The organism is Megasphaera indica (genome assembly GCF_046614755.1).
Lineage (GTDB): Bacteria > Bacillota > Negativicutes > Veillonellales > Megasphaeraceae > Megasphaera > Megasphaera intestinihominis.
Genome location: NZ_JBKKJR010000003.1, coordinates 114,184 through 171,854, shown reverse-complemented (window position 1 = coordinate 171,854; position 57,671 = coordinate 114,184). Strand labels below are relative to the sequence as shown.

The window sequence follows — 57,671 nt, the reverse complement described above, 5'->3', positions numbered from 1 at the left end:
AATGGGCTTTACTCATCCTCATTTCATTGAAGTCTTTACCCAGTGGAGTCCTTTTGCTGAACGTATTGGCTTCCCGGGTATGACTTACTATATCCAAGCAGCTCCGTTAGTTATTGCTACTTATGTTGTACTCTTTGGTGAATTGATCCAGGCCGATGCCCTGATTGATGAAGCTCGTGAATTCCGTCATGGTGATGAAAATATCCATTTCGATGCCAACAGAAATAACGTTATCGTTGGTGTCCGTAATATGGTTATGTCCTTGTTAGGTCCTGACCTTTCGATGTGCGGTCCTTTATGGGCAGCTATGCAGGTCGTTATTTGTGAACGTTACAAACACGGTCGTGATGCCATGGATAGCTTGATTGGCGGCGTTGCTTCCTTCCGTTTGGGGACCTTTACTGGGTACTGGTTATCGCCTATCGTAAGTTTTGTTAAGCCTGTCCTGCCGATTGCTTTGGCATTGACCATGTTGATTCAAGGTTATGTTGCTGTCCGTGTTGGCGTACTTCGCTCTAAGACTTTCAATGACCTCGGTGTTGCCGGCGTCATTGGCGGTGTCCTCGTATCCCGCGGCGCTGCAATGGCTTTGGGTGTTGGCATTGTCCTTTGCCTGCTCGTATTTGGCAAAAACTTCTTTAAACGTAAAATGTCTCTGTATAATACGAAGTCTGACCCGCTTTTCAATATTGCAGCTTTGAAAGAACTGAATGCTGAAAAGGAAGGCGCAGAAAAATAAGCAAGAAGACTCTTGATGACCGGAGGTTGAACTATGCAGTATTATGGTGATTTATTGCGCAAACTGACAAAATCGAACACGACAGAAATCTGTGAATTCTTCGTGAAAAAGTGCCTGATGAATGCGAAGAGTAAGTCGACAAATGAAGCTATGAAGCGCTTTTTCATGATCTGTGGGGTATCAGCTAATGATGGCATCAAAGAGTTTTTAGAAAAGAATGATTTAACTTTTGATGGCTATTGGTCACATCGTCGATATTTTGCCAAGGTTAAAGACCATATCCCACTGGTCGTAAAATCTTACTTATCATGCATGTTGCTTCTATTAGCTTCTCGGAAAAAATTAATTTCTCAGAAAACGGGCATGAATGAAGAAGAACTTCTGAGTCGTTGGTGTACTATTTTTAAATATGATGACCAAGACAAGATTTATTTTAATGATCTTTTACGGATTGTCCGCAAAGGCGAAGAAGGTGTCATGGAAATTTTTGAAGACCTCAACAGTATTTGTCATGATAATCTGAATGGTGGAAAAGAATCTAATATCCCTTGTACGGATGAAAATCGTGATTTACTCGTTTATCGGGTTGGAGAAGATGTCTACACATTGGTTTGTCGTCTTCAGGAAATGCCTGATTTCTCTTCATAATTGGTATGTGTTGCGTAGAACCTCTCCTGGTAAGGGTAGCCTAGTGCCCCGGCTGGGAGAGGTTTTTTAGAAAGGTGGTATTATGTCATGACGATTGGAATTAAAGCACCGGGATACTATGTGCAAGGCAATGGGGAGTTAGATAAATTAGGGAAATATGTTAAGAAAATAGGCAATAGTTTCTTGGTCTTACTATCGCCTAATAATAAGCGAAGAATTGGTGACCGCCTGGATAAAGCTTTGCATAGTGCGAATAAATCTGTGTTCTATGCCGAATTTCAAGGTGAATGTTCTAAAAAGGCTATTGCCGATGTACAGGATATAGCGTACCAGCATGGCTGTGATGCTATCATTGGCGTTGGCGGAGGTAAGGCATTGGATACGGCTAAAGCCGTGGCCACTAATTTAGGTGATTTACCGACAATTATTATTCCTACCATTGCTTCCAATGATGCACCGTGCAGCAGTGTGGCTGTTATTTACAATGAACAAGGTGTCGTTATCAAGGCTTTAATGATGAAACATAATCCGGATCTCGTTTTAGTCGACACTGGGATTATCGCTCAAGCTCCTAAACAATATTTAGTTTCTGGTATGGGGGATGCCTTATCTACCTATTTTGAAGCACGCGCCTGTCAGCGAAGTGGTGCAAAGACGATGGCTCGGGGGACTTGTTCGGCAACGGCACTGGCTTTGGCTGAATTATGTTATAAAACTTTATTAAATGATTCACTGGAAGCACTTAGTGCTGTTGAAAATCAGGAAGTAAACCCTGCTTTAGAACGAGTCATTGAGGCCTGCGTCTATCTCAGCGGTGTCGGATTTGAGTCGGGAGGCCTTGCGGCAGCACATGCTATCAATGATGGATTTGCTCATGTTCCACAGGCCCATGGAGCTTCTCATGGTGAAAAAGTTGCTTTTGGATTATTAGCACAGCTTATCTTAGAAAAAGCACCGAAAGACGAATGGGATACCGTTTTCCGTTATATAAAATCGGTAGGGCTGCCTTCCTGCCTGGCTGATTTAGGGATTAAGGATGTAAAAGAAGAAGAAATCCGTATGGTTGCGGAAGCAGCTACGGTACCTACTCAATTTACTAAAAACGTACGTGCTGATATCACGGCAGATGAAGTCTATGATGCCATTATGAAAGCAGATACATTAGGACAATCGTGAGGATTTCAACATGTTTACCATAACAGAACAAGCAAAACAATATATTCATGCTCATGGCGGTCATGTCATTATTACCTTGACCTTTGAACCGTCTGGAGGGAGTTGTTGAAAAGGCGATTTGATTTGGGGCAGTTATGTTCCCGAAATCGGTTTAGGTAAACCGGGTCAACAAATGGACTATCCTTTTGAATTAGTTGATGATATTGTCGTTTGGTATCATCCTAAATTACAAGTTCAACAAGGGTATCAATCTATTGTTATCCATATGAAGCGATTTTTATTCCATCAATGGCTGACAATAGAAGGGGCGCAAGGAATGGCTATAACACGTGAAAAAGGGTTTGAATAAAGAGATAAGCTGCCTTATGAAGGAAATCTTTATAGAGGCAGCTTATCTTTTATGGACGATATATTATAATTTTGTTATACTTTTTATAGGTGCTACCAAAACGGTAGGCGGTTATCCCTCTTCGGAGGGCGCTATACCCTCCACCCAGATTAGAAATCCATTTGGAAATCAATCGAAAGGAGGGTGATTGTGATGGTTCTTACAGTAGATTCCTTGATTGCTATATTGGCTCTCAGTGCCGGAATGTTCAGTCTTGGTTATATGATAGGACAAAATTCACATAAAGAAAAATAACCGCCTCGCTCGCAACGCAACGGTTATTTTTTCTTTAAATAATCTTTGAGGGCTAACCGTCTATCGGTAGCACCTTTTTCTATATTCAGTTTAGCATTTATTGGAGAAGTCGTCAATAGCCCCTTGAGTGAAGGTCTTGTAATATTAGGGACATAGAAAAGGAGCTACCCTGATGAGGCAGCTCCTTTTTTGCTATGTGGTTATTTTGCCAGCGTATGGGCGGCTTTGATGCGGTGGGTGATATAGGTGCTCAGCAGGACGCCGAGGATGGCAAAGACGGTCATGACGGTGAAGACGATCTGGTAGCCGTCGATGCCCTGATGGCTATCGAGGATGGAGCCGTAGACGGCGTACATGAAGGCGCCGGGCAGATAGCCGATGAAGGAGGCCATGGACATGGCAGAGCCTGTGATTTCGCGGGGGACGTCGACTTCATCCATGGGGGCGAAGAAGACGGCGCGCATGCTGTAGACGCAGGCGCTGATGGCCAGGGAGATGATGATGCCGGCCCAGATGCCGAAGGTCTGATAGGGCATCCAGGTGAAAGCGATGAGGACGACGGCTGTGATCAGATAGCCGATGCGCAGGTATTTGGTCGGCGAATGGAAGAGTTTGTCCGATAACAGGCCGCCGACGGGGCCGCCGACCATTTTCAGGCCGTACTGGTTGATGATGCCATAGACGCCGATGAGGGCTGCCGGCAGGGCATAGGCTTCTTTCAGGAAGGGGATGAAGTAGGTAATGCCGCAGTAGACGCTGTAAACGAGGAAGATGTTGAACGATACGAGCCAGATGTTCTTGTTCTTAACGGCTTGCAGGGCACCCTGCCAGGCTTTCTGGTTGGCACTGAGTTCTTCGCCGTTGGCGTTGGTAACGGGCTGTGCTTCGTCCGGTTCCAGCAGGAAATACATGATGATGCCGATGACGCCGGGGACGATGGCGTAGAATAAGATGGCTGCCCGCAGGCCGAAGGCCGTACTGCCCAGAGCGGAGAAAATCCCTAAAGCACAGGAGGCGATGATGGTATCGACGAGGCCGCGGCCGGCTTCCATGATGCCGAACATGCGCCCTTGTTCTTCCTTATTACCCAAGAGGCGGACCGTCTTGAGCATGGTCGGCCAGTAGAGCATGTCGGCACAGACTGCGAGGAGACAGTAGATGAGCAGGAAGATGGGATACGACGGGAAGGTCGATAACCATAAACCGCAAAGGCAGATGCCAATCAGGGCCAGGGGAATCATGATTTTTTTAGAAATGCGGTCGGTCAGATAAATGGAAGCCAGGAAGCCAAAGGTGGAAATCAACCCGGCGACACTCATGGCCGTACCAATCTGCGTATGGGACAGGCCCATGAATTCCTGCATAGGGACGTAAAAGGCATCCTTTAAGAAACCGAGTTTGTAAATGGTCCCGGCACCGATCATTAAGATGCCGAAGGAAATCCATTTCTTGTCTAACCCGTTGTGGGTTTGTGCGCTCATTGCTTGATCACTCCTTGTGATGATTTGAGAATTGGTTGAAGTAAAACGGGGCTAACAGATTTGACAGGCTTAGTATACGGGGTAAAATGTGGCATGTCAAGTCAAATTGTGTAATTAGCATGTAAATATTTGGCAAAATATGGCAAACTATTGCAAAGGAGAAAGGGCTGTGGTACAATAGCCGCAGCAAACAGATTTGACACGGATAAAGGAGCGGATGTACATGCTATCCGAACAGCGGTATCACATCATTTTAGACCTATTGGAAAAAAATGCGATTGTAAAGACCCATGCCTTATGCCAGGAAATGGGGACGACGCGGGAAACGATCCGCCGGGATTTGATGGCCTTGGAAGAAAAAGGCCTGCTCAAGCGGATCCGCGGCGGCGCCATGAAAGCCGACGCCTCTGAAAGCGATGCCAATGGCTACACGTCGTTCGACCATCGCCGGACGAGCCACTTGCAGTATAAGGAATGTGTCGTCCAGGAAGCGCTGAAGACGATTCACGACGGTCAGGTCATTGCCCTCGATTCGGGGACGACGGACCTGATGCTGGCGAAAGCCTTAGTCGGGGCCTTCCACTCGCTGACGGTCGTGACTAATTCCCTGGCCATTGCCAACGAACTGGCCGGTGCCAAGGGTATTGAACTCATCGTGACCGGCGGCGTCTACCGGGCTGACGAAGAAGCCTTTGTATCGGGGTTTGCCAATCTCATTTTCCCGAAAATCCACATCGATACTTTTTACCTGACGACGTGCGGTATTTCCGTGGAAGCCGGTATTACGTATCAGCGGATGGATGAGATTTCGGTACAGACCCAGATGATGGAAGCGGCCGACCATACGATTGTCATTGCCGATAGTTCTAAATTAGGTGTCAATTCCCTGGTCCGCATGTGTGGTATTGAAAAGATTTCTGCTCTTATCACCGATTACGGAGTATCGCCGACAGAAGTCGGTAAGTTTGAAAAAGCCGGTGTCCGCGTCATGGTGGCACCGGAAAGGAGCGACGCAATTCATGAACAAGCAGATGGAACATAAGGAAAAAGCCAGCGTATTACTGATTTCTATTGATGCGCTGAAACCGGAATTTGTATTTGAACAGGATAAAGTAGGGGTCCATCTTCCCTTCTTGACCTCCCAGTTCGTAGACAAGGGCTGTGTAGCACCGGATGGAATGAAGAGCGTCTTCCCGCCGTTCACCTATCCCTGTCATCAGAGTATGATTACCGGGACCAACCCCGTAACGCACGGCATTGTCAACAATGCCATCTTTGACCCGATGAACGAACATAACGGGGCCTGGCACTGGTTCGCCAACCGCAAGGTACTGACCTTGTGGGAAGCGGCCCGTCAGGCGAGATATGTGACGGCCAGTGCGGCTTTTCCGACGTCTGTAGGGGCGAAAGGCGATTATATTGCCCCGGAATTCTGGTGGGACGGGTCTGAATGGGACAGCCTCTTCATCGACGCCGTTTCCCATCCCCAGGGCCTGGTATCGGAGATGGAAGCCGATATCGGCCGTTATGCCGGCGGCCTCGATTTATCCGATGCCGGCGATGTCCAGCGCTATCGGGCGGCTGATTGGCTGCTGACGCATAAGCTGGCCTCAGCGCAGAAGCCCTTTTTCCTGACCGCCTATTTTGCCAGCTTCGATGAAAGCGCTCACGAACACGGCGTCTACAGCAAAGAAGCGGCTCAGAGCCTGGAAAAAATCGATGCCATGGCAGGAAAATTAGTAGCCACAGCAGAAGCCGTGAGCGGCGGCAATTTGATCGTCTGCGTCGTTTCAGACCATGGGACTTTGGATAATACGCATAATATCTGCCCCAATGTCATTTTCCACCAGGAAGGGCTGATTCAGACGGACGATAAGGATGCCATTACCGACTGGAAAGTATTCAGCCAGCGTGCCGGCGGCATCGCCGAAGTCCGTCTGGCTGTTGACGACGACAGCCTGCGCCAGCAGGTGGCCCGGTTATTGGAAAACCTGAAGGCCGACCCGGCCATGGGCATCCTGGATGTATTGACTGGGGAACAGGCCCGTCAGCGCGGCGGCTTCCCCGATGCGGATTTCGTCCTCATTTCCCGCAAAGGCTATGAAATCCGGGACGACTGGAGCGGCGCTTATCTGCGGACGACAGTGACCCAGAAAGCCCAGCACGGCTACAATGAAGAATTCCCGGAAATGCGGGCTTCTTTCCTGCTTGCCGGACTGGGCATCGAAAAAGGTACGGTTGCGGATGTACATCTTATTGATGTGGCTCCGACTTTGGCGGCGCTGATGGGCTTCGTCCTCCCCGATGCCGAAGGACGTGATGTATTGGCGAAACAGTGAGGATGAGGTGCCATGGCAGAAATTGAGCTCGTCATCGGAAATATAGCCAATGTTCTTTGGGGAGACTGGCTGTTGTTTGCCCTGCTCGGCTTGGGCATGCTCTATACGGTTATGACTGGCGGCATCCAGATCCGCTGCCTGTTCCTGCTTCGCCGCGGTATTTTCCGCAAGTCTCATCTCAAGAAACAGGGCGAAAAAGGCTGTTCTTCATGGCAGTCGCTGTGCGGATCCCTGGCCAGCTGCGTCGGCAGTGGGAATATCGTCGGCGTCTCGACGGCTATCTTGTCCGGCGGTGATGGCGCCTTGTTCTGGATGTGTTCGCTGCTTTTTTCGGCATGGCCACGAAATTTGGCGAAATCGTCCTCGGTATGTGCTATCACGGCCACGACCGCAAGGGAAATATTACTGGCGGTTCCATGTACTATATCGCCCAGGGCCTTGGCTGGCGCCATGCCGGTGCCGCCGTGGGCATCCTCCTGTTCATTCAGAACTGCGGGGCCACGCTCATTCAGTCGAATACCATCGCCCAGGTCATGAAAGAAGCCTTCTGGCTTCCCGTCGGCGTAACGGCGGTCTTCGTCGCAGCCCTGATGTTTTTCATCATCAGCGGTGGCTTCCAGCGGCTCATTCAGATTTCGCAGCGCGTCGTGCCCCTGATGGCCGGTATCTACCTTATCAGCGGCCTCATCGTGCTCATCGTCCATATCGATGCTGTGCCACAGATGTTCCAGCAGGTTTTTGCCCATGCCTTTACCTGGCAGGCCGGGACTGGCGCCGCCATGGGGTATACCATGAAGGAAGCCATGCGTTATGGCGTGGCCCGCGGCTTATATTCCAATGAAGCTGGCGAAGGGTCAGCGCCGGTCTTCCATTCGTCGGCCCAGGTCGACCACCCCGTACGGCAGGGCTTTTACGGAATCGTGGAAGTCTTTGTCGATACCTTCCTCATTTGCAGTACGACAGGTATCGTCATCCTGCTGACCCAGGCCAATGGCATCAACGACAATGCAGCGACGCTGACGGCGACGGCTTTCGATTCCGTCCTGCCGGGGATGCGTTATGTCATGTATTTCAGCCTCATCCTCTTTGCCGGGACGTCGATCATGAACCAATGGTATTTCGGCCACGTCAGCCTGACCTTCTTACAGAAAGAAGAGTGGGATAGCCTGTACCGCTACTTATTCCCCATCCTTATCGTCATCGGTAGCCTGGGGACGATTCATCTGGTCTGGTCTATCCAGGATATCGCCTTGGGGTTATTGATCATCCCCAATATCGTCGCCTTAGTCGTGCTGTCGCGGAAAGTGCGGGCATTGACGAAAGAATTTTTGAACCCCGATAACGGGTATATTCATAGATAAATAAAAGGAGAATCATTCATCATGCGTAAGGACCTTGAAACTTATATCAATCAGATTCCGGCCGTTGCCAAGGCCGCTCATTTGGAAGAAACGTTCTGGCTCAACCCCAAGAAGACCGACCAGGCTCATTGGAACATTACGGCCGTATCGCCGGCAGACATCCAGGATGCGTCGGACCGCCTGCAGCGTTTCGCCCCGTATTTGGAAACGGTCTTCCCTGAACTGAAACCGACTCACGGCATCATCGAATCGGAATTGCGGCCTACGCCGGGGATGAAACAGTTCCTCAACGACACGTATCATTCCGATATTACGGGCCAGTTGTTCCTGAAGATGGACAGCGACCTGCCCGTTTCGGGTTCTGTCAAAGCCCGCGGCGGCATTTATGAAGTCCTGAAACATGCCGAAGACCTGGCCATCCAGGCCGGGAAATTGAAGACGACCGATAACTACGCTGTCTTGGCAGAACCGGAATTCCGCGATTTCTTCAGCCAGTACACCGTCCAGGTCGGCAGTACCGGCAATCTGGGCATGAGCATCGGCATCATGAGTGCCAAAGTCGGCTTCAAAGTCATCGTCCACATGTCGGCCGATGCCAAACAGTGGAAGAAAGACCTGCTCCGCAGCCGCGGCGTCACGGTCATTGAATATGCCGATAACTACTGCGCTGCCGTCGATCAGGGGCGCAAGAACTCCGATGCCGACCCGATGAGCTACTTCGTTGACGATGAAAATTCCAAGAACCTCTTCCTGGGCTATAGTGTCGCTGGCCAGCGCTTGAAGAAACAGCTGCAGGACATGAACGTAGCCGTCGATGCAGATCATCCCTTGTTCGTCTACATCCCCTGCGGTATCGGCGGGGCTCCCGGTGGCGTCACATATGGCCTGAAGGAAGCCTTTGGCGACCATGTACACTGCTTCTTTACGGAACCGACCCATGCCTGCTGCATGCTCCTGGGCATGGCGACAGGTCTTCACGACGGCGTATCCGTCGAAGATTTCGGCATCGATGCCCGTACCGAAGCCGATGGCCTGGCCGTAGGCCGCCCGTCTGCCTTTGTCGGCCGCGTCGTCGAACCGCTTATTTCGGGCATTGCTACCATTCAGGATAAGACGTTGTATGATTTGATGAGAGGGTTGCTCAGCCATGAAAATATCTTTATCGAACCGAGTTCGTGTGCAGCCTTTGCGGCATTCTTGCAGTCTTCCGTCCTGCAGCAGTATGTCAAACAGCAGGGACTGGAAAGCGTTATGCCTCAGGCTACGCATATTGCATGGGCTACGGGCGGCAGTATGGTCCCGGATGACGTCCGCAAAGCATACCTCACTATGGGGCTCTAAGGTGAAAACAAAAAAGGCACATCGTGTTTTGGTACTAGACATAGATGGTACGACAGTGACGTCGGAAAAGAAAGTCGATTTACAGACAAAACACGCCCTGCTCCAATTACAGGAACAGGGCGTGCAGCTTATCCTGGCGTCGGGCCGGCCGCCGGAAGGGGTCTATCCCATCGCCAAGACACTGGGCTTCGACCGTTTCGGTGGTTATATCATCGCCTTTAACGGCGCTGCCGTCATCGAATATAAGACCCGGAAATGCCTGTACGAACAGTGTTTGTCTGCCGATACGCTTCGGTCGCTGTGGGACGACGCCTGCCGGCACGGCCTGGGCATCATGACTTATGGCAAAGGACGGATCATTACCGGGACCTGCCCCGATACGTACATGCTGGGCGAATCGGAATGGAGCCAGCTGCCCATCGTCTGGCATCGTGATTTCCTGCGCCATGCACCGAAGAAAATCCACCAGTGTCTGCTGACGGGGCCGTCCGATTTACTCCAGTCCCTCAATCCCCTTTTATCCCATCTCTACCTGGGACGGGCTGAAGTCTATCATTCCGAGCCGTTGTGCCTGGAAGTGACGCCGTGCCGCGTCGATAAATCCTTTGGCCTGAAGAAGCTCTTCCATTTCCTGGGCATTTCCCCGGCAGACGTCATCTGCTGCGGCGACAGTTACAACGATATCGGCATGCTGCGTTACGCCGGGACAGGCGTCGCCATGGCCAACGCACCGGAGAACGTCAAGTCCTTTGCTGACTACGTGACGCACCATTCCAATGACGAACAGGGCATCGTAGAAGTAGCCCGGTGTTTCTTCCCCTACGGCGTTCATTGACATCCTCTACGGATAAGGGTATCATGAAGGCATGTGAAGAAGTAATGGCATTATAGGAGGAAGGACATGTTTGGCTTAGGCGCACCGGAATTACTGCTCATTTTAGTCATCGCCCTGGTCGTATTCGGACCGGGGAAACTGCCGACCATTGGCCGGGCTTTGGGGAAGAGCCTCCGTGAATTCAAGGAAGCCGTCAATACGGATGAAACAAAGCAGATAGAGGAAAAGACGGAAAAAACAGATGAGAAAGCGACGAACCGCTAGCTGGTTTATAACGCAGAGTTTGTAGAAGCCGGCTTTAAATTTTTTATCATTTGCTGCAAACTAAAAACTACAAACTTAAAACTCAAAAAGGGGCTGTCGCATGTGCGACAGCCCCTTTTTCCTTTTCTGGCGGGAAAGTGTGGGAATCGAACCCACCTGAGAAGCTGTTAACTCCCCATGCTGGTTTTGAAGACCAGAGGGAACACCAGAACCCATCCTCCCCCAGGACAGGTTTATTATATCACGGGCATCCTGTCTCTTGCAAAACTGTTTCCATCTTTGTTACACTAAAGGCGGTGAGTGCATTACCCATTAGAAAGGAGTTAATGAAATGATTGAATTACAGTTGAAACCGACGATTTACTCTTACGATACGTGCCGGGAATTTGTGGAAGACCTGCAGGTCGGGGCCGATGACCTGATCGTTACCAATCAGTATATCTTTGACCCGAATTTCAAGGATTTAGGCCTTACGTGCCACGTCTTGTTCCAGGAAAAGTATGGCATGGGTGAACCGTCTGATGAAATGGCAGAAGCCATTTATAAAGATATGCCCAAGGATGTGAAACGCATCATCGGTATCGGCGGCGGCACGGTCATGGATTTGTGCAAGTTGTTCATCTTGAAGCAGGTCAGCCCGGTCCTCGATTTGTTCGATGGCAAGATTCCTGTGGAAAAGGAAAAGGAACTCATCCTCATCCCGACGACGTGCGGGACGGGCAGTGAAGTCACCAATGTATCGGTCATGGCTCTGGTCAGCCGCAACACGAAGAAGGGTATTGCCGACAATGCGCTCTATGCCGATAAAGCGGTCCTCATTTCGCAGCTCTTGAAGACCCTGCCTTTCAAGGTCTTTGCAACCAGTTCCATCGATGCTCTCGTCCATGCTGTCGAATCGGCCTTGTCTCCGGATTCCAGCGCCAGCTTCCGCGTTTTCAGCTATAACGCCATTGAACTCATCCTCAAGGGCTATTTGCAGATCCGCGACCACGGTCCGGAAGCGCGCATCCCTCTTATGAAGGATTTCCTCCTGGCCAGCAACTGGGCCGGCATCGCTTTCAGTGTCCCTGGCTGCGCCGCTGTCCATGCCATGAGCTATCCTCTGGGGGCAAAGTATCATGTACCTCATGGTGAATCGAACTACGCCATGTTCACAGGCGTCATGAATTGCTACATGTCCATCAAATCGGACGGTGAAATCGCGAAATTGAACGGCTTCATCGCCGACATCCTGGGCTGCGAACCGGAACACGTCTATGAAGAACTGGAAAAACTGCTCAACGTCATCCTGCCCAAGAAAGCGCTCCATGAATACGGCGTCAAAGAAGAAGAATTGCCGGAATTTGCTAAATCGGTCATCGAAAATCAGCAGCGTCTCATGAAGCATAGCTTTGTGCCCCTCGATTATGATAAGGTGTACGGCATTTACAAGAGACTGTATTAGTGGCTAGTGGTTAGTCGCAGGGGCCGCACGTGGGCGGCCCGTCTCGGGCCATGTGGGAATCCCGGGAGAGCTATTAGCCGCTAACTGCTAAAAAAAGCGCTGTCGCATCGCGACAGCGCCTTTTTTGTAAGGGCTCGTGGCTCACGGCCCGTTGGCTCTCTTATGAGGAGAGCAGGCAGCGCAGCTGACTGAAGGATTCAACCTCTCCGGCCCTGCGGGCCACCTCTCCTATCAGGAGAGGCTTGCCTGCGGCCTGCGGCTACGGTTTTACACATTAGAACCAGACGGCCTGGTCGCCGGCTTTTACGTTGCCGTCGGCTGCCAGGTGGACTTCCTGACCGTCTTCGAGGTCGGTGAAGATGCACAGGCAGGCGTCAGACGGGGCGTTGGCCTTGATGAATTCGTCGTCGAATTCCATCAGTTTATCGCCTTTCTTGACTTCCTGGCCGTTTTCGACGAAGACGTTGAAGCCTTTACCTTCGAGCTTGACCGTATCGATGCCGATGTGCAGGAGATATTCTACGCCGTCTGCCGTGGTCATGCCGATAGCGTGTTTCGTATCGAAGACGAAGGTGACTGTTCCGTCTTCCGGTGCATAGACCGTACCGTCTGTCGGATAGACGAAGAAGCCGTCGCCTGTCATTTTGCCGGCAAAGGCTTCATCTGGGGCTTCCGTAATGGGATGGAGGCTGCCGGTGAAGGGCGAATTGAAGTAATGCTTTTCAGCATCTGTTTCCGGTTCAGTCTGTGTTTCCTGGGCTTTCGGCGCTTCTTCAGCCGGAACCGTTTCCGCTGCCGGTACGGCTTCGATAGGGCCGTCTGCCGGGTTTGTTGCCAGATAGCTTTCCAGGTTGGCCTTGATGACGGCGACTTGCGGGCCGTAGACGACCTGGACGCCCTGGCCTTTCTTGATGACGCCTACAGCGCCAGTGGCTTTCAGGGCTGCATCGTTGACCAAGGCCGAATCGGCTACGGAGCAGCGCAGGCGCGTAGCGCAGCAGTCGACGGAAGTGATGTTCTTGGTACCACCCAGGGCGCGGGTGATGGCCTGGCTGACGACGTCCGTGGCAGCCTCGCCGTCGCCGGCTTTGGCTGCGGCGTCACGGGATTTGACGTCGGCTTTGGTGTAGAGTTTCGTTTCCACATCGTCGTCTTCACGGCCCGGTGTCTTGAGGTCGAACTTCTTGATGAGGAACGTGAAGATGAAGTAGTAGAGGAAGAAGTAGATGATGCCGACCGGGATGATGTACATCCAGTTGGTCTTGGCTTCACCCTGCAGGATACCGAAGATGAACAGGTCCAACAGGCCGCCAGAGAAGGTCAGGCCGACGGCGATGTTCAGCATGTGGGCGATCATGTAAGCGGCACCGGCCAGGACGACCTGGACGTAAAAGAGCATCGGTGCGACGAAGAGGAAGGAGAATTCAATCGGTTCCGTGATGCCCGTGAACATGGACGTCAGGGCTGCCGATAAGAGCAGGCCGCCGGCGACTTTGCGTTTTTCCGGTTTTGCCGTGCGGTACATGGCCAGGGCGGCGCCGGGCAGACCGAAGATCATGAAGATGAATTCGCCCGAGAAATACCGGGTTGCATCAGCACTGAAGTGAGTGACGTTAGGCGAAGCGAGCTGGGCGAAGAAGATGTTCTGGCCGCCCTGGACGAGGTTGCCGTCGATCATCATCGAACCGCCGACGCCGGTCTGCCAGAAGGGCAGGTAGAAGACGTGATGTAGGCCGAAGGGGATGAGGGCCCGCTTGATGATGCCGAAAATCAAGGTGCCGATGTAGCCCGTACCCGTGACCAGGCCGCCGAGGGCGAAGATGCCGCTCTGGACGACAGGCCAGACGAAATACATGGCAATGCCGACGAACATGTAGACGACGGTGGAAATGATAGGGATGAAGCGCGACCCGCCGAAGAAGGACAGGGCATTGGGCAGTACGATTTTATGATAGCGGTTGTGCAGGTAGGCGACGCCGATGCCGACGATGATACCGCCGAAGACGCCTTCCTGGAGGGACATGATGCCGCAGACATTGGCAATCGTACCTTCCAGGACATCGGGAGATACGGTGTTATTGGCCAATACTTTGCCAGTCAGTTTGAGGACGGCGTTGGTCGAGGCGTGCATGACGAAAAAGGCGATCATGGCCGATAAGGCGGCGACTTCCTTTTCCTGCTTGGCCATGCCGATGGCGACGCCGACGGCGAAGATGATGGGCAGGTTACCGAAAATGATGTTGCCGGCATCGCTCATGATGGTGAGCAGTGAATGGAGTATCGTGCCGTTTCCGAGGACGCTTTCCAATCCATAGGTCTGGATGGTCGTAGCATTCGTGAAAGAAGCCCCGATACCGAGGAGTAAGCCGGCAATCGGCAGGATGGCGACAGGCAGCATGAAACTGCGGCCGACAGCCTGCAAGATGGAAAAGACTTGGTCTTTCATAAAATTCCTCCTTTTACTATAGGAATAAATAAGTATGAGACAGTACGTTCCTATTTTAACATACCCTAGGCAAATGAGAAGGATGAGAGTTACGTCTAACCGTACCTATCTCGCATATATACTTGACAAAAAGTAAACGCAAGTTCATCGTCGAAACACTAGCTCTTTTAAGCCGTCAGCCGTCAGCAGCTAGCAGTTAGCAGTTAGCGTTAAAATTTAAAGCCATCCGCTAACCACTAACGGCTAGCCACTAGCTACGTAAAAGGGCTTGTCGTTGTGCGACAAGCCCTTTTACTAAGAGGAGAATGAATGTGAAGTTGTTTTCTGATTTTTTATGCTTTGGCAGCGGCTTCGCCCAATTCTTTGCATTCAGGAGCGTTGTCCGGTGTTTCGTTGACGATGGCCGTACCAATGACGGTGGCACCGGCATCTTCTGTACGCTGTTTCCATGCGTCCATCCATTCGCCGGAGCCCCAGCCGTAAGAGCCAAAGAGGCCGACTTTTTTGCCCTTCAATTTTGGAGCCAAATCGGTGAAGAACGGTTCGACGACAGAGTCTTCCAGTTCTTCTGAACCCATGGCCGGGCAGCCGAGCAGGATGACGTCTTTGCTAGCTACATCATCGACATTTGTATCTTCAAAGCGGACTGATTCTACGTCAGCACCGGCAGCTTTGACGGCTGCTTCGATTTCGTTAGCCATTGCTTCTGTATTACCTGTACCACTCCAATAAACGATTTCTACCATGATTAAATCCTCCTTATGCTACAATGAGCGAGTCTAATGTTGTCCCAACGGCAAAGCGATTCAAATAGTCTTGCCGGCAGCACGTATAGCGATGGAAAGTACGGGCGGCAGCGTGGGCGTCGCCGTATACCTTCCATTCGCCACAAAGCTTGGCATGGTTTCCCTTGTTGGCGATGAACCCGCACACGTCCTCTCGGGGATAGCCGAGGAAAATGCCCGATTCATGAGGGAAACAGCCATCTTCTGCAAAGCGTTCGGCAAGACGGTCCAGCAGGGAAGAGATGTCCTGGCAGTCCTGATAGCCGAATTGCTGCAGAAATGATGAAATGTCCCGCTGCTGTACGTAGGCCCAGACCCTGGCCGGTCGGTATACATACAGCAAAGTGCGTTTGGGACAGGCGTACAAGATACGGAAATACAAGCCTTTTGCATTGTATTTATGATTATACTTTTCAATTATATCATCATAGGTACAGCCGCTGTCCAAGCGGGGTAGACAGAGAAGGGATGCCTGTTTGAGACCCGCTAAAGTCGGTGAACAGTGGGTTATTAAGACGAAATCCAGGTTCATGTCCGGTTGCCGCTCCTTTCGCTTTGATACTGCAAGTATAATTTATTTGAAAGTGATTGTCAATACCAATATAATAATTCGTTTCAAATAAGCGAAAAGGCTTGCCAAGTATAGTATAATAATGGTAGTGTGAAGAATATTCGGAGGGGGGATTAGATGGAAACTGCTTATGATACGAATCATTGTTTCGGCTGTGGCCGCGATAATCCGATCGGCCTGAAGCTGGACATGAAGATGGAAGGCGATCACTGCGTGGCTTATTTTACGCCCAAGGCAGAGCATGAAAGTTATGGCGACCGCATGCACGGAGGCCTGACGAGTACGCTGCTGGATGAAGTCATGGGAGATTATGTGTTCCGCATTGCCGGTAAACCAGCCTATACGGTGCGGCTGGAAATCCGTTTCCGCAGTGCCATACGCATCGGCGAAACGGTCAAGGTCGAAGGCTGGCCGGAAGTCCACCGCGGCCGTCTGTTCATCATGAAAGGAAAGATTACCCACGCTGATGGTACGCCGGCTGCCGAAGCCAAAGCGGAAATGATGCTGGCTAAATAAAGGAGGAGTTACTATGGATAGAAGCGATATGATGCACCGCATGTATGATATTAAAGGGCCTTTAGTGGCAAAGAAGTTTGCAGCCCGCGGCTTTGAAGCCGTATACTGTCCGACGAAGGAAGAAGCCTTGAAGCAGGCCATCTCGTATATCCCGGAAACGGATGTCGTATCCTGGGGCGGCTCGGTATCCATCAATGAAATCGGCCTGCGGCCTTATGTACTGGAACACAATCCGGTCATCGACCGCGATTCGGCCAAGACGCCGGAAGAACGGGTCGAACTGATGCGCAAGGCCCTGCTCTGTGACACCTTCCTCATGGGGGCCAACGCAGCCGTCCAGGACGGCCAGCTCATCAACATCGATGGCAATGGCAACCGCGTCGCCGCCCTTTGCTACGGGCCGAAACAGGTCATCGCCATCGTCGGCATGAACAAAGTCGTCCCGACGGTCGAAGCCGGCATCGAACGGGCGCACACCGTGGCGTCGCCGCAGAATATCGGCCGCTTCCCCGGTGTCGGTACGCCTTGTGCCAAGACGGGCATGTGTGCTCACTGCATCCGGCCGGACAGCGTCTGTGCCCAAGTCGTCCGGACGCGTATCTGCAAGCCCCAGGGCCGCATCAAGGTTATCCTGGTCGGAGAAAATCTGGGCTTTTAGTCCTGAAAAGAGAGGTATTTTATTATGAGAACTGGAACTGGCGTCGTTGAAGAAGTCTGCCCGAACGGCCTGGTAAAAATCCAGACCAACCGCAATAATCTATATTCGCCGTGCAGTGACAGCATGTGCGCGGACAATGTCGTCATCGATGCTGTGAACCCCATCGGGGCCAAAAAGGGACAGTATGTACAGTTCAACATCCCCGACGCCGGCATGGGCGTCAAGGGCATCATCTGCTTCGGCGTCCCCTTGCTGCTCATCATCGTCTGCGGCGTCGCAGGCTACCTGCTGGGAGAATCATGGCGGGTCAAACCGGAAATGACGGCCTTTGCCGGCATGATCGCAGGCGGCATCATCGGCTGCCTGGTCCTGAAAGGCTATGAAAAGAAAATCAACAACAACCAGACCAAAGCCGAAATCACGGGAATCATCAGTTAATAGGCTGCAGGTTCGTAGGGGCTCGCACGTGGCGAGCCCGCCAGATATATGTAAGAATTCCGTGAACAATTGGCATGAGCGGGCGCCCCTACAGAAAAAGGCTTGTCGCACGTGCGACAAGCCTTTTTTTATACAATATCGATTTGGCAGGCTTTCATGGCCTGTAATGCTCTTTCGTGGTTTTCCGGGGTGGAACCGGCACAGCATGTGCTGTCGACGATGATTTCCTTTTCCGGGTAGAAGGCTTTGAGCAGCATGGCATTGGCGATGACGCAGATGTCCGTGCACAAGCCCATCAATACCAGCCGGTCGTAGTCGCGTACTTCATCGACCAGGGCCGGACAGCCAAAGGATGGCTTTTCCAGGATGGTGGCCCACATGGTGTACGGCAGGAGCTGTTTGCAGATACGCCAGCCCCGCGTGTCTTTCAGGCAGTGTGGAACGGGAAGTTTCCGGCCTTCCTGGGTTTCGCTGTAGGCCTCGTCGTGGGTGTCCTGGGTGAAGATCAGGTCCGTTTCCTGGTCGGCATCCTTTTTGCTGGCCACGATCTTGGCCTCGATGCGGGGGACGACGGCTTGAGCCTGAGCGCTTCCCAGGGCGCCGTCGATGAAATCATTCTGCATATCAATGATGATATAAGCCTGGGTCATTACGGTCATCCCTTCTCTTTAGGCACGCAATTCTTTTAAATATCCCGGTATGTCCGGGCAGGTCATGAGGCCCGACATGAGGGCGACGCCTTTGATGGGGACGTCCTGGAGCTGAGAGATGGTCTTCGGCGTAACGCCGCCTAAGGCATAGACCGGAATCTTGACGGCCTTGCAGATGGCTTTGACCGTGTCGACGCCGATAGGCGGATCCGACGGCTTGCAGGCTGTCGGGAAGACGTGGCTGGCCATGAGGTACGTAGCGCCGAGCTGTTCGGCTTTGACGGCTTCTTCGACGGTGTGTACGGAGACGCCGAGGGTCGTCATGTAATAGAGCAGGGACGAATGGGTTTCCAAATAAGGCAGAGAGCACTGGAAACGGGGAATATGAAGACGGATAGCAGCCTTTCCGAAATGCTGGAGGATACACGTCTTCTGATGGATGCTGCACAGGCGCAGGGCCCGTTTCGCATAGTCCGTGTATTCTTCTTCAGAAAGGTTTTTTTCACGAAGGACGATGAAATCTACATCGGATGCGGCGATTTGCTCGAGCTGATCCCAGTAGTTCGTCGAAGCCAATTCGTGATTTGTAATTGCAGCTACTTTTAACACGATTTATCACCTGAATATTAGAGTATTTTATATATATAACTATACATGAATCTCATACTAACGTCAACAATTATACCAATAGAATATAATGAATGCTCTGTATGAGTTTAATGCCCTAAAACGGGAAGATATATGACAAAAACGGTTCGGGGTGGATTGGGTCCCGGACCGTTTTTGTCATATGCATTTTATAGGATTGGTAATGGATTACATTAGGTGGTTTACAAATAAATATACTCACTGGTGACAGGCTGCAGGCCCATGCTCTTGATGTCGGAGTACATCTGGTCAAAGGACCGGCCGTCAGTGATTTCAAACTGTTCGTCACCCATTTCGGAGCCGTCATTTTCCAGATGGCCTCCGATGCCGACGCAGACGCTGGCCGATACTTTGGTAGCGGCGATTTTCATGATGGCGTTGCGGTAGCGGGCGCTTTCACGGCTCGATACGACGATGCAGGCGTAAGGCATGAACAGACGATAGGCACAGATGATCTGCGTCAGTTTCCGTTCGTCTACGTCCTTCGGGTTGATCTTATCGTTATTGATGATCGGGCACAGGCGCGGACAGGACAGGGAAATTTCGGCATGCGGGTACTTACGCTGCATGAGCCATGCGTGCATCCCCGTTGCCAGGGCATCTTTCTGGTAGTCGTCCAGGCCTAAGAGGGCTGCGAAGCCGACGCCGCGCATACCGCCGAGGATGGCCCGTTCCTGGGAATAGAAGCGGTACGGGAAGATGCGCTTGTGGCCAGCCAGGTGAAGGGTAGCGTACTTGTCGGAATTGTACGTTTCCTGGAAGACCGTGACGTAGTCGGCGCCACATTCGTGGAGATATTTGTAGTCTTCCGAATTGACCGGGTAGATTTCCATGTTGATGACCCGGAAATACTGGCGGGCAATCTTGACGGCGTTGCCGATGTATTTGATATCGCTCATCTTCGGGCTTTCGCCGGTGAGCATGATGACTTCTTCGATACCCGTATCGGCGATGTTCTTACATTCGTGGTGGAGTTCTTCGTCCGTCAGGCGGGCGCGCTTGATCTTGTTGTGCGAGTTGAAGCCGCAGTAGATGCAGTAGTTATCGCAGTAGTTGGCGAAATAGATCGGCGTCAGGATGGTGATGTTGTTGCCGAAATGGCGCCGCGTGACCAGATGGGCTTTCTGGGCCATTTCTTCCAGGAACGGTGCAGCGGCCGTCGATAAGAGGGCCATGAAGTCCCGCGGGTCCAGATGTTCTTTCGACAGGGCCAGGCGGACGTCTTTATCGGTGAAGTCGTCATTGTTGAAGGAACTGCGGATGGCGACGACCTGGTCGAGCATATCCGAGTCGATGACTTCCATGCCCGGTAAATATTTCATGTGGTCGATGAGTTTGCTCTGATCGATAGTTTTAGTTTCTTCCGTCATGTTCGATTCCTCCTCAGTCCCCTAAGAATCCCGTCAGCGGATCCGAAGCCGAAGCCGTTTCGCGGACGCGGCCCAAGCCGGCGAGGTAAGCATTGCGGCCGGCACGGATGGCTTCACCGAAGGCTTTGGCCATGAGAGGCAGGTCGCCAGCCGTAGCGACGGCGGTGTTGGCCATGATAGCAGCGGCGCCCATTTCCATGGCTTCGCAGGCCTGGGACGGACGGCCGATACCGGCGTCGACAATGACCGGCAGGTCGACTTCGTCGATGAGGATCTGGATGAAATCTTTCGTCGACAAGCCTTTGTTGGTGCCGATAGGCGAAGCCAGAGGCATGATGGCAGCAGCGCCGGCGTCAGCCAGGGCACGGGCGGCGTAGAGGTCCGGATACATGTACGGCAGGACGATGAAGCCTTCTTTAGCCAGGATTTCCGTAGCTTTGATGGTTTCGTTGTTGTCCGGCAGGAGATATTTGGAGTCGCGCATGACTTCAATCTTGATGAAATCGCCGCAGCCGACTTCACGGGACAAGTGGGCGATGCGGACGGCTTCGTCGGCATTGCGGGCACTGGACGTATTGGGGAGCAGGGTGACATCTTTCGGGATATAGTCGAGGATATTGTCTTTCTGGCCGGCTTCGACGCGGCGCAGGGCCATGGTTACCATCTGGGCACCGCCTTGTTCGACAGCGGCCTTGATGAGGTCGACAGAGAATTTACCGGAACCTAAGATGAAACGCGATGTGAATTCGTGGCCGCCAAGGACCAGGGTATCTTTTTTTTCCATTGGGAAACACTCCTTTTATAATGATAGATGAGTTCATGACTGCTTTGCCGCAGGGAATCAGCCCCCGCCGACGAAGTGTACGATTTCCATGGAATCGCCGTCTTTCAAAGTCACTTTATCGTAATCCTTGCGCGATACGATAGCACCGTTCAGCTCGATGGCGATGCGGTCTGTACGATATTCCTGGTCGGTCAGGTAAGCGAGCAGGTTCTGGCCGGCCGCTTCGATGTCTTTGCCGTTGATCCGTACCATGGAGGATCCTCCTTTCTCTCAAATGAAAAAAGGGTCGCACGAAGAATTACACCCAAGGTGGTGTACCCCTTCGTGCGACCCTTGTGATTCGGTCTCACTCTGCCTATGATTATAGCCTATTATCACAAAAAGTCAACTGTTGATAGGAACTGGCTTGAGAGAAATGACAAGGGAAGACGACAAAGGCCGAAAAACTATAGTATAATAAAGTTATGATTTTACGAGAGGTGTGATCACTGCCATGGAAGAACGGATGGACTGGATGAATATTGCCCGCTATTTTTATTTGACCGACGAGCGGCTGCAGCAGATTTCCCGCGATTTTGCCGCCGATATGGAACGGGCCCTGCGCGGCCAGCCCGGGGCGACCGTATCGGCCCTGAAATCGCATGTTTCCCTGCCTGGCGGTGATGAGCACGGCGTCTATCTGGCCCTGGATTTCGGCGGTACGAACGCAAGGGCTGCGCGGATCCGCCTGTTGGGCCGGCACTGTTACCTCATCGAAAAGAAGGTCTGCCAGCCGCTCCGGCTGCCTGGCCAGTACGACTATCTCTCTTCGTCGACGACGGCTGGGGAGCTTTTCGATTTCCTGGCCCGCCTCGTCGGTCAGGTTGCCCATGGGCAGCAGGCCTATACCCTGGGCCATACCTTTTCCTTTGCCATAGAGCGGCAGGACCTGCGCGATGGCCGGCTCCTGTCGTGGTCGAAAGAAATTGCCGTTCCCGGTGTGGAAGGCGAATGGGTCAACGCCATGCTCAAACAGGCCCTGGCCCGTCAGGGCTTTAGGGCTGTCGAACCGGTGGCCCTGGTCAATGACACGACGGCCCTGCTGTTGTCGGCAGCGTATACGCTGGAACGGGTCCGCCTGGGCCTCGTCTGCGGGACGGGCTTCAACGCCTGCTACTATGAGCCGGCCTGGGATATGATCGTCAATCTGGAAGCCGGCGACTATGGCGGCCTCATACGCAATCGCTGGGACAAGGCGGTCGACGCCCTGTCGGCCCAGCCCGGTCAGCATCGGATGGAAAAGATGACAGGCGGTGCCTATGCAGCGGAAATCTTCCGGCAGACCTTGCTGTCTTATTTCAAGACCCGCCAGCTCCCGGTGTTTTCCACAGCCGCTATGAATGACATCATCAGCTGCGACAATGATAGGCAGTGCCGGCTCAAGATGGGCCAGCTGTGGAAGCGCATCGTGCGGCCCGATGAGGTGCGGCCTGTCCGCAATATCGGCGCCGCCATTTTCGTTCGCGCCGCCCAGCTGGCCGGTGCTGTGAGCTGCGGCATCCTGCGCCATCTTTATGGCGGCGAAGCCGTTCCGGCCCAGTCCGTGGCCGTCGACGGGAGCCTCTTGGAACACGTCCGCGGCGCCTTGTTCATGATGGAAGATGCCATGCAGGCCTGCCAGAATGAAGGCGTGAGCCGGGACAAGCAGATCCCCGTCGACCCGGTACTCATCCAGGACGGCCCCTTAGTCGGCGCCGCCGTCGCAGCGGCCATGGCGCATTAGTCACGAGCCACTAGCTACGAACCACGAGCCACGAGCCACGAACCACTAGCCACGGCCACGTTTTTTCGGTACAATATAATATTGCAGAGATATTTTCACCATGTCTGTAATTCAGGGAAAGGAGACGGCGCCTGCGCCGGGTTACGATGCTGCAACTCGATAAATCGATTAGTAAACCGTATTATGTACAAATTTATGAATATTATCGTCGGGAAATCGAAGCGCACCGGATGATAGCCGGCATGCGCCTCGACTCGGTCCGTGAACTGGCCCAGGCTGCGGGCATCAGCAAGATGACCGTCGAAAAGGCCTACTACCAGCTGGCCAGTGAAGGCTACATCCTGCGCCGCCATAAGGCCCGCTATGAAGTGGCCTCCCTGGGCGGTCTGGAAGTGCGGACCGAAGAGGCTGCTGCGCCCGTATTGCGTGAAGCCAGCCGTCGTCCCGTCTATGCCTATGACTTCGCCAGTGGCGACATGGCTTTGGAACGCTTTCCCCTTGACATCTGGCGGAAATATATGAATCGGATCTTATCGGAGCCAGACCGGCTGCTGGCGGCCAATGATGACCAGGGCGTCCCCGATTTGCGCCGGGCCCTGAGCCGTTACGTCTATGAAACGCGCGGCGTCCATGCAGAGCCGTCGCAGATCATCATCGGTGCCGGGACGATTTCCCTTCTCGGCGTCCTGACCAATCTGCTTCACGATAAATATGCCTGCATCGGCGTCGAAGACCCGGGCTTCCGCCTGGGCCGGGAGATTTTCCGCAACAGCGGCTATTCCATCGTGCCCATTCCCATCAGCGGCGGCCTGCTCCACGTCGATGCCCTGGAAGCCAGCGGCGTCCGCCTGGTCTACGTCAGCCCGTCCCATCAGTTTCCGACGGGGACGGTCATGCCCGCCGGCATCCGCCATCGTCTGCTGCATTGGGCTGAAAAGACGGATGGACTGATCATCGAAGACGATTACGACAGCGAGCTGCGCTATTATGGCCGCCCCGTCCCGGCTTTGCAGGGCCTGGACCGCCACGGCCGCGTCGTCTACATGGGGGCCTTGTCCAAAGTATTGCCCTTTTTCATCCGCCTCAGCTATATGGTACTGCCGCCTCAGCTCATGCCCCTTTACGAACAGCGGCGCAGCCTGTTCCGCCAGGGCGCGTCGGTTCCGGAGCAGTGCGTACTGGCGGAATATATCGAGAGCGGCGAACTGGCCCGTCAGGTACGGCGCCTGCGCAAGGAATACCAGGAAAAAGGGGAGCTCTTAGGCCGGCTCTTAGTCGAAGCCTTTGGTCAGGATATCGTCGTAGGGCGGCTGGTTTCCGGCGTATACTGCCATATCCGCCTGCACAGCCGCTTATCGGAAGAAGAACTGCGCCGCCGGGCGGAACGGCAGGGCTGCCGTGTCTTGTCCATGCAGTCTTTTTATGAAACACCGTCGCAGGAAACGGATAAAGAATTTCTCCTGTCATTTTCAAAAATTCCCACCTGCAGGCTCCGCGATGCCGTAGCGGCGTTGCATGGAGCGTGGTCAGAGAAAGAAGGATACTAATGGCGAAAAGTTTGCGTTTTATTCAATGCGGGGATCTCCACTTAGGGAGCCCTTTCCATAACCTCTCCGCTATTGATGAACGGTGGCAGCGCATCGTCGGGAAAGCGCCGGTCCGGGCGTTCCAGAAAATCGTCCAGATGGCCATTGATAAACGGGTCCACGCTGTCCTCATCACCGGCGATGTCTACACCAGTGCCGATCACAACTTGACGGCACAGCTCGATTACGTGCGCCTTTTACATAAATTAGCACAGAATAACATCCAGGTCTTTGCCGTCCTGGGCAATCACGATCCGCTCGAAGCGTGGAAGGCGAAGATTCCCTTTCCGCCGAATGTCCACGTGTTTCCGACCGATGCTGTCGAACGGGTCCCCCTGGTCGTAGATGGCGAAGAAGTAGCGGCCATTTACGGGCAGAGTTATGCCAAGAGCGAACAGCGGGACAATCTGGCCTGGAAATTCAACCGCGCTGCTGGCGACCGCTTTGCCATCGGCATGCTCCATACCCAGGTGGGCAGCCGGGATTCGACATATGCGCCGTGCACCCTGGAAGATTTGAAAGAATGTGGCATGGATTACTGGGCCCTCGGGCATATCCACAAGCATGAGATACTCTGCGAAAAGCCCTATGTCGTCTATGCCGGCAACCCGCAGGGCCTCGATTGTACGGAAACGGGGCCGCGGGGCTGTTATTACGTCGAAGTCGGACCGTATGGGACGACGGACCTGGAATTCATCGACACGAGCATCGTCCGCTGGGAAAGCATCGACCTCGCCATCGACGGTATCGAATCGGTGTCGGAACTGCGCGAGTCCGTCCGCTTCGCCAAGGAAAAAGTGCGCCGTGATATCGGCAAGCCGACGTTCCTGACGGTCAATTTCACCGGTTCCGGCAGTATGTACCACGTCCTCAACAATCCGGAAGCGACGCAGTACTGGCTGGAAAGCTGGCGTGAAGAAGAACAGGGGAAATACGCCTTCGTCATGGTCGAACGCCTGCGTAACCTGGCCCGTCCCAAGATGAATATGGACGAACGAAGTAAACTGCCCGACTCCGTCGGCGACTACTTGAATGTCTTCGACAAGCTGGAAAAGCTGGCTCCTGAAGAAAGGGCCAAGGCGCTGCGGGATATTCTCATGAGCCGCCCGGAATTTGAACGCCTCGGGGCCTATGGAAGGGCCCTGACGGACCAGCGCCTGCTGGAAACGTTCGAGAAAGCCAAGTGGCTGGGCGTACAGAAATTGCTGGAACATAGAAGAGGTTAAGCAGTATGAAGATTACAGAGATGCATTTGGATGATTTCGGGATTTACCATAATGTGAGCTGGAATCCGCCGGAACACGGCCTGATCGTCATGCATGGCCGCAACGAAAGCGGCAAGACGACGCTCATGAAATATGTCCGCTCCATGTTCTTCGGCTATCTGCGCGGAGACTGGAAGGGCTATTTCGGCAGCATGGGCATCCGTCGGGAAGACGGAAAGGAATACCGCATCGTCCGCAATGAAAAAGAATATTTCCTGTCAGACGGCCAGGAAAAAGTACAGGAAGAGCCAGCGAATCTGTGGTGGCACGGCCTGGACCGTCAGACGTATGATACGATTTTTGCCATGGGCCTGGAAGACCTGCAAGGGTTCAAAATCCTGTCCAATGAAGCCGTGCGCAGCCATTTCTTCAGCATCGAAGGCGGCATCGGCATGGGCCTGGCCCGCAGCGAAGTGACCAAGCATATGGGTGACTTCCTGGTCGCTTCGCCGCAGGGCAAGAAACCCATCAATGCCCTGCTCAACGAGCAGAAGGACTTCGACCGCCGCATTACCGGCATGGCCTACGATGAAGATGAATTCGCCAGCCTGCAGGAAACGGAACAGACGACGCATGAAATCGAGAACCGCATCCGCCTGGATATCGAAGAATCGAAGCAGCAGATCGAACGGATTTCCATGCCTATCGCTGCCTGGGATGTCTATAAACGCGGCCAGGACGCCATGCAGCATATGCAGTCCCTGGCCGATGTATCCCAGTTCCCGGCTGACGGCGCGCAGAAATGGGCCGAGCTGGAACAGAACATCAAGGCCATTGACGAACAGGTCCGCAAGCTCAAGGCGACGAGCCGTAAAGGCCCGGCCTTCCAGGAATCGTGGAACCGCTGGTTGGCCTGTGGCCCCCAGCTCGACGCCATGGCTCACCATGTCGGTGAATGGAAGCAGGGGCTGGAAGAACTTTCGGACCATGAAGATAAGGAAATGGACTGGGAATTTGAAGGTACGAAACAAGCCGACCTGCTCAAGTCCTGGACCGATGGCAAGGATATTCCATCAGCCGTCAACTGGACTCAGGGGATTTCGGCCGCCGCTGCCCTCGACCACAGCCGTCAGGATTTAGAGAAATGGCAGGCCGACAAGCCCAAGAATGTTTCCGGTGCCAGCGGCGAAGACGGGCCGGCTGAAAAGACCAAGGACGAATGGGATGTCATCGGGACGGCTGTAGCGACGATCCAGAACGTCGTCATGGAACGCCAGAAGATACAGGAACAGCTGGAATGGCTGAAGAACGAACCGGCTGGCTCGTCGAAGGCCTTTACCTTCGTCGGCATCGCTTTCCTGGTCCTGGCGGCCCTCTGCGTCGCCGCTGTCTATCTGGCTCACTTCGATTCGACCCTGGGCCTCGGCGGTGCCGCTGCCTGTGTCGTCATCGCCATTATTTCCCTGGTCCGTCAGAGTACCGGTGCCGACCGGGTCCCCCGGAAAATCGCAGAAATCGAAGGCCGGCTGGCAGGCGTCAACCGCAAGATCAGCGACTTAGCTAAAGAAGCGGAAATGACCCTCAGTACGGACGAATCGAATGAACGCTGGCTCCAGGAACTGGACGCCGTCCGCAAGCAGTATCTGGACTGGCAGACGCGGGAAACGAAGAATGCCTGGCAGAAAGAACAGAAAGTCATGTACGACGCCATCTATGAAAAATGGCAGTCCGATGGCAATACCTGCAAAAAACAGCTCCTGGCCTGTGAAACGGCCTGGGACGGCTGGCGAGATAAAAATAGTTTCAGCAAACTGGATACGGCCGATGTGGCCAAAGCCAAAGAAGCCTGGGATACGTGGCATGAAGTCACGACGGCCGCTGCCGATTGGAAGCGGCGCAAGCTGGAATTGAAAGGCGCCATTTCCCGCTGGAGCGACACGGCAGAACAGATTTTCCGGGAAGTCGGCGTTAAGAAGGCCGTTTCCCCGGATACCGTCGAAGACGTCTACAAACAGTGGCAGGACATCCGCGTCCAGGCTGAAGTGGCCAAAGAACAGGATCGTCAGCAGAAAGAACGGGAAAGTCAGATTGCCAGCCTGGGAGAAGAACGGCAGCAGCGCGTCCAAGAACAGCAGGAACTGCTCAAGGCGACAGGGGCCCAGACGGAAGGCGAATTCCGCAGCAAAGTCCTGCGCTTCCGCCAGTTCCATCAGTACAAAGAAGTCTATGACCAGACGGAAGCCCATATCCGCCTCATCGCCAAGACGCCGAAAAACCTGGCCGAACTGCGCCATGAATTGAAAATCCATACCTTGAAGACCTGGACAGATGAACGCGACTACTACCAGAAAAAAATCGCCGATGCCGAAAAGAAACTGGCTGAAGTTGCAGAAAAACGAGGCAGCATCATCGAACGCCTGAGCCAGATGGCCAAGAGCGACGAATACGGCAAGCTCCTGCAAGCCAAACAGAACCGCAAGGCCGAACTGGACCGCGACGTCGACGACTGGCTGACCAATATGTACACCCAGTACATGCTGGAACAGGCCCAGGAATACTACGAACGGGTCCGCCAGCCTATCGTCATCCGCCAGGCCGGCGAATACCTCAATCTCATGACCCAGGGCCGCTATACCCTGCAGGCCAGCCTGGACGGAAAACAGCTCTTTGCCGTCGATGGCAGCCAGCGCCGCGTCCCGGAAAAACAGTGGAGCAGCGGCCTGGGCGACCAGATTTACCTGGCCATCCGCATCAGCCTGGCCATGGCCTTCTCCAAACAAATCGAACCGATGCCGCTCATCCTCGACGACATCCTCGTCCGCTTCGACGAACAGCGCCAGAAAGAAGCCATCCAGTTCCTGGCATCCCTGGGTAAAAAAGAACAGATATTCCTGTTCACCTGCTCCGATGCCACGTTGCACCTGGCCGAAGAAGTCCAAAAACAACTGTCTGGAGAAACAGACACGATCCATCTCTTTGAAATCGAAAAAGGGACCATCAAAGAACTCGCAAATCGTTCGTGAGAAACGTAAAAAGGAGATGTCACATGCAGCCATTTTGGCTTCGTGTGGCACCTCCTTTATTATGAATATAACTACATAGCAAAGGGCTGTAGGGGGATAACGATTGCATAATAACTATCGGTATTTCACTGGATTCACGGCGGACGCGCCACGTTTATTGAGCGCTGGGCATTTTTTATATTATTATTATATACTTTGCAAAATTTTGTTCTATGGTAAGATTGAATTAAGAAATGAGGTTTACGGATGTCCGAAAACAGAATTAAAAAAGCTCGCGAAGAAACTGGTTTGACGCAAGAAGATATTTTTAATTTGACAGATAAGCATAATGCCTTACAAAAAGCTATCTTGGAAGAATTTGCACCGCGCTTTGCATCAGGGGCTATTTGCTTGTATGTTGGTGATACGACTAACAAGAACTTAGTGGAAAACCAGACGTTACTGAAACAATTAGGAATTGCTTTGACAGAACATGATAAGTTGCCCGATGTCATCCTGTATTGCAAGGACGTCGACTGGATTTACTTTGTTGAAGCCGTGACCTCCGTGGGTCCTATGAGTCCTAAACGCTTACAAGAATTGGAAGCTATGACTCAGCAGGTCACGAGCGGGAAAATCTATGTTACCGCTTTTCCTGATGTAACCGTCTACAAACGCTTTGTGGCGGACTTAGCTTGGGAAACCGAAGTTTGGATTGCCGATGAACCAGATCACATGATTCACCTTAACGGCAATCGGTTTATGGGACCTCGATGAGTTTATAGAAAAGTAGGTGAAAAGATGGATTGCATGGCTGAATACAACGATGTTACAGAACTTATGATGCGTGAAGCTATGGATGCTGTCCATGATGGAATCGTTATCGTTGATAAGACTTCACGGATTCTTTATGTGAATACGGCTTATACGAAGATTTTAGCAGTACCCAAAGAAAAAGTAATTTATAAACAAGTGAAAACCATTGAACCTGGAGCGCTGATTTTAAAGGTTCTAAAAACGGGAGTCCCAATTTATCATCAGCTAGTAGAAGTTCGGACTCGGGGAAAGAAAATCCGTGTGACCATTACACCCATTGTTAAACAACAAAAATTAATTGGTGCTGTATCTGTTTTTAATGATATTACGGAATTGACACGGAGCAAAGAAGAGTTAGAAAAAGCACAGCGGTTAAATCATTCTATATTTAAGGCGGCAGTTCATAGCAAACAAGATTTATCTACTGAATTTTCTGATGTCATCGGACAGAGTCCTAATTTTTTAAAATGTCTCCGCCTAGCTGAATTGGTCGCTCCGACAGATGCGACTGTTCTTATCGAAGGCGAAAGTGGAGCTGGTAAGGAAGTCCTGGTTAATGCTATTTTGAAAATCAGTGGTAAACGCTCCCGACCTTATGTAAATTTGAACTGTTCGGCTATTCCAGAATCGTTAATGGAAAGTGAACTTTTTGGTTATACTGCTGGGTCTTTTACGGGAGCCGTAAAGGGAGGAAAATTAGGGAAGTTTGAACAAGCTGATGGTGGAACTATTTTTTTAGACGAAATTGGCGAAATGCCTTTGTTTATGCAGGCGAAATTATTACGAGTACTGCAATCTGGTGAAATTCAAAAGATAGGGTCAAATACGGTTCAAAAGGTTAATGTAAGAGTTATTGCTGCGACGAATCGAGATTTAAAGCAGATGGTTCGTGAAGGTCGTTTTCGAGATGATTTATATTTTCGCTTGAATACCTTTAAAATAATGATTCCACCTTTACGTGAACGGGGAAATGATATACTTTTACTGGCTAATTTCTTTTTAAAAAAGTATGCATTGAAATATGGGAAAAAAATCACTTTATCTACAGAAGTAGAAAAATATTTTTTATCATTTCCTTGGACGGGTAATGTAAGGCAATTGCAAAGTTGTATGGAATATGCGGTTATTGTATGTAATGAATCTGTTATTCGTTTAGAACACTTACCCGAAGAATTGCAATATGTTGCGACAAGTTCAGCATATCTGCCTTCTGTCGATATGGAAAAGCGTAAGACTATAGATTCCTATTCTCTAAAATCAGGTGTTCAACTGATGGAAAAGAAGAAAATCGCCCAAGCTATGGAAGATGCTCAAGGGAATAAAACTAAAGCGATGAAGATTTTAGGAATCAGTCGAAGGACCTTTTATAAAAAATGGAAATTATATGGATTTGACAAATCATAGTGTATACTATGTAAACAAATAATACGTAATATACTGTATACTATGTAAACAGAAAGCCCAATTTAGGTATACATTTCTTGAGTATACCTAAATTGGGCTTCTTTTAAATATAACAATGATATAAAACGAAAATGGCGTAGTTATCTTAATGTGTGGATTTATTGAGCTGAATATACTACTTTTAAATAATATATGGCACGAAAATTTCATATAAATAAGTGTAACGAGTAAATGTACGGTAAAAAATACTGTATAGTCTTAAAGAAAAGAGGTAAACCTATTATGAAAACAATCAGAATCGGCGGTGGCCAAGGTTTTTGGGGCGATTTAAGTGATGCACCGATTACTATGGCAAGAGAGGATAATCTTGATTACATTTGCTGCGATTATTTGGCTGAATTGACCTTATCTATCATGAGACGTCAACAGGAAAAAAGACCCGAAGCTGGGTATGCTCGCGATTTTATTACGGCGCTTAAAGGGATGCTTCCCTATATTGCAGAAAAAGGAACTAAAGTTATTACGAATGCCGGTGGTATGAATGTTAAAGCCTGCGTCGAAAAAGCTAAAGAAGCTATTCGTGAAGGTGGATATCATTTAAAAGTTGGCTATGTCCTCGGGGATGATGTACGTGAAATTATTCCTCAGCTCCGTCAACAGGGAATTACGATGAAACACATGGATACAGGTGAAGACATTGACCGGATTTTACCTAATATGGTGAATGCCAATGTTTATTATGGGGTAGAACCTATCGTCAAATGTTTAGAAGACGGTGCCGATATTATTATTCTTGGCCGTTCAACAGATACGGCTATGTTTGAAGCTCCCCTCATTTATGAATTTGGCTGGAAATATGATGACTGGACGGCAAAAGCTACAGGCATTTTGGCTGGCCATCTTTGTGAATGTGGGGCTCAGGCAACAGGCGGGAACTATGACTATGATTGGGAACATGTTCCGAGTCCAGAAAATTTAGGCTATCCGATTGCAGAAATCAGTGAAAAAGGCAGTTTAATTTTAACAAAAACGAAAAATACTGGCGGGCTTGTTACACCTCAATCTGTAAAAGAACAGCTCCTTTATGAAATCCATGATCCATCTAAATATATTACGCCTGATGTAGTCGCTGACTTCAGTAAAATTACGGTAGAAGAAATTGAACGGGATCATGTTGCTGTTCGGGGCGTTACGGGTACACCTGCACCTGATACGTTAAAACTTTGTGTCGGGTATCTGGAAGGCTATCGGACGATTGCTTATTTACCGTATTCTTGGCCTAGAGCCTTGGATAAGGCTAAGATGGCCGCTGACATCCTTGATAAGCGTTTAGCTATGAAAAATGCGAAAATTATTCGCAAGAATATTAGCTATCTTGGTGTTAATGCCTTGCATGGGCCATTAGCTCCTGAAATCAATGCAGATCTTAATGAAGTTGTCTTGCGGTATGCTATTATGACAGAATCTAAAAAAGAAGGTCTGAAACTGACCCCTGAAGTTGCTGCGGTCAGCAATTTGAATGGACCGGCTCAGGGGTGCTTCTTTGGCGGACGTAGCCGTCCGAGCGAAGTTTTTGCATTGTGGCCGACTTTGATTCCGAGAGATGCCATTAAACTTACCACGTATGTTGAGGAGGTCTAATATCATGAAAGTACAGTTAAAAGATATTGCACATGGTCGTTGTGGAGATAAAAGTGATACGTCCAATATTTGTATTTACGCCCGTGAACCCAAATACTATAAAGCGATGGCAGAACAGTTGACACCAGAACGGGTACGCCGCCATTTTGAAGGACTTGTTTTTGGCGATGTTACACGATATGATGTTCCGCAATTAGATGGGTTTAATTTTGTTATGCATCATGCTCTTGATGGCGGTGCTACTCGATCCTTACGTTTGGATACCTTAGGAAAATGTATGGAAGCGGCGCTTTTACGTATGTATATTGAAATTGATGATGAATAGGAGATGGATGTTATGGCCAAACCGTTACAGGGCATTCGTGTCCTAGACCTCACTCGTGTTTTATCAGGACCATATTGTACGATGTTATTGGCAGATATGGGTGCTGAAGTTATTAAGATAGAATCCCCTAGAGGAGATGACAGTCGTGCCTACCCTCCTTTTGATAAGGGAATTAGTGCTTATTATGCGAATTTAAATCGTAATAAAAAAAGCATAAAACTTGATTTGCATGATGAAAAAGCAAAAGATGTGCTGCGTAAGCTAATAAAGATTTCGGATGTCTTTGTAGAAAATTTTAAACCTGGAACTATTGCGAAAATGGGATTTTCTTATGAGGAAGTTAAAAGATTGAATCCTAATATTGTCTTTGCCTCTATTTCTGGATTTGGACAAACTGGGCCTTATCGACTGCTTCCTGGATATGACGTTATTGCTCAAGCTTTAAGCGGTATGATGAGTGTTACTGGTTGGCCTGATTCGCCGCCAACTCGTACAGGTACTGCTATTGGTGATGTATTAGGTGGCTTGAACTGTTGCATTGGAATCTTGGCAGCATTGCAGGGCCGGAATACGCAGCATCACGGTGAATACGTTGATATCGGCCTTGTCGATTGTTCTGTTAGCGCAATGGAAACCATTACTGAAATTTATATGGTAGAGGGACGTATTCCTAAACGTGCTGGCAACCGTTATGAATTTATTTATCCATATGATTCTTTTGAAGCTTCGGATAAATGGATTGTCATAGGGGTTGGTAATGATGCCATCTGGAAACGTTTTTGTGAAGCTACCGAACATGATGATTGGTTTGCTGATGAACGTTTTAAGTTGAATAAAGATCGGGCAAATCAAAAAGATGAATTGAATGCGATGGTCACTGGTTGGACCAAACAGCATACGGCTAAAGATATCATTACATTGCTTCGAGCTCACGGTGTTCCTTGTGCGCCTATTCATGACGTAGCAGATGTCGTTAATGACGAGCATATTGCCAAAGCACGACAGATGATTTGTGAAATAGATCATCCTGTTGAAGGTAAGATGCGGGTTACTGGGAACCCTGTTAAAATGACTGAAGCCGACCCCTATACCTATGTGAAAGCACCGACATTAGGGAAAGATACGGGAGATGTACTGTCGAACCTCCTTCATTTAAGTCCCGACGATGTTTCGTATTTTACGAAGGCAACTACTGACTGATATTCTGGATTACCATGATTCCCGGACTCTTTCTTATAAGAGTCCGGTTGAATCAGGATAAGGAGGTTTAAGATGTTAGCAATTGTTGGACTGATTACGATTTTACTCGTCTTAGCATCGATTATGACAAAAAAATTGTCGACGATGTCAGCATTAATTGCAATTCCTATCGTTGCATGTCTTTTTTTAGGGCAAGGTAGTGACCTAGGAAAATATATGCTTGCTGGAATTAAGAATGTAGCTCCGACTGGAGCCATGTTCATTTTTGCAGTTTTATTTTTTACTATTCTAGGCGATGCAGGCGTATTTGAAAAAATTGTTAATAAAATTGTAGGCATTGTGGGTTCAAATCCTGTTAAAGTTTGTATCGGAACCTATGTCATTACTATGTTTGCACATTTAGATGGTTCAGGGGCTGCCACTTTTTTGATTGTTATACCGGCGTTGCTCCCTATTTATGAGAAACTAAAAATGGATCGCCGGATTTTAGCCACTATTGTTGCTTTAGGTGCTGGGACAATGAATATGTTGCCTTGGGGCGGGCCGACTTTACGAGCTGCAACGTCATTGGATATACCTGTTATGGATTTGTTTAATCCTATGATTGTACCGCAGATTGCAGGGATGGCATGTGGGATTGCAATTGCAGCCTTTTTTGGAATGAAGGAAAAACGCCGATTAGGAACTGAATTAGCCAGCATCAGTGTAGCGCCAGCTGTATTATCAGAAGAGGAGCAAGTGTTACGCAGACCAAAACTTTTTTGGTTCAATCTCATTCTAATCATTGTGACTGTTGCACTTATGGTTGAAGGCACCTTGCCTCCTGTAGGTTGTTTTATGGCTGCCTTGGTCGTCATGCTTATTGTTAATTACCCTGATGTAAAATTACAAGGAAAATTGATTGATGCTCATGCGAAAGAAGCATTAATGATGGCCAGTGTCTTATTTGCAGCAGGGATTTTTACAGGAATCATGAAAGGTTCAGGGATGATTAGTGCGATGGCAAATGGCTTGGTAGAAATCATGCCAGAATCTTTAGCTCCCCATTTTGCTGTTATTATTGGGGTCATTTCAATGCCGGCTAGTCTTTTGTTTGACCCAGATAGTTTTTATTTTGCTGTTTTGCCAGTTTTGGCACAAGCCGCAGATGCCGTTGGCTTGGCTGGAGTAGACTTAGGCCGGGCGGCTATTGCTGGGGAAATGACCTTAGGGTTCCCTATTTCCCCACTTACACCGGCAACATTCTTATTGATTGGGCTCACAGGAATTGATTTAGGCGAACATCAAAAACATACCTTTTTGTGGGCATGGCTTGTATCGCTGGTCATTCTCTTTACGGCAATTATTGTCGGGACCATTCCTTTATAAGCGTACTAAAAATGATAAATATTGAGAACCATAAAAAGTCCAACATGGTAGTTTTTATATCATGTTGGATTTTTTTATAAAATAGAACCTTATTAAGGGAACGTTACTTCTGAGTACAGACGATGATGAAGATAAAAAATATATTTTTTTAACGGAAAATATTATAATATATGTACAATGTAATAATTTTTATATATAATTATAATAAATAACAAATGAGAAAGAAGGTTGACTATGGTGAATCTGAAGAGAGGGATAGTTGCAGGATTTACTTTTTTGTGCTTGACTTTGGGAGCTGGGAGTGTATTTGCTGAAGACGTTTGGGCTTATACGTATCACGACGGGACGCAGGCCTATGTTGACACGGATTCGATGTATCGTTTAATTGGCGGAAAAATCCATGTGAAAGTTAAAAAGGTTAAGTGGGACCGGGTTATTTCAATAGAAGAATTCCTGTTCAATCATGATGAAGGCTCCTGGTGGTACGGCTATCGGTTTGACAATGGCCCTTACAAAGGTGGCGGAAATGTAACTAACAGTGAATCGGTATGGAATATTTTCAATGTCGTTCAGCAATATTTATGATTCAGAATGGATTTGCAAAGGCTTCTGCCATCATGCGCCGCCCCGTTTACTTTATAGTTTGTAGCACAGAGTTTGTAGTTTGCAGAGAAAACCTTTAAATTTAAAACTATCCGCTAACCCCGAACCACTAGCCACTAACAACTCAAAAAGGGCCTGTCGTATGACGACAAGCCCTTTTTTCACGCCCAGACGAATCCGGTCATAGCCATGGATCCCAAGGTGCAGGTATTATTGAATGGTGTAGCTTTATCCGTTCCGGCGGCGCCCAGGCAATAGAGCAGGGGCAGATAGTGTTCCGGTGTCGGCACGGCGTAGGCTGCGTGTTCGTGGTTTTCGTAGTGGATGATGTTGTCGATGTTGCCGGCGATGACATTATCGACGATATCCTGGTTGAAGTGTTTGGCGGCTTCGGAGCCGCCGCGCTTGTTCCATTCGACGCGGCGCAGGTTGTGGACGATGTTGCCACTGGCCCAGATGAGGTAGCCTTTTTCGCGGAGCGGGGCGAGTTTCTGGCCGAGTTCAAAGCATTGGTCCGGTGTAAACGTGCTGTTTACAGAAAGCTGGACGACTGGGATGGGCGCGTTGGGGAACATGTGGACCATAACACTCCATGTTCCGTGATCGATACCCCATGAATCGTCGATAGAAACGTCATTGCCCAAAAGTTGGCAGACGTCCTGGGTCAGTTCCGAACAGCCCTTGGCTGGGTATTGGAGCTGATAAAGCTCTTCTGGGAAGCCGTACATGTCGTAGATTTGACGCGGCTTGTCGGCACTCTGGATATACGTGCCTGGGACATACCAATGGGCCGAGATGGCCAGGATGGCTTTCGGTCTGTCCTCACTGGTTAGAACGTCTGCGCCGACGCGCTGCATTTCGCGCGTCAAGTCGTTTTCATCGATAGCCAGCATCGGACTGCCATGACCGGTGAAGATAACAGGCGTTTTTTTCATTATGATGAATCCCCCTTTGCATAGAAACCATAAAGATAAAACCATCTTTAGTATATCATGAAGTTACTTTACGTCAACAAACTGCCATTTTTCACATATTTAATAATCCTGAGGGCGTTGCAAAAATTTACAAATGTGGGAGGGATACATTTCTCTATAATTCTGACTAGTATAGTAGTACGCATTGTAGAAAATAGGAATTCTAACTAGTATAGTAGTTGGATTTTTCGTTTACTTGTGAGGATACGCTTCTTTTGCTATAATGAACGGGTAACGTACAGGTTACGGACTTGATTTTTTAGAGATAACGACTGTGCGTCCTTTTGGGCGCCTTCGTTATCTCTTTTTTTTGTTGGGAGGAATTATTGTGGAAGTTCGTCATTATCATTGGAAAGATGGAAAATCCCTGACTGTCGGGGAACGGACGCTGGTCATGGGCGTCCTCAATTATACGCCTGATTCTTTTTCTGACGGCGGGAAATGGAATAATGCCGATGTAGCCTTGAAGCACATGGAAGAAATGGTAGCCGAAGGGGCGGATATTATCGACATCGGCGCCGAATCGTCACGGCCGGGTTTTACGCCGATTTCGGCAGCCGAAGAGATTTCCCGGCTGGAAACGATTTTGCCGCGCCTTGTCAAAGCCTGCCCGGTCCCCATTTCTGTCGATACGTACAAGGCGGAAACGGCAGACTATGCCATGCGTACGGGCGCCCATATCATGAATGATATCTGGGGCCTCCAGTATGCGCCGGAACCGGGACAGATGGCCGCTGTAGCCGCAAAATACGGCGTCCCTGTCGTCGTCATGCATAACCAGGACGGTACGGAATACGGCGACATCATCGAGGATATGAAGCGCTTCTTCATCCGCTCGGCCATCATTGCTGACCAGGCCGGCATGAGCCAGGACCAGATCATCACCGACCCGGGCATCGGTTTTGGCAAGACCTTTGACCAGAATGTCTACGTCATGAAGCACTTGCGGGATCTGACAGGCCTGCCGTATCCCATGCTCCTGGGGACGAGCCGCAAGGGCTTTATCGGCAAGATCCTCGACCTGCCGGTTACGGAACGGATGGAAGGGACCGGGACGACCTGTGTCGCTGGCGTCCTGGCCGGCTGCGCGATTGTCCGCGTCCATGACGTCAAACCCATCGTCCGCATGTGCCAGATGGCCGATGCTCTGCGTTAGATAAATTAGTCAGGTAAAACCTTTTACTGTATAAATATGACGGAACTTCCTTGACTGCCGTGGCCTGGCGGCGGTATAATGGCTCAAATGTATATAAGCTGATAGGGAGGTTTCTACATGGAAAATAAAAGTCTGCGCGGTCTCGTCGTATGCCGCAATTTTTTACAGGATCCCGTCATCAAGGCCCTGCTGGCTGTCCAGGAACAGGGGGATAATCCCTTTGGCAAGCATGAAGCGGCAGCGGTCCTCTTGGAACGGGCGGAACAGCTGGGCCTGAGCGGCAATATCCTGCGCCAATATTTCCTCTATCTCTTGGGGGAAGGCGATACGGTCGCTGCCGAAGCCATTGAACGGTCGGGCAAGGCCGGCACGGGCATGACCAAGGCCCTGCTCTTGGATATGACCCTGCTCTGGCCGTATCTGCAAAAGGCCGCTTCCGACTTCCTCGGCGTCGATTTCCTCGACAACTACGAACCGGCTGTCCCGAAAGTCTACGGCTATGTCCAGACCTTGGAAACGGCTCTCATGGCGGCGTCGACACCAGAAGAAGCGACGAAAGTCTTACTGCATCATTATGCAGTATACGGCCGGGGCAAACTGGCACAGTTCATGGCCTTCCGCATCGGTGAAGCCGGGGACCTCGTAGGCATCGAGAATTTCCCCCATCTCGCCTGGGATGACCTCATCGGCTATGCGGCCCAGAAAGAAAAGCTCCTGGCCAATACGACGGCTTTCCTGGCTGACCGGGCGGCCAATAACGTCCTCCTGACGGGTTCCCGCGGGACGGGCAAGTCGACGGCTGTCAAAGCCCTGGTCTGCCGCTATCATGAACAGGGCCTGCGCCTCATCCAGGTCCAGCGCGGCCAGCTCCATAATTTGCAGCAGCTCATGGAACGGCTCGGCGACATTGGCAGCAAGAAGTTCATCCTCTTCCTGGACGACCTCTCTTTTGACGAAAATGAAAAAGAGTATAAATACCTCAAGTCGGCCATCGACGGCGGCGTTACGCCGCAACCGAAAAACGTGCTTATTTATGCAACATCGAACCGCCGCCACCTCTTGAAGGAAACCTGGCGCGACCGCAACGACGAACTGGATGAAGTCTACCGCGACGACAGTACGAACGAGTCGATTTCCCTGTCGGACCGCTTTGGCCTCATCCTCCATTACTCGGCGCCGACGCAGGATGAATACTTGCAGATCATCGCTCATGAACTGAAAAAAGCTGGCATTACCCTGGACCCGGAAGAGCTTCGTGTCGAAGGCGTCCGCTGGGAAATGGAACATTCCGGCCGCAATGGCCGCATTGCTCAGCAGTTTGTGAAGTGGTATCTGGGCAATTGCAAGGCTTAAGAATCTTAGGCAAGTAAACGTTTAACCAAACTTTTTTCGGAAAAATTCCAAAAAAGCATTGACAAACGGCACAGCATTTTGTAGAATGTGTTCAAGCTTTTCAAACGGGCCACAACGATAAAGGTTCGCAAAAGCATATAGTGAAATCTGATGACGGGAAAGAGTAGTTCGTCCGGACATTCCCAGAGAACCGGCGGCTGGTGCGAGCCGGTAATGAATGGCGATTGAAAATCATCCCCGAAGAGAAGTGCTGAAGCAAGATTAAGCACTGACGATTTTTCCACGTTATAGGAAACGCGTATGTTGGTACGTTGTAGAGAGCCTGGCTGCAGTAATGCGCCGGGAATCAGGGTGGTATCGCGGAATAGTACTCCGTCCCTCAGTGAGGGGCGGAGTTTTTTTGTTGGCCTCTTTCGACGAATCTCTAAATCCCAACGAGAATAAATTATTTTATACTCAAGGAGAGATGTTATTATGGCAAAAGTATTTTATGATCAGGACGTAAATTGGGATGTTATGAAAGGCAAAAAAGTTGCCGTCATCGGTTATGGCAGCCAGGGTCATGCTCATGCATTGAACCTCAAGGACAGCGGCGTCGACGTCGTCGTCGGCTTGTATAAAGGCAGCAAATCGGTTGAAAAAGCCAAAGAAGCCGGCCTCGAAGTCAAGACCGTTGCCGAAGCTGTTAAAGATGCTGACGTCACGATGGTCCTCATTCCGGACGAAAAACAGGCTGACGTATATGCAACGGAAATCGCTCCGAACTTGAAATCCGGCAGTGCTCTCGCTTTTGCACACGGCTTCAACGTTCACTTCAAACAGATCGTCCCGCCGGCTGATGTCGACGTCTTCATGGTCGCTCCGAAAGGCCCGGGCCATCTCGTACGCCGTACATTCGTAGAAGGCGGCGGCGTCCCCGACGTCTTCGCAGTCGAACAGGATGCTTCCGGTAAATGCTTCGACCTCGCTTTGGCTTATGCCCGCGGCATCGGCGGTACCCGTGCCGGCGTCATCCAGACGACCTTCCAGGAAGAAACGGAAACGGACCTCTTCGGTGAACAGGCAGTCCTCTGCGGCGGCATCTGCCAGCTCATCACCAACGGTTTTGAAACCCTTTGCGAAGCTGGTTATCAGCCGGAAATCGCTTATTTTGAAACCTTCCATGAAATGAAGTTGATCGTCGACCTTATGTACGAAGGCGGCATGGCTAAGATGCGCAAATCCATCAGCGACACGGCTGAATACGGCGATTACACGGCTGGCCCGCGTGTCGTAACCCAGGAATCGAAGAAAGCCATGAAAGAAGTCCTCAACGACATCCAGTCCGGTGCTTTCGCCAAAGATTGGCTCCTCGAAAACAAAGCCGGCGGCCGCGCTCACTTCCTGGCTATGCGCCGTCAGCATGCGGAACATCCGCTCGAACAGGTCGGTGAAAAACTCCGTGCCATGATGCCGTGGCTCCACAACAACGACCAGAACGATTAAGACATAGTTTGAAGTTGGATGTTTGGAGTTTGAAGTTGGAAATAACCTTTAACATCAAACTTCAGACATCAAACCCAAGAAGCGGGTTGATTGAAGAATAGCTTCTTTGTAAGTATGAGTCATGTTTTATGATGAGGTGAATGAGATGAAAATGACCGGAGCACAAGCAGTGATCGAATGCTTGAAACGTGAACAGGTACAAGTCGTCTTCGGCTATCCCGGCGGGGCTGTCCTGACGTTATATGATGAATTATATAAAGCCAAATTTCCCCATATCCTGACAGGCCACGAACAGGGAGCTGTCCACGCCGCTGACGGTTATGCCCGCGCTACGGGTCGGCCCGGTGTCTGCTTTGCTACGTCCGGTCCTGGCGTCTGCAACATGGTTACAGGCATTGCCACGGCCAACATGGATTCCATCCCCCTCGTCGTCATCAGCGGCCAGGTAGCGACGCCCCTTATTGGGCGCGATTCCTTCCAGGAAGCTGATATCTCCGGTATTACCACACCGATTACGAAACACAACTATTTAGTGAAGAACGTCAAGGAATTGCCCCGGGTCTTGAAAGAAGCCTTTTACATCGCAACCACAGGCCGGCCCGGGCCGGTCCTTGTCGATATTGCCAAGGATGTATTCGATACACCTTTTGAATTTGAATATCCCGAAGAAGTCCATCTGCGCGGCTACCAGGGCCATCACGTCGGCAATGAAGCCGATGTCGACCGCGCCGTCGAAGCCATTGAAAAGGCAAAGCGCCCGGTCATCCTTACCGGTGGCGGCGTCGTCCTTTCCAACATGTCGGACCGCTTGAAACATATCGTCCAGCAGATGCATGTCCCTGTCGTCACGACCCTCATGGGCAAGGGCTGCGTCCCCGATACGTATGACGCTCACCTGGGCATGGTCGGCATGCATGGCTCGTACGCTGCCAATATGGCCGTTACGAAATGCGACCTCCTGGTCGCCATCGGCGCCCGATTCGATGACCGCGTCACTGGCGACGTCGAAAATTTCGCGCCGAACGCGCAGATCGTCCACTTCGATATCGATAAAGTAGAAATCAATAAAATCGTCCACGCCGACATCAGCGTCAACGGCGACCTCCGCTGGTCCCTGCCGCTCCTCGACGAAAAGCTGGCAGCTCATAAAACGCATCTGGCGGACCGCTATAGCGAATGGCGGACTTTCGTCCTCGATATGAAGGCCGCTCATCCCTTTGCCACGCGGGACCTTCCCGATGCCGTTTCGCCGCAGAAGCTCTTTGAAGAAGTCCAGAAGTGGACCGACGACGACACCATCGTCGTCACCGACGTCGGTCAGCATCAGATGTGGGCGGCTCAGTTCTTCAACTTGAACAAGCCCCGCCGGTTCGTCACTTCCGGCGGCCTGGGTACTATGGGCTATGGCCTGCCGGCAGCCCTGGGTGCTAAATTAGGCTGTCCTAAGTCGAAAGTCGTCTTGTTCACTGGCGACGGCAGTATCATGATGAACTGCCAGGAATTCGCCACCCTTCATAAATATGGCGTTGATGTCAAGACCATCGTCCTCCACAACAACGTCCTGGGCATGGTCAATCAGTGGCAGCGCATGTTCTACAATGGCCACTGTGCCGAATCGCTGATTGGGGATAACCCCGATTTGACGGCTGTATCCGCGTCCATGGGCGTTCCCGGGAAGGCTGTCCACAAGCCGGAAGACCTGGCTAAAGCCGTTGAAAATCTGTTCAAGACGGAAGGGCCGGCACTGCTCGACGTCTTCATCCCGGCTGATGAAAATGTCTATCCCATGGTTCCTGGCGGCAAACGCCTGGACCAGATGGTATTGGGAGGTGAAGGGAAATGATGAGACAACATCTTGCTATTCTCTGCGACAATAAACCGGGCGTCCTGACGCACGTCGCCGGCCTGATCAGCCGCAGAGCCATTAATATTGAATGTATCAACGCCGGCTATACGGAAGAAGCTGACGTAACGCGTATCAACATCGTCGTTTCCGTCGAAAACCGCTGGGAACTCGACCAGGCCGTCAACCAGCTGGCCAAGCTCATCGACGTCATCAAAGTCGTCAACCTCGACGATGCGCCGTTCATCAGTTATGAACTGGCTATGATCAAAGTCCAGAGCCCGACGCCGCAGACCCGCGAAGAACTGACCAATATCGCCCAGCTCTTCAACGCCAAGATCGTCGACGTCCAGCGCCGTTCCCTGGTCCTGCGCCTGACAGGCCGGGAAGACCATATCGAGGCTCTCTTAGAAATGCTGAAAGATTATGATATTATTGAAATCGCCCGGACCGGGCAGATTTCCCTGTCCCGCGGCGAAATGGCCGTCAAGGATATGTAGAGAAAGGATGAATACCATGCGCAGTGATGTTGTTAAAAAGGGCGTTACCCGAACCGCCCATCGTACGTTGTTCCATGCTATGGGCTATAGCGATGAAGATTTACAGAAACCGTTGATCGGTATCTGTAATGCCTTCAATGAAATCATTCCCGGCCATATCCATTTGCGCGAAATTGCCGAAGCTGCCAAGCTCGGCGTTGCCGCTGCCGGCGGTACGCCGATTGAATTCCCGTCCATCGGCGTCTGCGACGGTATCGCCATGGGTCATCGCGGCATGAGCTTTTCCTTGTCCAGCCGTGAACTGATCTGTGACTCCATTGAAGCCGTAGCGACAGCTCATGCCTTTGATGGCCTGGTACTCATCCCGAACTGCGATAAAATCGTCCCGGCTATGCTCATGGCTGCCGGCCGCCTCAACATCCCGACAGTCGTCGTCAGCGGCGGTCCTATGCTCGCCGGCCGTCATAACGGCAAGAACATCAGCGTCAGCACCATGTTTGAAGCCGCTGGCAAAGTCGAATCGGGCCAGATGACACCGGAAGAAATGCACCAGATGGAATTCCAGGCCTGCCCGGGCTGCGGTTCCTGTTCCGGCTTGTTCACAGCCAACACCATGAACTGCATGACCGAAGTCCTCGGCATGGGCCTTCCCGGCAACGGCACCATTCCCGCTGCCTATACGGGCCTGCGCCGCATGTTGGCTAAGAAAGCCGGCCAGGTCGTCATGGATTTGGTCCGCAAAGACATCAAGCCGCGCGACATCATGACCCTGGAAGCCTTTGAAAACGCCATTGCCGTCGACATGGCTATCGGTGGTTCGACCAACACGGCCCTCCATTTACCGGCCATCGCCCACGAAGCCGGCGTCGACCTCTCGCTCGATGAATTCGACGAAATCAGCCGTAAAGCGGCCTATATCTGCAAGATGAGCCCTGGCGGCACGTATCATATGCAGGACCTCGATGAAGCCGGCGGCATCTGCGCTGTCATGAAAGAAGTCTCCAAGTTGGGCCTCATCCACACCGACGCCAAGACCATTACCGGCACGGTCGGCGACCGCATCAAAGATGTGAAGATCCTCAACCACGACGTCATCCATTCCGTAGAAAACGCCTATATGCATAAAGGCGGCATTGCCGTCCTCAAAGGCAACCTGGCGCCTCTCGGCTCGGTCATCAAGGAAAGTGCCGTCGAACCGGACCTCCTGGTCTATAAAGGTGCGGCCAAATGCTATGACTCGGAAGAAGCTGCCATTGCCGCTATCATCGGCGGTGAAATCAAAGAAGGCCACGTCGTCGTCATCCGCTACGAAGGCCCGAAAGGCGGTCCGGGCATGCGTGAAATGCTCAACCCGACAGCTGTCATCACCGGCATGGGCCTGAAAGTCGCCCTCCTGACCGACGGCCGCTTCAGCGGTGCCAGCCGCGGCGCCTGCATCGGCCACATCTCGCCGGAAGCCATGGAAGGCGGCCCCCTGGCCCTGGTCCACGACGGAGACACTATTTCCATCGACATTCCCAACCGTAAATTGGAACTGGAAGTCAGCGATGAAGAATTGGCAAAACGCAAAGCTGAATGGAAGCAGCCGGAACCGAAGGTCAAGACCGGTTACTTGTCCCGCTATGCGAAACTTGTCACGTCTGCCAATACCGGCGCTGTCATGAAATAATCAGTCTTTCAATGAGCCTCTTGCCCTGGCCGGGCCTCTTCGGAATGGCGGAGAATCCCCATCGGGGCAGGAGGTTCCTTTTTTTTGGATTTATAAACATATTGTTTTAAAAAAGAGGTATTCATCATGAAAAAAGTCTGTGCCCTTATCGGTAAATATTTCGGCGTCATCGCCGTCATCTTCCTCATCATCGGCATGACCCTGCCGACGAGCTTTTCTTGGGTCCTCGGCAAGGTGGGCGGTATTTCCGTTCTCTCCGTCCTCCTCGGCGTCATCATGTTCGGCATGGGCATGACTATGAGCGTCCACGATTTCGCCCTGGTCCTCAAGCGGCCGAAAGATGTCTTTTTTGGCGCCTGTGCCCAGTATTTCGTCATGCCTTTCCTGGCCTACGTCCTTTCGACGCTGTTCCATCTCGACCCGGCCCTGACGGTTGGCGTCGTCCTCGTCGGGACCTGCCCGGGTGGTACGTCGTCTAATGTCATCACCTTTATGAGCAAAGGCGACGTACCCTTGTCGGTCACGATGACCAGTGTATCGACGTTAATTTCGCCGATCATGACGCCGCTTTTGACGTATCTCATCATCGGTCAGCGCATCTCCTTTGACCCGGTCGGCATGTTCTTATCGATCCTGCAGATCGTCATCGTCCCCATCGCTCTGGGCCTCATCGTCAAGAGCTTCCTGCCGAAGCTGGCTGATACGGCTACGGATTACCTGCCGGCTGTTTCGGCCCTGGCTATTTCCTTCCTCATCGCCGGCATCATCGGAGCCAGCCGCGATGCTATCCTCAACAGTTCGGGCATCATCCTGCTGGTCGTCATCCTGCACAACTGCCTGGGCTATGCCCTGGGATTCTTTATCGGCCATCTCTGCGGCATGAGCTGGAAGAAAATGGTTGCCTTGTCCATCGAAGTCGGCATGCAGAATTCCGGCTTGGCAACGGGCCTGGCCAAAGCACACTTTGCATCCCTGCCTATGGCCGGCGTACCCGGTGCCGTCTTCAGTGCATGGCACAACATCTCCGGTGCCGTCTTGGCCTATCTCTACGTCAACTACCTGAACAAACGCTTCGACTCCAACTACGAAGCCGACCAGAAAACCGCTGCCAGCGTATCGCCCACAGCAGCCCATTAAATTCGATTCCATCCACTAACTGCTAAAAGAGACTATCGCACGAAGGCTTCTGCCATCATGTGCGCTCCCATTCTCTTTATAGTTTATAGTATGGAGTTTGTAGTTTACATAGAAAGCCTTTAAATTCAAAGCCATCCACTAACTGCTAACGGCTAGCTGCTAACTGCTAAAAAAAGGCGCTGTCTTCGTGCGACAGCGCCTTTTTTCTGCTATAATGGATACAAATTCACTTGTCAGGGGGAAAGTACATGTTCGCTGTCATCGTCAATGCCGTGACGTCGTCGTTAGGGGCATTGCTGGGATTTCTTTTGAAGCGCGGCATACCGGAGCGCTTTACCAAGGCCATTTTTGGTGTCATTTCGCTGTGCGTCGCCATCATGGGCATACAAGGAGCCGTCCAGAGCCAGAATCTGCTCCTCGTATTGGCCAGCATGATCATCGGTACCCTCGTCGGGACGGCTATCGGCATCGAAGATGGCATGAACCGCTTCGGCGAATTTCTCAAGAAACGCATGGGCCACGGCGATGATTCGCGGTTCGTCCGGGGCTTCGTCACCTTATCCATCATGCAGGTCATCGGCGCCATGGCCATCCTCGGCCCTATCCAGGCGGCCTTGGGGAGTCATGACCTTCTCTATTTCAAGAGCGCCCTGGACTTTACGTCTTCTTTCATTTTTGGGACCCTTTACGGCTTGGGCGTCGTTCCCGTCGGCATCGTCCTCTTCATCTATCAGGGCTTTTTCTATCTGTTGGCGACCTTCATCATGCCCCTCATGACACCCGATGTCATCCGGGAATTGAATGCCGTCGGCAGTGTCATGATCCTGGGTATTGCCCTCAACATGTTCCAGTTGACGAAGCTGAAAGTAGCCGACTTCCTGCCAGCCCTGTTCATACCTATTATTTATTATCATTTAATCGTCTGATGATGGTATTACGACAATGTGCCACTTGTCATATATTCCAATCATTTACAGGATTCACGGCGGGACGCCTTAGACAGGCGTCCCCTACGGCATCGCATACAGGCGATGAAAAATAACGCGGCTATCTGCCGCCTGCGTAGGGGCCGTCCCGGCCAGGGCGGCCCGTGGTGATGTTCGACCACAGCCTATTCGTGTATCATGGCAGGCTCTTTACTATTTAGGAGGCGTTTTTATGCATTTGCAGGAGATCATTGATCAATTAAAAACGGACGAACGGAACGCGTCGTATACGGCCCGCGGCATCGGTCCTATTTTTCAAATCCACGAGGAAGCGAGAATATTGATCATCGGTCAGGCTCCGGGCAAGAAGGTCGAAGAATCGGGGATTCCCTTCCATGACAAGTCCGGTGAAAAGCTGATGGCCTGGATGGGCATTGACAGCCAGACTTTCTATTCGCCGGCCATTTCCATTATGCCTATGGATTTCTACTATCCGGGCAAAGCCAAAACGGGCGACAAACCGCCGAGACGGTTCATCGCCCAGGAATATCATCGTGAAATTCTGCAACTCATGCCGGACCTGGCACTGACCATCCTCGTCGGCAAGTACGCCATCGACTATTATTTGAAAGGCCGGACGGAACGCAACCTGACGGAGACCGTGCGGAATTATCAGGCTTACTTGCCGGATTATTTCCCCATCGTCCATCCCAGTCCGCTCAACTTCCGCTGGCAGGCCAGGAATCCCTGGTTCGAAGCCGACGTCGTGCCGGAATTGAAGAAAAAGGTTCATGAAATATTATAGAATTTTAAGATTAAACATTTAACTTAAATAATAAAACGTATAACCGGCTTAAAATATTATTGACACATCGGGGGGGGCGACACGGTATAATAAGCTTCAACAAATACAGAACAGTGTTGAATGGAAATAGTAATGTTTGGGAAACCATGACAGAGACCTGCTGGTGGCTGAGAGGCAGGATGGAATCCCGGCGTGAAGTCGTCCAGGAGCTGCTGCCCGAACGCATTTCGCTAGTAGACGCAGCCGGCAGGCAACCGTTACCTTGCCAGGCATTACATGGGCTGTCCCGGAGATGCTGGAAAAGTGGTCATTACGACAATGAGAGTGGTACCGCAGAGTGAATACTTTGTCTCTTTTTAGAGGCAAAGTTTTTTTTTGCTCCATCAAAACCGTTTGCGTATTTGTATTTGTCAGGTCTTATTTTAGAAAGGATGTGCGTGACTATGATGGATTTCATTGGAAAGTTGAGCGGTTTTGTTGGGAAGAATTTGACGTATATCGTCTTTCTCGTCGTCATCTGGGCTTATTTCATGCCCAATGCCTTTCTCTGGGCGGTTCCTCATACGGTCCTCTTGTTAGGCGTCATCATGTTCGGTATGGGTATGACGCTCCATGCCCGGGATTTCAAATTGATCGTCCAGCGGCCGAAGGAAGTCCTCATCGGCTGTACGGCTCACTATACGATTATGCCCCTCTTGGCCTATGCCCTGGTCCTGGCCTTTGAAATGCCGCCGGAAATCGCCGTCGGCATGATCCTCCTCGGCTCCTGTCCCAGCGGGACGGCGTCAAATGTCATGGGTTTCCTGGCCAAGGCCGATGTACCCCTGTCCGTTTCCATTACGACGTGTTCGACCTTGCTGGCGCCGATTATGATGCCTTTCATCGTCTGGGGCCTGGCCGGCCAATGGGTCGAAGTTTCCTTTATGGCTATGGCCATGACGGTCATGAAAGTCATCCTGGTTCCCTTGGTCCTCGGCTTGTTGACGCATCGCCTGATGGGAGAAAAACATATTGCCTCCCTGTCGAAGGTCCTGGTCCTCGTTTCGGCTTTCGGCGTCCTGGTTATCGTTGGCGGCGTCATTGCCATCAATGGCGCTAAAATCCTGGACATGGGTATCTTCATCATCCTCATGGTCCTCCTGCACAATCTCGGCGGCTTCCTCATCGGCTATTTCGTTACAGGCAAGCTGGGCTTGGGCAAGAAACAGCAGCACTCGGTCACGTTGGAAGTCGGCATGCAGAACGACGCCCTGGCCATTTCGCTGGTATCGGTCTTCTTTGCCCCGGCCGTCGCCATTCCGGCAGCCGTCGGAGCGGCTATCCATCAGGTAACGGGTTCTATCCTGGCCGGCATCTTTGCCCGCCACATGGATGCTCATGAAACCAAAGAAAAAGCGAAGGCTCAGGCCGAAACGCTCATGGAAGCCGTACCGGGCAGTCATTGAGGTCATCGAGTAAAACTTGCAAGCCCCCATTTGTTTTGATACTATAAGTATAGACAAATGGGGGCTTTTTCATGAGATTTGTTATATATTTACGAAAACATGTACATAAAATATTTCATGGGCCATTTGGTGATATCCAGGCTATTTTGGCGGATCCGGAATTCAGGAAACGGAAAATACGGGATAATCTCTATGCCTGCAGTTTCATTTCCTGCCTCCTGTGCATCATCGCCCTGACCGGGGTCATCGGTACGTATGCGCCCAATGCAGCCGGAGCCGTCTTGCCGGCTATCAATGCAACGGCAGTCTATGGAATCATTTTTAGCGTCAATGTCCTCTTTTTTGCCGGTTTCTACCGATGTCTGCACGGAGCGGTCCGTAATGAAAAGATATTAGAAAATCTGGTCTATATCTTTTTGTTCATCAATTCATCCCTGGCGTGCCTGACTTTTTTCAGCACCCAGGACGGGAGCAGTTTCTTCTTTGAATACCTGCTCATGCTCATCCTGGTCTATTTGCTGCCCATTTACGATAACCTCAAGGTTTTGTTTCCCATCGTCGCCGTCAATCTGGTCACGACCTTTGCCGTCATCGCCATGACAGGTCATCAGATTGCCTGGCAGGACCAATACGATATCGTCCTCTTTTATCTGGTTTGTCTGGTCATCATCTTTTCGCGGCGCCATCTGGCCCTGGCTTTTGCCCAGATACGCATGCACCTCCGGTCCAGTAATGAAGAGTTTTACCAGCGGAGCCGGACCGATGAGCTGACCGGGCTGCTGAACCGCGAAGCCCTGCGGGAAGATTTTGAACAGTATTTAGGACAGACGATTTGTGTCATGATTTGCGACATCGACCGGTTTAAATTTTTCAATGATACCTATGGCCACGTACTCGGCGATGATATCCTGTCCGGCATCAGTCGGCTTTTGCGCCATATCTTCCTGGATGATTGTGTCTACCGCTATGGAGGCGATGAATTCCTGATTTTGTCATTTCGGAATCAACCTTCGTTCCAGGACGATGTAGAGCGGTTCCAGCGGCACTTGAAGGACTTGCCCTTTGACGATTTGACCCGCCAGCCGACGATGAGCGGCGGCTATACGTGGGGCCTCTGCCGGGGTGCCGTCGACCTGCGGAAGATGTTCGCCTTAGCCGACCGTTTCCTCTATCAAGCCAAAGAAGCCGGACGCAACCGCGTCCACTGCGAACCCTTCGATGACCAAAAAGCAGAAACCAGCCTGCATGAAATAGGAAACCTTATAGATAAAAGTTCATAAAAAAGTAGCGTTCTAACGTAGGGGCTCGCACGTGGCGAGCCCGCCACAAGAATGTGTGTCGTTTGCATGAATGAAAGTTTGTGGGGGTCGCCCCTACAACACAAAAAAGGGGCTGTCGCACATGCGACAGCCCCTTTTTTATGAGCCACGAGCCACTAAATTCAAATGGCCTGCGGGAAGGTGTTGGTCAGTATCTTAGCCCCGCCTTCGGTGGTTTTTGTCTGCAAGGACGTTCCACCCGTTGCGACGTCTTCGATATCCGTCGGGATGCGCTTATAGGGCAGCTTTTTCATAATGCGGTCCATAGATTCCGTCAGGATTTCGTTGGGGTCGTTCAGGATAGATGCCGATTCGATTTCACGGCCTTTGTCGCTGTAGCTCTTGAAGGTATCGGTCCGCTTATCGTAGGCGTATACCGTCAGGTGATAGAGAGATTCCGTGATGATTTCGTCATCATCATAGCGCCAGAGCCCGGCCATGTGCTGCCGCCAGTACCAGGTCTGGACGACGGGGACCAGGACGACGTCGGCTTTATACTGGGCCGAAAGGGCGCGCATCGTGTCGATGTTGACGTCAGACGGCGACAGAGCTGTATCCGTTTCGATGCGGTCCCAGTAGGGGATGCGGAACGGCTGTTTCAGCCGGCTTTTCATGAAACGGGCGGCGTAGCTGTCCTGTGTCGTATCGGCAATGACGACAGTGCGCATGTTATCGAAGCGCGGGCCGTCGGCAAAGACCGTTGTAATCGACAGGATGCAGAAGAAGAGCAAAAGACAGAGTTTTTTCACGAGGCAACACCTCCAGCAAAAAATCAGAAATTGCCGTTATCGTTTAAGAGCGGCAGCGTGTCGTCGACTTGCGGGATGTAGCGCTCCAAAGTGGCCAGCATTTTTTCCTTATCCATCGGCAGGGTGCCGCCGACAGGCAGGAGATTGGAAACGTGGTTGCTGCGGAAGATGCAGGGCTTGGTCATTTCCGTATGGCGCAGGATCATATCCAGTTCCTGGAGGAAGCCCCGCGCTGTCAGGGGGGTAAACGTTCCATTGACGACATCCTGGTAGAGCGGTACTTCGCGGGGAATAATGAGCGACAAGGCGCTGAGCATGGTCGGGTTGATGGCCGATATGACCTGGGCCGTATGCAGGGCATGTTCCTTGGTCCGTTCCTGACCGCCCAGGCCGAGGAGAATCATCGTCGACAGCTTCATGCCTGCTGCCAGGGCTTTTTTCCCGGCTTCGATGGTCAGGGCTGCTGTCGTCCCTTTATCGACGAGTTTCAAGACTTCGTCGTCTCCGCTTTCAATGCCCATGTAGACGATGGCCAGGCCCGCTTCGCGGAGGCGCTTCAATTCTTTCGGCGTCTTGCGGACCAGGTCAGCCGGAGTCGCATAGGCACCGATACGGTTCAGATTGGGGAATTTTTCGTAGCATTTCTGCATGATGGCTACGAGTTTGTCCGTCGGCAGGACCAGGGCATCGCCATCAGCCAGGAAAATCCGGCGGATGAAGGGCATGGCATAGGCGCCGCGCTCGATGATCCCTTCTATTTCTTCCATGGGACGGATGCGGAATTTAGACGCTTTGTACATATCGCAGAAACGGCAGGTATTGTGGGAACAGCCGATAGTAACGCGCAGGATGAAGCTGCGGGCTTCACTGGGCGGGCGGAAGACGAGGCCGCCGGCATCATCAATAATCATAGTAACACACCTTTCTCAAAAGATGAAAAAAACATTATTTATTCATCTCTTATTATACACGAAAAGTACGTATTACGAAATAGCTGGTTTCTTCTGCAAGATGATGATGAAGACCGTAGCGATGATGCAGGCATAGCCGATGAGTTCAACCGTATGGAACGTCGTACCCAAGGCGATGGCCGAAGTCACTGAAGCGACGACCGGTTCCAGCGTGCCCAGGAGAGTCGCCTTCATCGGCCCGATTTCACTGATACCCGTGACAAAAGCCGTAAAAGACAGGGCCGTGCCGATGATGACGATAAAGGCAACAGCCAGCCAGCCCGTCAGGTCCAATGCGGGCCAGACCGTCCAGACCTGCAGGGTCAGACTGAGAAAAACGCCGCCGATGATCATGCCCAGGCCGTTGGCAACGGCCGCTCCCCAATTAGCTGCCAGCCCCTGGGACAGGACAGGATAGGTGACACAGGCGATGGCGCCGATGAGGCCCCAGGTCAGGCCTAACGGAGAAATGACCATCGTCGACGGGTTGCCGTTGGTCGCAGCCAGGTAGACGCCGCCAAAGGCCAGGAAGACCGACAGGATTTCCCGCCCTGTCGGCCGTTTATGGAAGCGGACGGCTAAATAGAGCGACATGAGGACGACACTCAGGGTCTGCAGGACCGTCGCCGTGCCGGCGTTCGAGTTCTTTATGGCCGATAAATACGAGAACTGGCTCAAGATGAGGCCGAATAGGGCAAACAGGACCAAGTGGCGCAGACTGACCGGGTCGTGCAGCATCTGGCGTATCTCGGCCCGCTTCGTCGGCAGTACCATGAGCGTCAGGAACAACCCGGCCAGGCACATGCGTATCGACGCCAGCCAGGACGGCTCGACAGGATAATGAGAGAGCAGGAACTGACTGACAACGCCATTGAACCCCCACGTCGTCGCACCGATGACACAAGCCACGATACCATGCTGCGTTTTTGTCATACTAAGACCTCCTCTGCCTGGGGCAATCATATTATCCTAAGTATACACGAGGTGAGGAAGGGGTGCAAGGGAATACCGCTTTCAAGCGGTATTCCCTGTAGGGGCGCCACGTAGGGCACCCGCCGTCGAAAAAGGGGCTTGTCATCACGCGAGGTCCTTTTCACTTTATAGTTTGTAGTATGTAGTTTATAGTTTGTAGAAGATGACTTTAAATTTAAAACCCTCCGCTAACCCCTAGCCACTAGCTACTAACCACTAAAAAGGGGCTGTCGCATCGCGACAGCCCCTTTTTTTATTTCTTTCCGTTCTTTCCGTGTTTCTTTTCAAAAGCAATCATGTGTGCTTCTTGGTCGGTATGGCCTTCGGCTTCTGCCTGGGCGATGAGGGCGACCATTTCTTCATAGGCTTCAGGGATGACTTTGGTCAGGTGAGTGACGGTGTCGTCCCAGTTTTCCAAGAGGATGTGGCCCAGATTGCTGTCCGTGTAGTGGACGTGTTTTTCCAGCATGGCTTTGACAGCCGCTTTTTCGTCGTCGTCGGTGAGCGGTTCCAGTTTGACCAGGTCGGTGTTGCATTTATTCGGGTCCAGGTCGTAGACGTAGGCGATGCCGCCGGACATGCCGGCTGCAAAGTTGCGCCCTGTCTGGCCGAGGATGAGGACCCGGCCGCCGGTCATGTATTCGCAGCCGTGGTTGCCGACGCCTTCGACGACGGCACTGATGCCGCTGTTGCGGACGCAGAAGCGTTCACCGGCTGTGCCGCTGATGTAGGCTTCGCCGCTGGTGGCACCGTAGAAGGCGACATTGCCGATGATGATGTTATCTTCGGCAGGGAATACCGATTCCCGCGGCGGCGATACGATGATCTTGCCGCCCGACAGGCCTTTGCCCAGGTAGTCGTTGGCATCGCCTTCCAGGGTCAGCGTCAGGCCACAAGGGATGAAGGCGCCGAAGCTCTGGCCGGCAGAGCCGACGAAGGACAAGATGATCGTGTCTTCGGCCAGGCCTTTTTCGCCGTAGCGCTTGGTGATTTCACTGCCCAGGATGGTCCCGGTGACGCGGTCAGTATTCTTGATGCGCAGGCGGGCCCGGATGTGTTTCTGTTCTTCCAGGGCCGGCCGGCACATGCGGACCAGTTTGGACATATCCAGGGTCGTATTGATCTTGTGGTTCTGGGGCGTCGTGAAATGCTGGCCGACCGACGCATCCGTGTACGGACGGTACAGGAGGTTCTTCAAGTTGACCGTCTTGGCTTTCCAGTTGCCGAAGTGATCGCGCTGTTTCAGGCAGTCATAGCGGCCGACCATTTCGTCGATGGTATGGAAGCCCAGGCGGGCCATGATTTCCCGCAGGTCCTGTGCGACGAAGCGCATGAAGTTGATGATATATTCCGGTTTGCCCTTGAAGCGTTTGCGCAGTTTTTCGTCCTGCGTGCAGACACCGTACGGGCAGGTGTTGAGGTGGCAGACGCGCAGCATATGGCAGCCGATGGCCAGGAGCGGTGCCGTACCGAAGCCGAAGACTTCAGCGCCGAAGAGGGCGGCAATGGCAACGTCGCGGCCTGTGAGCAGTTTGCCGTCGACTTCCAGGGTGACGCGGTCGCGCAGGCGGTTGAGGAGCAGCGTCTGCTGGACTTCGGACAGGCCGATTTCCCAGGGCAGGCCGGCATGGCGCAGGCTCGTCCGCGGCGAAGCGCCGGTCCCGCCGTCGTAACCGCTGACAACGATATCGTCGGCCTTGGCTTTGACGACACCGGCGGCAATCGTGCCGATGCCGGCTCCGGACGTCAGTTTGACGCCAATCGTAGCCTTGCGGTTGGCATTCTTGAGGTCAAAGATGAGTTCGGCCAGGTCTTCGATGGAGTAAATATCGTGATGCGGCGGAGGCGAGATGAGGGCGACGCCTGTCGTAGCATGACGGGTCTTGGCGATATCCGGATAGACTTTATTGCCCGGCAGATGGCCGCCTTCGCCCGGTTTAGCCCCTTGGGAGCACTTGATCTGCAATTCATCGGCGTGGATGAGATAGTCGCTGGTGACGCCGAAACGGGCCGAAGCGACCTGTTTGATGCGGTCGTTCGTTTCCGTATCGAAACGGGCCGAGTCTTCGCCGCCTTCGCCTGTATTGCTCATGCCGCCCAGGCGGTTCATGGCCGTAGCGACACATTCATGGGCTTCCTTGCTGAGGGCGCCGTAACTCATGGCACCCGTGCGGAAGCGCTTGACGATGGAATCGACAGGTTCGACTTCTTCGATAGGGATGCTGCTGCCGGCAGGATATTCAAAATCCAGGAGGTCGCGCAGGCGGAAAATAGTCTGACGGTTGACATGGTCGGCGTATTTTTTATACGTTGCGTAGTCGCCGGTCTGGACGGCTTTCTGCAGGAGCTGGACCGTTTCCGGGTCGATGATGTGCGGCTGGCCGCCCTTGTGGTACTGGTAGAAGTCGCCCCGTTCCAGTTTATCTCCCGTGCTGTACGCTTCTTGGTGGCGCAGGGCGTTTTCCTTGGCGATTTCAGCGATGCCCAGGCCTTCGATGCGGGACGGCGTGTTGCAGAAATATTTGTCGATCAGGTCCTGTTTGATGCCGACGGCTTCAAAAATCTGTGCGCCGTGGTAGCTGTGGACTGTCGAAATGCCCATCTTGGACATGACGGCCAGGATGCCTTTGACGGCGGCGTCGATGTAGTTCTGTTTGGCCGTTTCGTAATCGATTTTCTGGAGCTTCTTGTTGGCAATGAGTTCCTTGATGGATTCCAGGGCGATGTACGGGTTGATAGCCGTAATGCCGTAGCCGATGAGGGTACAGAAATGATGAACTTCGCGCGGTTCGCCCGATTCCAGGATGAGGCCGACGTCGGAGCGGACGGCCTTGTCGATGAGATAATGGTGCAGGGCTGCCGAGGCCAGGAGGGCCGGAATGGCGGCCATGCGCGAGTTGACGCCGCGATCGGACAGGACGAGGATGTTGGCGCCGTTCTTGATGGCCTTCAAGGCATCGATGCAGAGCGATTCGATGGCCGTTTCCATGCCTTCAGCGCCGCTGTTGACGGGATAGAGCATGGACAGCGTAGCCGCCCGCAGTTTCGGCGTCATGAGGGACTTGATGACCGACATCTGTTCATTGGTCAGAATCGGGCCTTTGAGGTACAAGGCTGCCGTCGACGCTTCGTTCGGTTCCATGATGTTGGCGACGTTGCCGGCCATGACAGCTGACGACATGACCGTCTTTTCGCGGACACCGTCGATAGCCGGGTTGGTGACTTGGGCGAAATTTTCCTTGAAGTAATCGTAGAGGAGCTGAGGTTTGTCGTTGAGGACGGCCAGGGGGACGTCGACGCCCATGGAGTCGATGGCGTGCTGGGCATCGCGGGCCATGGGCAGGATGACCTTGTCCATATCTTCCTGGGTATAGCCGAAGACTTTTTCCTGTTCCTTCAGGTCATAAGGGATGATGGCATCGCTGTTGGCGATGTTCTGACCCGTCATGAGGTCGTCGAGGTTGACGATGTGTTCTTTATACCATTCGTCGTAAGGGTGTTCCGTCGCGATTTCGTGCTTGATTTCGTCGTCGTCGATGATGCGCTGTTTCTGCGTATCGACGAGGAGCATCTTGCCCGGTTCCAGGCGGCCCTTGTAGAGGACGTCTTCCGGCGGGATGTTGACGACGCCGACTTCAGAGCTTACGATGACCCGGTCGTCGCGGGTGACATAGTAACGGGCCGGACGCAGGCCGTTGCGGTCGAGCATGCCGCCGATGACCGTGCCGTCGCAGAAGCCGATGGCAGCCGGGCCGTCCCACGGTTCGAGCATGAAGTTATGATAGCGGTAGAAATCGCGCTTTTCGTCGCTCATGAGCGGATCCCGTTCCCACGGTTCCGGAATCATCATCATCATGGCATGGGGCAGGGAATGGCCTGTCATGTACAGGTATTCCAGGCAGTTGTCGAACATGGACGAGTCGCTGCCCGTATCGTCGACGACGGGGAAGACTTTTTCCATGTCCGGGAAGAAGTCCGATTTCGATTTGCCTTCACGGGCGTTGAGCCAGTTGATGTTGCCCTGGATGGTGTTGATTTCCCCGTTGTGGACGATGTAACGGTTCGGATGGGCCCGGGCCCAGCTGGGGAAGGTATTGGTACTGAAACGGGAATGGATGAGGGCCATGGACGTGACGAAATCCAGGTCCGACAGGTCGAGGAAGAAGTGGCGCAGCTGCATGGACGTCAGCATGCCTTTATAGACGATGGTCTTCGACGACAGGCTGGCGATGTAGAAGTCCGTGCCGTTCTTCTGGCTTTCCGGGACGATGGCTTTTTCTGCCAGCTTGCGGATGATGTATAATTTCCGTTCAAAGTCCATCTGGGTCTTCATGGTCGG

General features: G+C 51.8%; 49 protein-coding genes, 1 tRNA gene, 1 pseudogene and 2 other annotated features (2 of these 53 only partly in view). Of the genes and pseudogenes, 36 read left to right on the top strand and 15 right to left on the bottom strand.

Translation table 11 applies throughout. The features are described 5' to 3' along the window. From ACFCTO_RS03340 to ACFCTO_RS03325, 4 genes are all read left to right on the top strand, one after another. Positions 1 to 739: the 3' portion of a hypothetical protein gene (locus ACFCTO_RS03340; RefSeq protein ID WP_020723687.1), read on the top strand. It extends 710 nt beyond the left edge of the window; the window shows 739 of its 1,449 coding nt (coding positions 711-1,449); its start codon lies off the left edge, out of view; its stop codon occupies positions 737 to 739. A gap of 33 nt (positions 740 to 772) precedes the next feature. Continuing rightward, positions 773 to 1,387: a hypothetical protein gene (locus ACFCTO_RS03335; protein WP_499876384.1), complete on the top strand. Its 615-nt coding sequence runs from the start codon at positions 773 to 775 to the stop codon at positions 1,385 to 1,387. An 87-nt stretch (positions 1,388 to 1,474) separates the two neighbouring features. Further along, on the top strand, positions 1,475 to 2,563 hold the full coding sequence (locus tag ACFCTO_RS03330) for a glycerol dehydrogenase (RefSeq protein ID WP_302485689.1): 1,089 nt from the start codon (positions 1,475 to 1,477) through the stop codon (positions 2,561 to 2,563). A gap of 118 nt (positions 2,564 to 2,681) precedes the next feature. Then, the gene (locus tag ACFCTO_RS03325; RefSeq protein ID WP_288641615.1) at positions 2,682 to 2,912 is read left to right on the top strand and encodes a CC/Se motif containing family; all 231 of its coding nucleotides are present in this window, start codon (positions 2,682 to 2,684) and stop codon (positions 2,910 to 2,912) included. Between the two features lie 494 nt (positions 2,913 to 3,406). On the opposite strand, the gene ACFCTO_RS03320 is transcribed toward ACFCTO_RS03325, so the two are convergent. Beyond that, a complete protein-coding gene (locus ACFCTO_RS03320; RefSeq protein WP_499876383.1) occupies positions 3,407 to 4,687 on the bottom strand; it encodes an MFS transporter in 1,281 nt (426 codons plus the stop codon). A 223-nt stretch (positions 4,688 to 4,910) separates the two neighbouring features. Between ACFCTO_RS03320 and ACFCTO_RS03315 the strand changes: the two genes are divergently transcribed. The 6 genes and pseudogenes from ACFCTO_RS03315 (at position 4,911) to tatA (ending at position 10,827) form a co-directional block, all read left to right on the top strand. Beyond that, a complete protein-coding gene (locus ACFCTO_RS03315; protein ID WP_292301743.1) occupies positions 4,911 to 5,729 on the top strand; it encodes a DeoR/GlpR family DNA-binding transcription regulator in 819 nt (272 codons plus the stop codon). After that, the gene (locus ACFCTO_RS03310) at positions 5,707 to 7,026 is read left to right on the top strand and encodes an alkaline phosphatase family protein (protein ID WP_499876382.1); all 1,320 of its coding nucleotides are present in this window, start codon (positions 5,707 to 5,709) and stop codon (positions 7,024 to 7,026) included. The genes ACFCTO_RS03315 and ACFCTO_RS03310 overlap by 23 nt, the downstream gene beginning before the upstream one ends. Positions 7,027 to 7,038: 12 nt before the next feature. Next, a pseudogene (locus ACFCTO_RS03305) lies at positions 7,039 to 8,387 on the top strand (alanine/glycine:cation symporter family protein). A 21-nt stretch (positions 8,388 to 8,408) separates the two neighbouring features. Next, a complete protein-coding gene (gene dsdA / locus ACFCTO_RS03300; RefSeq protein ID WP_370842976.1) occupies positions 8,409 to 9,728 on the top strand; it encodes a D-serine ammonia-lyase in 1,320 nt (439 codons plus the stop codon). Between the two features lie 28 nt (positions 9,729 to 9,756). Continuing rightward, positions 9,757 to 10,563: a Cof-type HAD-IIB family hydrolase gene (locus ACFCTO_RS03295; RefSeq protein ID WP_302485693.1), complete on the top strand. Its 807-nt coding sequence runs from the start codon at positions 9,757 to 9,759 to the stop codon at positions 10,561 to 10,563. Between the two features lie 66 nt (positions 10,564 to 10,629). Then, positions 10,630 to 10,827, top strand: a complete 198-nt coding sequence (gene tatA / locus ACFCTO_RS03290; RefSeq protein ID WP_292300381.1) for a twin-arginine translocase TatA/TatE family subunit — start codon at positions 10,630 to 10,632, stop codon at positions 10,825 to 10,827. Positions 10,828 to 10,954: 127 nt separating this feature from the next. Here the strand turns inward: tatA and ACFCTO_RS03285 are convergent. After that, positions 10,955 to 11,051: transfer RNA gene (locus ACFCTO_RS03285), tRNA-Sec, on the bottom strand. A gap of 107 nt (positions 11,052 to 11,158) precedes the next feature. Here ACFCTO_RS03285 and ACFCTO_RS03280 point away from each other — a divergent pair. Continuing rightward, positions 11,159 to 12,271, top strand: a complete 1,113-nt coding sequence (locus ACFCTO_RS03280) for a 4-hydroxybutyrate dehydrogenase (RefSeq protein WP_292300380.1) — start codon at positions 11,159 to 11,161, stop codon at positions 12,269 to 12,271. A 274-nt stretch (positions 12,272 to 12,545) separates the two neighbouring features. On the opposite strand, the gene ACFCTO_RS03275 is transcribed toward ACFCTO_RS03280, so the two are convergent. From ACFCTO_RS03275 to ACFCTO_RS03265, 3 genes are all read right to left on the bottom strand, one after another. After that, positions 12,546 to 14,717 (bottom strand): PTS sugar transporter subunit IIABC, encoded by a 2,172-nt coding sequence (locus tag ACFCTO_RS03275; RefSeq protein ID WP_499876381.1) that lies wholly within the window; start codon positions 14,715 to 14,717, stop codon positions 12,546 to 12,548. A 332-nt stretch (positions 14,718 to 15,049) separates the two neighbouring features. Continuing rightward, positions 15,050 to 15,463, bottom strand: a complete 414-nt coding sequence (locus ACFCTO_RS03270) for a flavodoxin (RefSeq protein ID WP_020310631.1) — start codon at positions 15,461 to 15,463, stop codon at positions 15,050 to 15,052. A gap of 13 nt (positions 15,464 to 15,476) precedes the next feature. Then, entirely contained in the window at positions 15,477 to 16,034 is a 558-nt protein-coding gene (locus tag ACFCTO_RS03265) for a DUF3793 family protein (RefSeq protein WP_292300378.1), read from the bottom strand. A 156-nt stretch (positions 16,035 to 16,190) separates the two neighbouring features. Between ACFCTO_RS03265 and ACFCTO_RS03260 the strand changes: the two genes are divergently transcribed. From ACFCTO_RS03260 to ACFCTO_RS03250, 3 genes are read left to right on the top strand one after another with little or no spacing between them, the layout of a single operon-like run. Continuing rightward, complete coding sequence (locus ACFCTO_RS03260) at positions 16,191 to 16,589, top strand: PaaI family thioesterase (protein ID WP_499876380.1); 399 nt, start codon at positions 16,191 to 16,193, stop codon at positions 16,587 to 16,589. A gap of 13 nt (positions 16,590 to 16,602) precedes the next feature. Beyond that, positions 16,603 to 17,247, top strand: a complete 645-nt coding sequence (locus ACFCTO_RS03255; protein ID WP_292300377.1) for a lactate utilization protein — start codon at positions 16,603 to 16,605, stop codon at positions 17,245 to 17,247. 24 nt (positions 17,248 to 17,271) lie between these two features. Next, positions 17,272 to 17,685, top strand: a complete 414-nt coding sequence (locus ACFCTO_RS03250; RefSeq protein WP_499876379.1) for a SoxR reducing system RseC family protein — start codon at positions 17,272 to 17,274, stop codon at positions 17,683 to 17,685. Positions 17,686 to 17,813: 128 nt separating this feature from the next. Here ACFCTO_RS03250 and ACFCTO_RS03245 read toward each other — a convergent pair whose 3' ends face one another. The 5 genes from ACFCTO_RS03245 to thiS all read right to left on the bottom strand — a co-directional run bounded on the left by ACFCTO_RS03245 (position 17,814) and on the right by thiS (position 21,389). Further along, positions 17,814 to 18,335 carry a cysteine hydrolase family protein gene (locus ACFCTO_RS03245; protein ID WP_020310626.1) on the bottom strand — a complete coding sequence of 174 codons (522 nt, stop codon included), beginning with the start codon at positions 18,333 to 18,335 and terminating at the stop codon, positions 17,814 to 17,816. 18 nt (positions 18,336 to 18,353) lie between these two features. After that, positions 18,354 to 18,944 (bottom strand): thiamine phosphate synthase, encoded by a 591-nt coding sequence (locus ACFCTO_RS03240; RefSeq protein ID WP_292300776.1) that lies wholly within the window; start codon positions 18,942 to 18,944, stop codon positions 18,354 to 18,356. A 221-nt stretch (positions 18,945 to 19,165) separates the two neighbouring features. Then, on the bottom strand, positions 19,166 to 20,353 hold the full coding sequence (gene thiH, locus ACFCTO_RS03235) for a 2-iminoacetate synthase ThiH (protein WP_370842983.1): 1,188 nt from the start codon (positions 20,351 to 20,353) through the stop codon (positions 19,166 to 19,168). 13 nt (positions 20,354 to 20,366) lie between these two features. Next, positions 20,367 to 21,137: a thiazole synthase gene (locus tag ACFCTO_RS03230; RefSeq protein WP_292300780.1), complete on the bottom strand. Its 771-nt coding sequence runs from the start codon at positions 21,135 to 21,137 to the stop codon at positions 20,367 to 20,369. 57 nt (positions 21,138 to 21,194) lie between these two features. Further along, positions 21,195 to 21,389 carry a sulfur carrier protein ThiS gene (gene thiS / locus ACFCTO_RS03225; RefSeq protein ID WP_292106898.1) on the bottom strand — a complete coding sequence of 65 codons (195 nt, stop codon included), beginning with the start codon at positions 21,387 to 21,389 and terminating at the stop codon, positions 21,195 to 21,197. Positions 21,390 to 21,630: 241 nt separating this feature from the next. Here thiS and ACFCTO_RS03220 point away from each other — a divergent pair, with 241 nt between their 5' ends. The 11 genes from ACFCTO_RS03220 to ACFCTO_RS03170 all read left to right on the top strand — a co-directional run bounded on the left by ACFCTO_RS03220 (position 21,631) and on the right by ACFCTO_RS03170 (position 36,031). Next, positions 21,631 to 22,899 carry a hexokinase family protein gene (locus ACFCTO_RS03220; protein ID WP_370842984.1) on the top strand — a complete coding sequence of 423 codons (1,269 nt, stop codon included), beginning with the start codon at positions 21,631 to 21,633 and terminating at the stop codon, positions 22,897 to 22,899. A gap of 146 nt (positions 22,900 to 23,045) precedes the next feature. Continuing rightward, positions 23,046 to 24,446 (top strand): MocR-like pyridoxine biosynthesis transcription factor PdxR, encoded by a 1,401-nt coding sequence (gene pdxR, locus ACFCTO_RS03215; protein ID WP_370842986.1) that lies wholly within the window; start codon positions 23,046 to 23,048, stop codon positions 24,444 to 24,446. After that, positions 24,446 to 25,711, top strand: coding sequence for a metallophosphoesterase family protein (locus tag ACFCTO_RS03210; RefSeq protein ID WP_370842987.1), 1,266 nt, complete (start codon positions 24,446 to 24,448; stop codon positions 25,709 to 25,711). Before pdxR ends, ACFCTO_RS03210 begins: the two co-directional genes overlap by 1 nt. A gap of 5 nt (positions 25,712 to 25,716) precedes the next feature. Next, on the top strand, positions 25,717 to 28,713 hold the full coding sequence (locus ACFCTO_RS03205) for an ATP-binding protein (RefSeq protein ID WP_370842989.1): 2,997 nt from the start codon (positions 25,717 to 25,719) through the stop codon (positions 28,711 to 28,713). A gap of 246 nt (positions 28,714 to 28,959) precedes the next feature. Beyond that, the gene (locus ACFCTO_RS03200) at positions 28,960 to 29,469 is read left to right on the top strand and encodes a BsuBI/PstI family type II restriction endonuclease (RefSeq protein WP_370842991.1); all 510 of its coding nucleotides are present in this window, start codon (positions 28,960 to 28,962) and stop codon (positions 29,467 to 29,469) included. A 33-nt stretch (positions 29,470 to 29,502) separates the two neighbouring features. Next, the gene (locus tag ACFCTO_RS03195; protein WP_294025108.1) at positions 29,503 to 30,912 is read left to right on the top strand and encodes a sigma-54 interaction domain-containing protein; all 1,410 of its coding nucleotides are present in this window, start codon (positions 29,503 to 29,505) and stop codon (positions 30,910 to 30,912) included. A gap of 282 nt (positions 30,913 to 31,194) precedes the next feature. Further along, positions 31,195 to 32,553 (top strand): acyclic terpene utilization AtuA family protein, encoded by a 1,359-nt coding sequence (locus ACFCTO_RS03190; protein WP_294025107.1) that lies wholly within the window; start codon positions 31,195 to 31,197, stop codon positions 32,551 to 32,553. A gap of 4 nt (positions 32,554 to 32,557) precedes the next feature. Then, on the top strand, positions 32,558 to 32,878 hold the full coding sequence (locus ACFCTO_RS03185; protein ID WP_230583075.1) for an AtuA-related protein: 321 nt from the start codon (positions 32,558 to 32,560) through the stop codon (positions 32,876 to 32,878). Between the two features lie 12 nt (positions 32,879 to 32,890). Next, positions 32,891 to 34,078: a CaiB/BaiF CoA transferase family protein gene (locus tag ACFCTO_RS03180; RefSeq protein WP_292300492.1), complete on the top strand. Its 1,188-nt coding sequence runs from the start codon at positions 32,891 to 32,893 to the stop codon at positions 34,076 to 34,078. Positions 34,079 to 34,150: 72 nt separating this feature from the next. Further along, entirely contained in the window at positions 34,151 to 35,446 is a 1,296-nt protein-coding gene (locus tag ACFCTO_RS03175; RefSeq protein ID WP_292300493.1) for a CitMHS family transporter, read from the top strand. Between the two features lie 234 nt (positions 35,447 to 35,680). Further along, on the top strand, positions 35,681 to 36,031 hold the full coding sequence (locus ACFCTO_RS03170) for a hypothetical protein (protein WP_298675340.1): 351 nt from the start codon (positions 35,681 to 35,683) through the stop codon (positions 36,029 to 36,031). Positions 36,032 to 36,210: 179 nt separating this feature from the next. On the opposite strand, the gene ygiD is transcribed toward ACFCTO_RS03170, so the two are convergent. After that, the gene (gene ygiD / locus ACFCTO_RS03165; RefSeq protein WP_020310616.1) at positions 36,211 to 36,984 is read right to left on the bottom strand and encodes a 4,5-DOPA-extradiol-dioxygenase; all 774 of its coding nucleotides are present in this window, start codon (positions 36,982 to 36,984) and stop codon (positions 36,211 to 36,213) included. A gap of 367 nt (positions 36,985 to 37,351) precedes the next feature. On the opposite strand from ygiD, the gene folP reads away from it, so the two are divergent. The 11 genes from folP (at position 37,352) to ACFCTO_RS03110 (ending at position 50,622) form a co-directional block, all read left to right on the top strand. Then, complete coding sequence (folP, locus tag ACFCTO_RS03160; protein ID WP_020310614.1) at positions 37,352 to 38,179, top strand: dihydropteroate synthase; 828 nt, start codon at positions 37,352 to 37,354, stop codon at positions 38,177 to 38,179. A 117-nt stretch (positions 38,180 to 38,296) separates the two neighbouring features. After that, a complete protein-coding gene (locus ACFCTO_RS03155) occupies positions 38,297 to 39,532 on the top strand; it encodes an ATP-binding protein (protein WP_481324773.1) in 1,236 nt (411 codons plus the stop codon). Positions 39,533 to 39,673: 141 nt separating this feature from the next. Next, positions 39,674 to 39,915, top strand: a binding site (T-box leader). Positions 39,916 to 40,006: 91 nt separating this feature from the next. Continuing rightward, positions 40,007 to 41,017 (top strand): ketol-acid reductoisomerase, encoded by a 1,011-nt coding sequence (ilvC, locus tag ACFCTO_RS03150; RefSeq protein WP_308536944.1) that lies wholly within the window; start codon positions 40,007 to 40,009, stop codon positions 41,015 to 41,017. Between the two features lie 145 nt (positions 41,018 to 41,162). Beyond that, positions 41,163 to 42,860, top strand: coding sequence for a biosynthetic-type acetolactate synthase large subunit (gene ilvB / locus ACFCTO_RS03145; RefSeq protein WP_499876378.1), 1,698 nt, complete (start codon positions 41,163 to 41,165; stop codon positions 42,858 to 42,860). After that, complete coding sequence (gene ilvN / locus ACFCTO_RS03140; RefSeq protein ID WP_020310610.1) at positions 42,857 to 43,360, top strand: acetolactate synthase small subunit; 504 nt, start codon at positions 42,857 to 42,859, stop codon at positions 43,358 to 43,360. The genes ilvB and ilvN overlap by 4 nt, the downstream gene beginning before the upstream one ends. 16 nt (positions 43,361 to 43,376) lie before the next feature. After that, complete coding sequence (gene ilvD, locus ACFCTO_RS03135) at positions 43,377 to 45,029, top strand: dihydroxy-acid dehydratase (protein WP_499876377.1); 1,653 nt, start codon at positions 43,377 to 43,379, stop codon at positions 45,027 to 45,029. 126 nt (positions 45,030 to 45,155) lie between these two features. Then, positions 45,156 to 46,166 (top strand): bile acid:sodium symporter family protein, encoded by a 1,011-nt coding sequence (locus ACFCTO_RS03130; protein WP_481324776.1) that lies wholly within the window; start codon positions 45,156 to 45,158, stop codon positions 46,164 to 46,166. A 248-nt stretch (positions 46,167 to 46,414) separates the two neighbouring features. Then, positions 46,415 to 47,092 (top strand): DUF554 domain-containing protein, encoded by a 678-nt coding sequence (locus ACFCTO_RS03125; RefSeq protein WP_020723685.1) that lies wholly within the window; start codon positions 46,415 to 46,417, stop codon positions 47,090 to 47,092. Between the two features lie 232 nt (positions 47,093 to 47,324). Then, the gene (locus tag ACFCTO_RS03120) at positions 47,325 to 47,897 is read left to right on the top strand and encodes a uracil-DNA glycosylase family protein (RefSeq protein ID WP_370843000.1); all 573 of its coding nucleotides are present in this window, start codon (positions 47,325 to 47,327) and stop codon (positions 47,895 to 47,897) included. 107 nt (positions 47,898 to 48,004) lie between these two features. Next, positions 48,005 to 48,254 (top strand) — a binding site (T-box leader). Positions 48,255 to 48,340: 86 nt separating this feature from the next. After that, complete coding sequence (locus tag ACFCTO_RS03115; RefSeq protein ID WP_292300004.1) at positions 48,341 to 49,342, top strand: bile acid:sodium symporter family protein; 1,002 nt, start codon at positions 48,341 to 48,343, stop codon at positions 49,340 to 49,342. A 71-nt stretch (positions 49,343 to 49,413) separates the two neighbouring features. Continuing rightward, on the top strand, positions 49,414 to 50,622 hold the full coding sequence (locus ACFCTO_RS03110) for a GGDEF domain-containing protein (RefSeq protein WP_481324778.1): 1,209 nt from the start codon (positions 49,414 to 49,416) through the stop codon (positions 50,620 to 50,622). A gap of 161 nt (positions 50,623 to 50,783) precedes the next feature. Here ACFCTO_RS03110 and ACFCTO_RS03105 read toward each other — a convergent pair whose 3' ends face one another. From ACFCTO_RS03105 to gltB, 4 genes are all read right to left on the bottom strand, one after another. Beyond that, a complete protein-coding gene (locus ACFCTO_RS03105; RefSeq protein ID WP_292300009.1) occupies positions 50,784 to 51,410 on the bottom strand; it encodes a hypothetical protein in 627 nt (208 codons plus the stop codon). 23 nt (positions 51,411 to 51,433) lie between these two features. Further along, positions 51,434 to 52,321 (bottom strand): radical SAM protein, encoded by an 888-nt coding sequence (locus tag ACFCTO_RS03100; RefSeq protein WP_499876376.1) that lies wholly within the window; start codon positions 52,319 to 52,321, stop codon positions 51,434 to 51,436. A 72-nt stretch (positions 52,322 to 52,393) separates the two neighbouring features. Further along, positions 52,394 to 53,293: a DMT family transporter gene (locus ACFCTO_RS03095; RefSeq protein WP_294026037.1), complete on the bottom strand. Its 900-nt coding sequence runs from the start codon at positions 53,291 to 53,293 to the stop codon at positions 52,394 to 52,396. A gap of 292 nt (positions 53,294 to 53,585) precedes the next feature. Next, on the bottom strand, positions 53,586 to 57,671 hold the 3' portion of the coding sequence (gene gltB / locus ACFCTO_RS03090) for a glutamate synthase large subunit (RefSeq protein WP_294026034.1). Its footprint extends 477 nt past the window's final position; 4,086 of the gene's 4,563 nt are visible here — the last part of the coding sequence; its start codon lies off the right edge, out of view; the stop codon is at positions 53,586 to 53,588.

Coding starts and splice junctions, on each gene's coding strand:
- ACFCTO_RS03220 (WP_370842984.1), top strand. CDS start 21,631: ATGGAAGAACGGATGGACTGGATGAATATTGCCCGCTATTTTTATTTG.
- ACFCTO_RS03175 (WP_292300493.1), top strand. CDS start 34,151: ATGTTAGCAATTGTTGGACTGATTACGATTTTACTCGTCTTAGCATCG.
- ACFCTO_RS03330 (WP_302485689.1), top strand. CDS start 1,475: ATGACGATTGGAATTAAAGCACCGGGATACTATGTGCAAGGCAATGGG.
- ACFCTO_RS03255 (WP_292300377.1), top strand. CDS start 16,603: ATGGATAGAAGCGATATGATGCACCGCATGTATGATATTAAAGGGCCT.
- ilvD (WP_499876377.1), top strand. CDS start 43,377: ATGCGCAGTGATGTTGTTAAAAAGGGCGTTACCCGAACCGCCCATCGT.
- dsdA (WP_370842976.1), top strand. CDS start 8,409: ATGCGTAAGGACCTTGAAACTTATATCAATCAGATTCCGGCCGTTGCC.
- ACFCTO_RS03335 (WP_499876384.1), top strand. CDS start 773: ATGCAGTATTATGGTGATTTATTGCGCAAACTGACAAAATCGAACACG.
- ACFCTO_RS03170 (WP_298675340.1), top strand. CDS start 35,681: ATGGTGAATCTGAAGAGAGGGATAGTTGCAGGATTTACTTTTTTGTGC.
- ACFCTO_RS03095 (WP_294026037.1), bottom strand. CDS start 53,293: ATGACAAAAACGCAGCATGGTATCGTGGCTTGTGTCATCGGTGCGACG.
- ACFCTO_RS03245 (WP_020310626.1), bottom strand. CDS start 18,335: ATGACCCAGGCTTATATCATCATTGATATGCAGAATGATTTCATCGAC.
- thiS (WP_292106898.1), bottom strand. CDS start 21,389: ATGGTACGGATCAACGGCAAAGACATCGAAGCGGCCGGCCAGAACCTG.
- ACFCTO_RS03260 (WP_499876380.1), top strand. CDS start 16,191: ATGGAAACTGCTTATGATACGAATCATTGTTTCGGCTGTGGCCGCGAT.
- ilvC (WP_308536944.1), top strand. CDS start 40,007: ATGGCAAAAGTATTTTATGATCAGGACGTAAATTGGGATGTTATGAAA.
- ACFCTO_RS03265 (WP_292300378.1), bottom strand. CDS start 16,034: ATGAACCTGGATTTCGTCTTAATAACCCACTGTTCACCGACTTTAGCG.
- ACFCTO_RS03230 (WP_292300780.1), bottom strand. CDS start 21,137: ATGGAAAAAAAAGATACCCTGGTCCTTGGCGGCCACGAATTCACATCG.
- ygiD (WP_020310616.1), bottom strand. CDS start 36,984: ATGAAAAAAACGCCTGTTATCTTCACCGGTCATGGCAGTCCGATGCTG.
- thiH (WP_370842983.1), bottom strand. CDS start 20,353: ATGACGGAAGAAACTAAAACTATCGATCAGAGCAAACTCATCGACCAC.
- ACFCTO_RS03155 (WP_481324773.1), top strand. CDS start 38,297: ATGGAAAATAAAAGTCTGCGCGGTCTCGTCGTATGCCGCAATTTTTTA.
- ACFCTO_RS03110 (WP_481324778.1), top strand. CDS start 49,414: ATGAGATTTGTTATATATTTACGAAAACATGTACATAAAATATTTCAT.
- ilvB (WP_499876378.1), top strand. CDS start 41,163: ATGAAAATGACCGGAGCACAAGCAGTGATCGAATGCTTGAAACGTGAA.
- ACFCTO_RS03125 (WP_020723685.1), top strand. CDS start 46,415: ATGTTCGCTGTCATCGTCAATGCCGTGACGTCGTCGTTAGGGGCATTG.
- ACFCTO_RS03205 (WP_370842989.1), top strand. CDS start 25,717: ATGAAGATTACAGAGATGCATTTGGATGATTTCGGGATTTACCATAAT.
- ACFCTO_RS03280 (WP_292300380.1), top strand. CDS start 11,159: ATGATTGAATTACAGTTGAAACCGACGATTTACTCTTACGATACGTGC.
- ilvN (WP_020310610.1), top strand. CDS start 42,857: ATGATGAGACAACATCTTGCTATTCTCTGCGACAATAAACCGGGCGTC.
- ACFCTO_RS03130 (WP_481324776.1), top strand. CDS start 45,156: ATGAAAAAAGTCTGTGCCCTTATCGGTAAATATTTCGGCGTCATCGCC.
- ACFCTO_RS03180 (WP_292300492.1), top strand. CDS start 32,891: ATGGCCAAACCGTTACAGGGCATTCGTGTCCTAGACCTCACTCGTGTT.
- ACFCTO_RS03275 (WP_499876381.1), bottom strand. CDS start 14,717: ATGAAAGACCAAGTCTTTTCCATCTTGCAGGCTGTCGGCCGCAGTTTC.
- ACFCTO_RS03310 (WP_499876382.1), top strand. CDS start 5,707: ATGAACAAGCAGATGGAACATAAGGAAAAAGCCAGCGTATTACTGATT.
- ACFCTO_RS03250 (WP_499876379.1), top strand. CDS start 17,272: ATGAGAACTGGAACTGGCGTCGTTGAAGAAGTCTGCCCGAACGGCCTG.
- pdxR (WP_370842986.1), top strand. CDS start 23,046: ATGCTGCAACTCGATAAATCGATTAGTAAACCGTATTATGTACAAATT.
- ACFCTO_RS03100 (WP_499876376.1), bottom strand. CDS start 52,321: ATGATTATTGATGATGCCGGCGGCCTCGTCTTCCGCCCGCCCAGTGAA.
- ACFCTO_RS03320 (WP_499876383.1), bottom strand. CDS start 4,687: ATGAGCGCACAAACCCACAACGGGTTAGACAAGAAATGGATTTCCTTC.
- ACFCTO_RS03210 (WP_370842987.1), top strand. CDS start 24,446: ATGGCGAAAAGTTTGCGTTTTATTCAATGCGGGGATCTCCACTTAGGG.
- tatA (WP_292300381.1), top strand. CDS start 10,630: ATGTTTGGCTTAGGCGCACCGGAATTACTGCTCATTTTAGTCATCGCC.
- ACFCTO_RS03200 (WP_370842991.1), top strand. CDS start 28,960: ATGTCCGAAAACAGAATTAAAAAAGCTCGCGAAGAAACTGGTTTGACG.
- ACFCTO_RS03185 (WP_230583075.1), top strand. CDS start 32,558: ATGAAAGTACAGTTAAAAGATATTGCACATGGTCGTTGTGGAGATAAA.
- ACFCTO_RS03115 (WP_292300004.1), top strand. CDS start 48,341: ATGATGGATTTCATTGGAAAGTTGAGCGGTTTTGTTGGGAAGAATTTG.
- ACFCTO_RS03315 (WP_292301743.1), top strand. CDS start 4,911: ATGCTATCCGAACAGCGGTATCACATCATTTTAGACCTATTGGAAAAA.
- ACFCTO_RS03190 (WP_294025107.1), top strand. CDS start 31,195: ATGAAAACAATCAGAATCGGCGGTGGCCAAGGTTTTTGGGGCGATTTA.
- ACFCTO_RS03195 (WP_294025108.1), top strand. CDS start 29,503: ATGGCTGAATACAACGATGTTACAGAACTTATGATGCGTGAAGCTATG.
- ACFCTO_RS03270 (WP_020310631.1), bottom strand. CDS start 15,463: ATGGTAGAAATCGTTTATTGGAGTGGTACAGGTAATACAGAAGCAATG.
- ACFCTO_RS03120 (WP_370843000.1), top strand. CDS start 47,325: ATGCATTTGCAGGAGATCATTGATCAATTAAAAACGGACGAACGGAAC.